The sequence below is a fragment of the Microbacterium sp. BK668 genome, assembly GCF_004362195.1.
Taxonomy (GTDB): domain Bacteria; phylum Actinomycetota; class Actinomycetes; order Actinomycetales; family Microbacteriaceae; genus Microbacterium.
Genome location: NZ_SNWG01000001.1, coordinates 1,314,745 through 1,369,940, shown reverse-complemented (window position 1 = coordinate 1,369,940; position 55,196 = coordinate 1,314,745). Strand labels below are relative to the sequence as shown.

Annotated in this window: 54 protein-coding genes (2 of these 54 only partly in view); 21 read left to right on the top strand and 33 right to left on the bottom strand. The window is 71.7% G+C overall.

Translation table 11 applies throughout. The features are described 5' to 3' along the window. Positions 1-636, top strand: partial view of a circularly permuted type 2 ATP-grasp protein gene (locus EV279_RS06070; RefSeq protein ID WP_133541970.1) — the 3' end only. Its footprint begins 1,875 nt before the window's first position; the window shows 636 of its 2,511 coding nt (coding positions 1,876-2,511); its start codon lies beyond the left edge, outside the window; the stop codon is at positions 634-636. Continuing rightward, positions 633-1,511: a transglutaminase family protein gene (locus EV279_RS06065; protein ID WP_133541969.1), complete on the top strand. Its 879-nt coding sequence runs from the start codon at positions 633-635 to the stop codon at positions 1,509-1,511. The genes EV279_RS06070 and EV279_RS06065 overlap by 4 nt, the downstream gene beginning before the upstream one ends. Positions 1,512-1,611: 100 nt before the next feature. On the opposite strand, the gene EV279_RS06060 is transcribed toward EV279_RS06065, so the two are convergent. After that, a complete protein-coding gene (locus EV279_RS06060) occupies positions 1,612-2,262 on the bottom strand; it encodes a TetR family transcriptional regulator C-terminal domain-containing protein (RefSeq protein WP_133541968.1) in 651 nt (216 codons plus the stop codon). Positions 2,263-2,360: 98 nt separating this feature from the next. On the opposite strand from EV279_RS06060, the gene EV279_RS06055 reads away from it, so the two are divergent. The 3 genes from EV279_RS06055 to EV279_RS06045 all read left to right on the top strand — a co-directional run bounded on the left by EV279_RS06055 (position 2,361) and on the right by EV279_RS06045 (position 5,794). Continuing rightward, complete coding sequence (locus EV279_RS06055; protein WP_133541967.1) at positions 2,361-3,395, top strand: agmatine deiminase family protein; 1,035 nt, start codon at positions 2,361-2,363, stop codon at positions 3,393-3,395. Then, the gene (locus tag EV279_RS06050) at positions 3,392-5,113 is read left to right on the top strand and encodes an amidase (RefSeq protein WP_133541966.1); all 1,722 of its coding nucleotides are present in this window, start codon (positions 3,392-3,394) and stop codon (positions 5,111-5,113) included. The genes EV279_RS06055 and EV279_RS06050 overlap by 4 nt, the downstream gene beginning before the upstream one ends. Positions 5,114-5,245: 132 nt before the next feature. Then, positions 5,246-5,794, top strand: a complete 549-nt coding sequence (locus EV279_RS06045) for a YbaK/EbsC family protein (RefSeq protein WP_133541965.1) — start codon at positions 5,246-5,248, stop codon at positions 5,792-5,794. Between the two features lie 164 nt (positions 5,795-5,958). On the opposite strand, the gene EV279_RS06040 is transcribed toward EV279_RS06045, so the two are convergent. The 3 genes from EV279_RS06040 to EV279_RS06030 all read right to left on the bottom strand — a co-directional run bounded on the left by EV279_RS06040 (position 5,959) and on the right by EV279_RS06030 (position 9,691). Next, positions 5,959-7,317 (bottom strand): aminotransferase class V-fold PLP-dependent enzyme, encoded by a 1,359-nt coding sequence (locus tag EV279_RS06040; protein ID WP_133544673.1) that lies wholly within the window; start codon positions 7,315-7,317, stop codon positions 5,959-5,961. A gap of 116 nt (positions 7,318-7,433) precedes the next feature. Continuing rightward, the gene (locus EV279_RS06035; RefSeq protein WP_133541964.1) at positions 7,434-8,684 is read right to left on the bottom strand and encodes a D-arabinono-1,4-lactone oxidase; all 1,251 of its coding nucleotides are present in this window, start codon (positions 8,682-8,684) and stop codon (positions 7,434-7,436) included. Between the two features lie 11 nt (positions 8,685-8,695). Then, positions 8,696-9,691: an SDR family oxidoreductase gene (locus EV279_RS06030; RefSeq protein WP_133541963.1), complete on the bottom strand. Its 996-nt coding sequence runs from the start codon at positions 9,689-9,691 to the stop codon at positions 8,696-8,698. Between the two features lie 20 nt (positions 9,692-9,711). On the opposite strand from EV279_RS06030, the gene EV279_RS06025 reads away from it, so the two are divergent. Further along, positions 9,712-10,530, top strand: coding sequence for an alpha/beta fold hydrolase (locus tag EV279_RS06025; RefSeq protein WP_208109488.1), 819 nt, complete (start codon positions 9,712-9,714; stop codon positions 10,528-10,530). Here the strand turns inward: EV279_RS06025 and EV279_RS06020 are convergent. Continuing rightward, positions 10,517-11,287: an enoyl-CoA hydratase/isomerase family protein gene (locus EV279_RS06020; protein WP_133541962.1), complete on the bottom strand. Its 771-nt coding sequence runs from the start codon at positions 11,285-11,287 to the stop codon at positions 10,517-10,519. The genes EV279_RS06025 and EV279_RS06020 overlap by 14 nt on opposite strands. Before the next feature lie 97 nt (positions 11,288-11,384). Here EV279_RS06020 and EV279_RS06015 point away from each other — a divergent pair, with 97 nt between their 5' ends. Continuing rightward, positions 11,385-11,876: a YdeI/OmpD-associated family protein gene (locus tag EV279_RS06015; RefSeq protein ID WP_166644469.1), complete on the top strand. Its 492-nt coding sequence runs from the start codon at positions 11,385-11,387 to the stop codon at positions 11,874-11,876. Positions 11,877-11,878: 2 nt separating this feature from the next. On the opposite strand, the gene EV279_RS06010 is transcribed toward EV279_RS06015, so the two are convergent. After that, positions 11,879-12,454, bottom strand: a complete 576-nt coding sequence (locus tag EV279_RS06010; protein ID WP_133541960.1) for a TetR/AcrR family transcriptional regulator — start codon at positions 12,452-12,454, stop codon at positions 11,879-11,881. 50 nt (positions 12,455-12,504) lie between these two features. Here EV279_RS06010 and EV279_RS06005 point away from each other — a divergent pair, with 50 nt between their 5' ends. Beyond that, positions 12,505-13,515: an SDR family NAD(P)-dependent oxidoreductase gene (locus EV279_RS06005; protein WP_133541959.1), complete on the top strand. Its 1,011-nt coding sequence runs from the start codon at positions 12,505-12,507 to the stop codon at positions 13,513-13,515. Here the strand turns inward: EV279_RS06005 and paaE are convergent. The 9 genes from paaE to EV279_RS05960 all read right to left on the bottom strand — a co-directional run bounded on the left by paaE (position 13,503) and on the right by EV279_RS05960 (position 21,631). Further along, on the bottom strand, positions 13,503-14,696 hold the full coding sequence (gene paaE, locus EV279_RS06000; protein ID WP_133541958.1) for a 1,2-phenylacetyl-CoA epoxidase subunit PaaE: 1,194 nt from the start codon (positions 14,694-14,696) through the stop codon (positions 13,503-13,505). The two genes, EV279_RS06005 and paaE, sit on opposite strands and share 13 nt — an antisense overlap. Continuing rightward, positions 14,696-15,190, bottom strand: coding sequence for a 1,2-phenylacetyl-CoA epoxidase subunit PaaD (gene paaD, locus EV279_RS05995; protein ID WP_133541957.1), 495 nt, complete (start codon positions 15,188-15,190; stop codon positions 14,696-14,698). The genes paaE and paaD overlap by 1 nt, the downstream gene beginning before the upstream one ends. After that, positions 15,184-15,966 carry a 1,2-phenylacetyl-CoA epoxidase subunit PaaC gene (paaC, locus tag EV279_RS05990; protein WP_243728599.1) on the bottom strand — a complete coding sequence of 261 codons (783 nt, stop codon included), beginning with the start codon at positions 15,964-15,966 and terminating at the stop codon, positions 15,184-15,186. The genes paaD and paaC overlap by 7 nt, the downstream gene beginning before the upstream one ends. Positions 15,967-16,115: 149 nt before the next feature. After that, positions 16,116-16,421 (bottom strand): 1,2-phenylacetyl-CoA epoxidase subunit PaaB, encoded by a 306-nt coding sequence (paaB, locus tag EV279_RS05985; protein WP_133541956.1) that lies wholly within the window; start codon positions 16,419-16,421, stop codon positions 16,116-16,118. Further along, complete coding sequence (gene paaA / locus EV279_RS05980) at positions 16,418-17,425, bottom strand: 1,2-phenylacetyl-CoA epoxidase subunit PaaA (protein ID WP_208109487.1); 1,008 nt, start codon at positions 17,423-17,425, stop codon at positions 16,418-16,420. Before paaA ends, paaB begins: the two co-directional genes overlap by 4 nt. A gap of 27 nt (positions 17,426-17,452) precedes the next feature. Continuing rightward, positions 17,453-17,938, bottom strand: a complete 486-nt coding sequence (paaI, locus tag EV279_RS05975; RefSeq protein WP_347876850.1) for a hydroxyphenylacetyl-CoA thioesterase PaaI — start codon at positions 17,936-17,938, stop codon at positions 17,453-17,455. Beyond that, the gene (gene paaZ / locus EV279_RS05970; RefSeq protein WP_133541955.1) at positions 17,935-19,998 is read right to left on the bottom strand and encodes a phenylacetic acid degradation bifunctional protein PaaZ; all 2,064 of its coding nucleotides are present in this window, start codon (positions 19,996-19,998) and stop codon (positions 17,935-17,937) included. The genes paaI and paaZ overlap by 4 nt, the downstream gene beginning before the upstream one ends. Further along, on the bottom strand, positions 19,995-20,885 hold the full coding sequence (locus EV279_RS05965; RefSeq protein WP_133541954.1) for a 3-hydroxyacyl-CoA dehydrogenase family protein: 891 nt from the start codon (positions 20,883-20,885) through the stop codon (positions 19,995-19,997). Before EV279_RS05965 ends, paaZ begins: the two co-directional genes overlap by 4 nt. Further along, positions 20,882-21,631 (bottom strand): enoyl-CoA hydratase/isomerase family protein, encoded by a 750-nt coding sequence (locus tag EV279_RS05960; protein WP_133541953.1) that lies wholly within the window; start codon positions 21,629-21,631, stop codon positions 20,882-20,884. The genes EV279_RS05965 and EV279_RS05960 overlap by 4 nt, the downstream gene beginning before the upstream one ends. Before the next feature lie 120 nt (positions 21,632-21,751). On the opposite strand from EV279_RS05960, the gene EV279_RS05955 reads away from it, so the two are divergent. The 4 genes from EV279_RS05955 to EV279_RS05940 all read left to right on the top strand — a co-directional run bounded on the left by EV279_RS05955 (position 21,752) and on the right by EV279_RS05940 (position 25,503). After that, positions 21,752-22,474 (top strand): TetR/AcrR family transcriptional regulator, encoded by a 723-nt coding sequence (locus EV279_RS05955; RefSeq protein ID WP_133541952.1) that lies wholly within the window; start codon positions 21,752-21,754, stop codon positions 22,472-22,474. 129 nt (positions 22,475-22,603) lie between these two features. Next, positions 22,604-23,752, top strand: a complete 1,149-nt coding sequence (locus EV279_RS05950; RefSeq protein WP_133541951.1) for a zinc-dependent alcohol dehydrogenase — start codon at positions 22,604-22,606, stop codon at positions 23,750-23,752. Positions 23,753-23,768: 16 nt separating this feature from the next. Then, complete coding sequence (locus EV279_RS05945; RefSeq protein WP_133541950.1) at positions 23,769-24,338, top strand: hypothetical protein; 570 nt, start codon at positions 23,769-23,771, stop codon at positions 24,336-24,338. Positions 24,339-24,546: 208 nt separating this feature from the next. After that, positions 24,547-25,503 carry a helix-turn-helix domain-containing protein gene (locus EV279_RS05940; protein ID WP_133541949.1) on the top strand — a complete coding sequence of 319 codons (957 nt, stop codon included), beginning with the start codon at positions 24,547-24,549 and terminating at the stop codon, positions 25,501-25,503. A gap of 20 nt (positions 25,504-25,523) precedes the next feature. Here EV279_RS05940 and EV279_RS05935 read toward each other — a convergent pair whose 3' ends face one another. Genes EV279_RS05935 through EV279_RS05905 form a run of 7 tightly spaced genes read right to left on the bottom strand, consistent with a single transcriptional unit; the run spans position 25,524 to position 32,186 of the window. Continuing rightward, positions 25,524-27,197 (bottom strand): hypothetical protein, encoded by a 1,674-nt coding sequence (locus tag EV279_RS05935; RefSeq protein ID WP_133541948.1) that lies wholly within the window; start codon positions 27,195-27,197, stop codon positions 25,524-25,526. Between the two features lie 14 nt (positions 27,198-27,211). Then, entirely contained in the window at positions 27,212-27,946 is a 735-nt protein-coding gene (locus EV279_RS05930) for a dihydrofolate reductase family protein (RefSeq protein WP_133541947.1), read from the bottom strand. Continuing rightward, positions 27,943-28,944, bottom strand: coding sequence for a lysylphosphatidylglycerol synthase transmembrane domain-containing protein (locus EV279_RS05925; RefSeq protein ID WP_133541946.1), 1,002 nt, complete (start codon positions 28,942-28,944; stop codon positions 27,943-27,945). The genes EV279_RS05930 and EV279_RS05925 overlap by 4 nt, the downstream gene beginning before the upstream one ends. After that, complete coding sequence (locus EV279_RS05920) at positions 28,941-29,753, bottom strand: SAM-dependent methyltransferase (protein WP_133541945.1); 813 nt, start codon at positions 29,751-29,753, stop codon at positions 28,941-28,943. Before EV279_RS05920 ends, EV279_RS05925 begins: the two co-directional genes overlap by 4 nt. Then, on the bottom strand, positions 29,750-30,817 hold the full coding sequence (locus EV279_RS05915) for a glycosyltransferase family 4 protein (RefSeq protein ID WP_133541944.1): 1,068 nt from the start codon (positions 30,815-30,817) through the stop codon (positions 29,750-29,752). Before EV279_RS05915 ends, EV279_RS05920 begins: the two co-directional genes overlap by 4 nt. Further along, the gene (locus EV279_RS05910) at positions 30,814-31,209 is read right to left on the bottom strand and encodes a 6-carboxytetrahydropterin synthase (RefSeq protein WP_133541943.1); all 396 of its coding nucleotides are present in this window, start codon (positions 31,207-31,209) and stop codon (positions 30,814-30,816) included. Before EV279_RS05910 ends, EV279_RS05915 begins: the two co-directional genes overlap by 4 nt. Next, positions 31,206-32,186 (bottom strand): zinc-binding alcohol dehydrogenase, encoded by a 981-nt coding sequence (locus EV279_RS05905; protein ID WP_133541942.1) that lies wholly within the window; start codon positions 32,184-32,186, stop codon positions 31,206-31,208. The genes EV279_RS05910 and EV279_RS05905 overlap by 4 nt, the downstream gene beginning before the upstream one ends. Positions 32,187-32,269: 83 nt before the next feature. Between EV279_RS05905 and EV279_RS05900 the strand changes: the two genes are divergently transcribed. Beyond that, on the top strand, positions 32,270-33,028 hold the full coding sequence (locus tag EV279_RS05900) for a CDP-alcohol phosphatidyltransferase family protein (RefSeq protein WP_133541941.1): 759 nt from the start codon (positions 32,270-32,272) through the stop codon (positions 33,026-33,028). A 57-nt stretch (positions 33,029-33,085) separates the two neighbouring features. On the opposite strand, the gene EV279_RS05895 is transcribed toward EV279_RS05900, so the two are convergent. Then, a complete protein-coding gene (locus EV279_RS05895) occupies positions 33,086-34,165 on the bottom strand; it encodes a Gfo/Idh/MocA family oxidoreductase (RefSeq protein WP_133541940.1) in 1,080 nt (359 codons plus the stop codon). Beyond that, entirely contained in the window at positions 34,144-34,851 is a 708-nt protein-coding gene (locus EV279_RS16995) for a ThuA domain-containing protein (RefSeq protein ID WP_133541939.1), read from the bottom strand. Before EV279_RS16995 ends, EV279_RS05895 begins: the two co-directional genes overlap by 22 nt. A gap of 74 nt (positions 34,852-34,925) precedes the next feature. Between EV279_RS16995 and EV279_RS05885 the strand changes: the two genes are divergently transcribed. After that, a complete protein-coding gene (locus EV279_RS05885; protein WP_133541938.1) occupies positions 34,926-35,948 on the top strand; it encodes a substrate-binding domain-containing protein in 1,023 nt (340 codons plus the stop codon). Positions 35,949-36,098: 150 nt separating this feature from the next. Here the strand turns inward: EV279_RS05885 and EV279_RS05880 are convergent, their stop codons facing one another. The 3 genes from EV279_RS05880 to EV279_RS05870 form a co-directional block, all read right to left on the bottom strand. Continuing rightward, a complete protein-coding gene (locus EV279_RS05880) occupies positions 36,099-36,638 on the bottom strand; it encodes a MarR family transcriptional regulator (RefSeq protein WP_133541937.1) in 540 nt (179 codons plus the stop codon). A gap of 24 nt (positions 36,639-36,662) precedes the next feature. Beyond that, complete coding sequence (gene helR, locus EV279_RS05875) at positions 36,663-38,810, bottom strand: RNA polymerase recycling motor ATPase HelR (protein WP_133541936.1); 2,148 nt, start codon at positions 38,808-38,810, stop codon at positions 36,663-36,665. 145 nt (positions 38,811-38,955) lie between these two features. Continuing rightward, positions 38,956-39,558 carry a TetR/AcrR family transcriptional regulator gene (locus EV279_RS05870; protein ID WP_133541935.1) on the bottom strand — a complete coding sequence of 201 codons (603 nt, stop codon included), beginning with the start codon at positions 39,556-39,558 and terminating at the stop codon, positions 38,956-38,958. A gap of 107 nt (positions 39,559-39,665) precedes the next feature. Here EV279_RS05870 and EV279_RS05865 point away from each other — a divergent pair, with 107 nt between their 5' ends. Together EV279_RS05865 and EV279_RS05860 are read left to right on the top strand one after the other, a co-directional pair. Beyond that, a complete protein-coding gene (locus EV279_RS05865) occupies positions 39,666-40,469 on the top strand; it encodes a sugar phosphate isomerase/epimerase (RefSeq protein ID WP_133541934.1) in 804 nt (267 codons plus the stop codon). Further along, the gene (locus tag EV279_RS05860; protein ID WP_208109485.1) at positions 40,469-41,611 is read left to right on the top strand and encodes a Gfo/Idh/MocA family oxidoreductase; all 1,143 of its coding nucleotides are present in this window, start codon (positions 40,469-40,471) and stop codon (positions 41,609-41,611) included. Before EV279_RS05865 ends, EV279_RS05860 begins: the two co-directional genes overlap by 1 nt. An 83-nt stretch (positions 41,612-41,694) precedes the next feature. Here the strand turns inward: EV279_RS05860 and EV279_RS05855 are convergent, their stop codons facing one another. Together EV279_RS05855 and EV279_RS05850 are read right to left on the bottom strand one after the other, a co-directional pair. Continuing rightward, a complete protein-coding gene (locus EV279_RS05855; RefSeq protein ID WP_133541933.1) occupies positions 41,695-43,005 on the bottom strand; it encodes an HNH endonuclease signature motif containing protein in 1,311 nt (436 codons plus the stop codon). 75 nt (positions 43,006-43,080) lie between these two features. Continuing rightward, positions 43,081-43,305: a hypothetical protein gene (locus EV279_RS05850; protein ID WP_133541932.1), complete on the bottom strand. Its 225-nt coding sequence runs from the start codon at positions 43,303-43,305 to the stop codon at positions 43,081-43,083. 337 nt (positions 43,306-43,642) lie between these two features. Between EV279_RS05850 and EV279_RS05845 the strand changes: the two genes are divergently transcribed. The 4 genes from EV279_RS05845 to panB all read left to right on the top strand — a co-directional run bounded on the left by EV279_RS05845 (position 43,643) and on the right by panB (position 47,280). After that, positions 43,643-44,719: a DNA polymerase IV gene (locus EV279_RS05845; RefSeq protein ID WP_208109484.1), complete on the top strand. Its 1,077-nt coding sequence runs from the start codon at positions 43,643-43,645 to the stop codon at positions 44,717-44,719. A gap of 73 nt (positions 44,720-44,792) precedes the next feature. Next, on the top strand, positions 44,793-45,548 hold the full coding sequence (locus EV279_RS05840) for a DUF2520 domain-containing protein (protein WP_133541931.1): 756 nt from the start codon (positions 44,793-44,795) through the stop codon (positions 45,546-45,548). Beyond that, on the top strand, positions 45,545-46,399 hold the full coding sequence (gene panC / locus EV279_RS05835; protein ID WP_133541930.1) for a pantoate--beta-alanine ligase: 855 nt from the start codon (positions 45,545-45,547) through the stop codon (positions 46,397-46,399). The genes EV279_RS05840 and panC overlap by 4 nt, the downstream gene beginning before the upstream one ends. After that, positions 46,396-47,280, top strand: a complete 885-nt coding sequence (panB, locus tag EV279_RS05830) for a 3-methyl-2-oxobutanoate hydroxymethyltransferase (RefSeq protein ID WP_133541929.1) — start codon at positions 46,396-46,398, stop codon at positions 47,278-47,280. Before panC ends, panB begins: the two co-directional genes overlap by 4 nt. Before the next feature lie 12 nt (positions 47,281-47,292). On the opposite strand, the gene EV279_RS05825 is transcribed toward panB, so the two are convergent. From EV279_RS05825 to EV279_RS05815, 3 genes are all read right to left on the bottom strand, one after another. After that, positions 47,293-47,994, bottom strand: a complete 702-nt coding sequence (locus EV279_RS05825; RefSeq protein WP_133541928.1) for an SDR family oxidoreductase — start codon at positions 47,992-47,994, stop codon at positions 47,293-47,295. Positions 47,995-48,082: 88 nt separating this feature from the next. After that, the gene (locus EV279_RS05820; RefSeq protein ID WP_243728598.1) at positions 48,083-50,500 is read right to left on the bottom strand and encodes a family 43 glycosylhydrolase; all 2,418 of its coding nucleotides are present in this window, start codon (positions 50,498-50,500) and stop codon (positions 48,083-48,085) included. Between the two features lie 161 nt (positions 50,501-50,661). Further along, a complete protein-coding gene (locus tag EV279_RS05815; RefSeq protein ID WP_243728455.1) occupies positions 50,662-53,649 on the bottom strand; it encodes a family 43 glycosylhydrolase in 2,988 nt (995 codons plus the stop codon). A gap of 355 nt (positions 53,650-54,004) precedes the next feature. On the opposite strand from EV279_RS05815, the gene EV279_RS05810 reads away from it, so the two are divergent. Then, complete coding sequence (locus EV279_RS05810; RefSeq protein ID WP_166644468.1) at positions 54,005-54,997, top strand: LacI family DNA-binding transcriptional regulator; 993 nt, start codon at positions 54,005-54,007, stop codon at positions 54,995-54,997. A gap of 138 nt (positions 54,998-55,135) precedes the next feature. Here EV279_RS05810 and EV279_RS05805 read toward each other — a convergent pair whose 3' ends face one another. Next, positions 55,136-55,196, bottom strand: partial view of a GlsB/YeaQ/YmgE family stress response membrane protein gene (locus tag EV279_RS05805; RefSeq protein ID WP_133541925.1) — the final stretch only. Its footprint extends 218 nt past the window's final position; 61 of the gene's 279 nt are visible here — the last part of the coding sequence; its start codon lies off the right edge, out of view; its stop codon occupies positions 55,136-55,138.

Sequence of the window (55,196 nt, the reverse complement as noted above, 5' to 3'; positions counted from 1 at the left end):
CTGCGCACCTCCGAGCGCGCACATCGCATCACGGAGTCCGCCGGGCGACTGCTCACGGCGGTGCTGTCGCTCCACGGCGTCACGGCGTCGATGATCCGGGATCCCGGCTGGCACATGATCGAAGCCGGCCGGTACCTCGAGCGGGGTCTGCAGCTGTGCACGCTGCTGGGCGCGACGACGACGGACCGCCACGGCACGAAGGCCGACCGCGACGTGCTCGAGGCGGTCCTCACCGCCGCCGAAAGCTCGGTCACGTTCCGTCGCCGCTACCGCGGCAACGTGCGCACGAGCGGGGTGCTCGAGCTTCTCCTCGTCGATCGCGACAACCCGCGTTCGCTCGCCTTCGCCTTCCGCGAGCTGCGCGCGCACCTCGCCGCGATGCCCGCTTCGACGGGATCCACCCGACCGGAGCGGCTGCTCGAGCACCTCGAGACGGCACTGGAGAACCTCGATCTCGCCGCGCTCGCAACGCCGTCGGGCTCCCGCCGTCCCCGCTTGCAGCGGTACTTCGACAGCACCCGGACGCAGCTCATGCAGCTCGCCGACTCGGTCGGCGACGTCCATTTCGCGAGCGGTCCCGAGCCGCAGACGCTCTCGACCATGTCTGTCATCGAGGTCCAGGCGAGGAGACCATGAGGTACGTCGTCTCGCATCGCACCGCCTACACGTACAGCTCGCCCGTGCGCGACAGCCGCGGCATCTACCACCTCCTCCCCCGGTCGCTGCCGTGGCAGGAGGTCGCCTCCGCGAGCGTGGCCGTGGACCCGCTCCCCCTCGACCTCCATCGCGACACCGACAGCTACGGCAACGCCGTGACGTACTTCCAGGTCACCGACGCCCACCGCGAGCTCGTCATCGAGTCGCGCAGCGACGTGGCGGTCGTCCAGCCCCGGTATGACGAGGACGCCCTCGCGGTGCCGTGGGAGCGGGCCCGTCCGCTCGTGAACAGGGATGATCCGGATGCCTGGGCCGCCGTCGAGTTCGCCCTCGAGTCGCCGCGAGCCGTCCACGCCGAGGGCGTGGCGGAGTACGCCGCGGCATCCCTCTCCCGCGGACGCCCCATCGGCGAGGCGGCGACCGACCTGATGCGCCGGATCCACGCAGACTTCGACTACGACAGCACCGCGACGACCGTCACCTCCACCGTCGCCGAAGTGCTGCGCAAGCGCGCCGGCGTCTGCCAGGACTTCGCGCACCTCGCGCTGGCGTGCCTGCGCAGCCACGGCATCGCCGCCCGTTACGTCAGCGGCTATCTCGCGACGCAGCCCCCGCCCGGCAAGGAGCGGGTGGTCGGGGCGGATGCCTCGCACGCGTGGCTCGCCGTGTGGATGCCCGGATCGTCGGACTGGCTCGCGATCGACCCGACGAACGACCAGTGGGCCAACGAGCGCTACGTCACCGTCGCCTGGGGACGCGACTACGGCGACGTGTCGCCGGTCCGCGGCGTCATCTTCACGAAGTCGAAGAAGTCGACGCTGCAGGTGAACGTCGACGTCGCGCCCGTCGGCTGACGCACAGCCCTCGGTCGTCGAGCGAGGGAGCGAAGCGACCGAGACGAAACGCGCCGGGCTTGCGGGACGCCCCGGACCCGTCTCGTCTCGCTGCGCTCGCTCAGCGACCGGAAGCGGCGACCCCGTCGAGAGCGAACCGGTCGAGCCCGAGCATCCCCTCCACGGCCCGGTGGAGCACCGACCCGCGGGACCGCTCGTCGTTCCAGCGGACGAGTGCCTGGGCGTTCAGCCCGTCGATCATGCCGAGCAGCTGCCACGCGACATCGGCGGAGGCCGCGGCATCCGTCGTCTCGAACTCGCCCGAGGCGATGCCGGACTCGACCACGTCCTGCACGACCGACTGCCACGCGTCCATCTCGGCGCGGACCGCCTCGGCGAGCGTCTCGTTGCGGCGACCCATCGCCCAGGCCTCGACCCACACGACGGTGACGTCGTCGCGGGTGCCGTCGAGGAGGGTCCGCAGCAGCGCGGCGAGCGACTCGGTGGGGGTCGCAGCGGCGGTGATCGCGGCGCGGATCTCACCGAGCTCCGCCGACACGACGGCGCAGAACGACGCGGCGACGAGCGCGTCCATGTTGGGCTCGTAGTGGGCGACGAGGGCGGGGGCGACCCCCACGCGGCCGGCGACGGCCCGGAGGGTCACGGACGAAAGCCCCTCCGCCAGCGCGAGGTCGCGCGCGGCCGAAGCGATCTCTTCCGCGCGCTCCTGCGGCGACTTGCGAGCTGTCTTCCGTCGCGGACTGCTTGACATCCGAACCCCTGGCTGGCTATCTTCGATCACGTTGTTGATCGTCTGATCAACAATACCCTCCTTCCCGACTGACGCAACACGAAAACGGAGGTGCCGGCATGAGCTGGCGCATGCCCGCCGAGACGGATCGGCACGAACGCACCTGGATGGCGTTCCCGCGCGAGGGCATCACCCTCGGCGACACCGACGTCCTCCGCGAGGAGGGCTACGCGGCATGGACCGCCGTCGCGAACGCGGTGGCCGAGTTCGAGCCGCTGACGATGGTCGTGGATCCGTCCGAGACGGTCCGGGCCCGACGGATGCTCGGCTCGGACGTCGAGATCCTCGAGGCGCCGCTCGACGAGTTCTGGATGCGGGACGTAGGCCCCACCTTCGTCGTCGACGGCGCGCGGCCCGGCGTCCTGGGAGCCGTCGACTGGACCTTCAACGGCTGGGGGGCGCCGGACTGGGCGGAGTGGCGGCTCTCCGCCGAGCTGGGCCGAATCGCCGGCGACGCGGCAGGCGCCGAGGTCGTGAGCTCGCTCCTGGTCAACGAGGGAGGCGGCATCCACGTCGACGGCGAGGGCACCGTGCTGCTCACCGAGACCGTGCAGCTCGACCCGCGCCGCAACCGCTTCGCCGACAAGGCGCGCGTCGAGGCCGAGCTCTCCCGCACGATCGGAGCAACGGCCTTCGTGTGGCTCCCGCGCGGTCTGACGCGCGACTACGACGACTTCGGCACGAACGGGCACGTCGACATCGTCGCGACGATCGTCTCGCCCGGGCGTCTGCTGCTGCACCGCCAGAACGACCCCGCGCACCCCGACTTCGAGGTCACGCGGGACCTGCGGGCGCTTCTCGAGCAGCAGACGGATGCCGCGGGACGCCGATTCGAGATCGTCGACCTCCCGGCGCCCGAGACGCTGAAGGACTCCGAGGGCTTCGTGGACTGGAGCTACGTCAACCACCTCGTCGTCAACGACGGCGTCATCGCGTGCGGCTTCGGCGAGGAGAAGGCGGATGCCGCGGCCCGCGAGATCCTCGCAGACGCCTATCCGGGCCGGCGCGTCGTGACAGTCGACGCGCGTCCGATCTTCGACCGCGGCGGCGGCATCCACTGCATCACGCAGCAGCAGCCGGCGGTGGCGTCGTGATCGACGTCGTCGAGGCATCCATCGCCGACCTGCGCGCCGCGCTCGAATCGGGCCGGACGACCGCCGTGGAGCTCGTGCAGGCCTACCTCGCCCGGATCGACGCTTATGACGGGCCCGACACCGACACGGCACTCAACGCCGTGGTCGTGCGCAACCCCGACGCCGTGGCGGAGGCCACAGCATCCGATTCCCGCCGCGCACGCGGCGAGACGCTCGGTCCTCTCGACGGGATCCCGTACACGGCGAAGGACTCGTACCTCGTGAGGGGCCTCACCGCAGCCGCGGGCAGCCCCGCGTTCGCCGACCTCGTCGCGCAGCGCGACGCCTTCACGATCGAGCGGCTGCGCGCGGGCGGGGCGATCTGCCTCGGCCTGACGAACATGCCGCCGATGGCCAACGGCGGCATGCAGCGCGGCGTGTACGGCCGCGCCGAGAGCCCGTACAGCGCCGACTGGCTGACCGCCCCGTTCGCGTCCGGGTCGTCGAACGGCTCGGGCACGGCGACGGCGGCGAGCTTCGCCGCCTTCGGTCTCGGCGAGGAGACGTGGTCGAGCGGCCGCGGCCCCGCGACCAACAACGCCCTGTGCGCGTACACGCCCTCGCGCGGCGTCGTCTCGACCCGCGGCAACTGGCCGCTCGTCCCCACGATGGACGTCGTGGTCCCGCAGACGCGGACGATGGCCGACCTGCTCGAAGTCCTCGACGTCATCGTCGCCGACGACGACGAGACACGCGGCGACTTCTGGCGCGCGCAGCCGTGGATCGGATTGCCGGCCGCCTCCGACGTGCGGCCCGCGTCGTACCCCGCTCTCGCGGTGACGGATGCCTCGGCCGCCGCCGCCGTCCTCTCCGGCCGCCGCATCGGCATCCCCCGCATGTACATAAACGCCGATCCCGACGCGGGAACCGGCACGGGCATCGGCGGGCCGACCGGCGAGCGCATCCAGACGCGGGACTCCGTCATCGTGCTGTGGCAGGCGGCGCAACGCGACCTGGAGGCCGCCGGCGCCACCGTCGTCGAGGTCGACTTCCCCGTCGTCTCCAACTACGAGAGCGACCGGGCGGGAGCGCCGACGATCTCGACGCGCGGCTTCGTGACACCGGAGTACCTGAAGCGCGAGATCGTCGACCTGTCCGCATGGTCGTGGGAGGACTTCCTCGCGGCGAACGGCGACCCCGGCCTCTCGACGCTCGCCGACGTGGACGGCGCCCGGATCTTCCCGCGCCCGCCCGGAGCGGAGCTCGATCGCTACACCGGCTTCGACGACGACATCGCGGAGTACCCCGCGTGGGTGCGCACCCACGCGGGCGCGTCGCCGTGGAGCGACATGCCCGAGCTCGAGGAGGGTCTGCACGGCCTCGAGAAGACGCGGCGCGTCGACCTCGAGGAGTGGATGGACGGCCTCGGCCTCGACGCCGTCGTCTTCCCGGCGGTGGCCGACGTCGGGCCCGCCGACATGGACCGGGTCGAGGCATCCGCAGATCTCGGCTGGCGCAACGGGGTGTGGGTCGCCAACGGCAACCTCGCGATCCGGCACCTCGGCATCCCGACGGTCACGGTGCCCATGGGGACGATGGCCGACATCGGGATGCCGGTGGGCCTGACCTTCGCCGGACGGGCGTACGACGACACGGCGCTGCTGCGGCTCGCCGCCGCGTTCGAGGCCACCGGCGCGCGGCGCACCGAGCCGCCGCGCACGCCCAGGCTCCACGGCTGAGCGCCGCCGGCGTTGAGCGGGCCGAGGCCTCGGGAGCGAGCCGGGGCCTCGGGGGCGAGTCGGGGCCTCGGAGCGCTCGACTCGCACGCGGGACCTCGACTCGAGGGTCGAGGCGTGCCGTAGCGTCGAGTCGTGCCGTCGTTGACGTTCTCCGCCGCCCTGGATCGCCCTGAGCTGCTCGCCGAGCCGGTGCGGGAAGGACTCGAGCGCCTGGCTCCCGCGCTGGCGGCCGAGGTTCGCGTGACGCCGATCGATGCGTCGCTCGCCGACACGGCGGCGTTCTGTGCGGCCTACGGCGTCGGCATGGACGAGGGCGCGAACTGCATCGTCGTCGCCGGGACGCGCGGCGAGGTGACGACGTATGCCGCGTGCCTCGTGCTCGGCACGACCCGCGCCGATGTCAACGGCGTGGTGCGCAAGCACCTCGGTGCGCGCCGCGCGAGCTTCGCGCCGATCGATGACGCGGTGGCACTCACCGGCATGGAGTACGGCGGCATCACCCCGATCGGACTCCCCGAGGACTGGGTGATCCTCGTCGATGCCCGTGTCGCGGCACTGCCCGCCGCCATCGTGGGCGCCGGCATCCGCGGGGCCAAGCTCTCGGTGCCGGGAAGGGTTCTCGCCGCCCTCCCGAACGCGCAGGTGCTCGAGGGGCTCGCCCGCGAGTTCCGCGCGGGTTGAGTCGCTCGGCGGCCCGGGGTCGTCCCCTCCTCCCGCTCCGCTCGCTCGGGGACCGGGCAGTCGTAGCCGCTACTCCGGTCGTCGAGCGAGCGAAGCGAGACGAGACGCCCCCCGGTCGTCGAGCGAGCGAAGCGAGACGAAACGACCCGGGCCGCGGGAGGCGGTCAGGCCAGCGTGTCGAGGATGCCCGTCAGCAGCTCGTACGTCGTGAGCGGCGAGATGATCGCGAAGCGGAGCACGGGCTCCCCGGCGTGGGAGCTCGGCACGACGAAGGCCGTCTGCTCGTCGAGGAGGCGGTCCGACCACGCCTGGTAGTCGGCGAGCGACCAGCCCTCGCGCCGGAACACGACGACCGACAGCTGCGGGTCCCGCACGAGCGACAGCCCCTCCCGCGCCTCGATCTCGTCGGCGACGCGGCGCGCCAGGTCGATGCCGTACTCGATGGCCGCACGGTACTCATCCGTGCCGTAGGTCGCGAGCGAGTACCACAGCGGAAGCCCGCGGGCCCGGCGCGTGAGCTGCACCGCGAGATCCGACGGATTCCAGTCCGCCGTGTCGGTCAGCGTGTCGAGGTACTCGGCCTTCTGCGTGTGCGCGAGGAGGGCCTGCGACGGCTCCCGGTAGATGAGCGCGCACGCGTCGAACGGCGCGAAGAGCCACTTGTGCGGGTCGACGATGACGGAGTCCGCGAGCTCGACCCCGGCGAAGGCGGGCCGCATGCGCTCCACGAGCATCGCGGCCAGCCCGTACGCCCCGTCGATGTGCAGCCAGATGCCGCGCTCCTTCGTCACCGCCGCGACCGAGGCGATGTCGTCGACGATGCCGAAGTTCGTCGTGCCGCCGGTGGCGACGACGGCGAACACGGCGTCGCCGTAGGCGTCCAGCATCCGCTCGACCGACTCGCCGTGCAGGCGCCCGTCGGCGTCCACGGCCGCCTTGACCACGTCCACGTCCATCACCGCCGCCGCCGAGGCGATCGACGAGTGCGCCTCGGCGCTGCAGACGACGACCCAGCGCGCGGGGTCGGGGCGGCCCTCCTGCGCGTGTCGCCGGCGCGCCGCGTCCCTCGCCGCCACGAGCGCCGAGAGGTTGCCGACCGTCCCGCCCTGGACGAAGACCCCACCGGAGCCGGGCGGCAGGCCGAACTCTCCGGCGAGCCAGTGCAGCACCTCGTTCTCGGCGAAGACGGCGCCCGAGCCCTCCAGCCACGACCCGCCGTAGATCGCGGAGGCCGACACGATGAGGTCGAACGCGATCGCGGCCTTCGTCGGCGCCGAGGGGATGAACGACAGGTAGCCGGGGTGATCGGTCGACACGCAGGCGGGGGCCAGGACGTTCTCGAAGAGCGCCGTCGCCCGTCGCGCGCCGATGCCGTCGGGCGTGATCGACCCCGACGCGAGGCGCGCGAGGTCGCGCGGCGACAGCGGCTTGTCGAGCGGGATGTCCTGGTAGAGCGCCCGGCGGCGGGCGTAGTCGAGCACGACGTCGACGGTCGCGCGCGTCTCCTCCGAGATGGCGTGCATGCGTTCGGGTGATGGGGCGTCGGTCACTGGATCCTCCCGGTGTCGACTCCCATTGTGGAGCCCCGACGCCCCGCTGACCGAGTGCGCTGGGCGAACGGGTCTGGCCGCGCAGACGCTCAGCGCGGTTCGCGCAGCCCGACCCGCTGAAGGTGCGCGTTGACGAACCGGCCCTCGGGATCGAGGCGCTCGAAGACGGCCCGCGCATCGGCCAGGCGCGGATGCACGCGCTCGACCGCGGCGGCGTCGTACCGGTGCACCTTGCCCCAGTGCGGCCGGGCCGCGAACGGGTGCAGCGCCTCCTCGATGCGCGGCAGGAGGGCGCCGACCTCGTCGGGGTGGTCGTACCACGTGAAGTGGATGATCACGACGTCCTGTTCGTAGGCGCCGCTCAGCCACAGATCGTCGCGCGCCGCCGTGCGGATCTCGCTCACGGCGAGGTGGGGACGGATGCTGTCCCCCAGCCGCCGGACCGCCTCCAGTGCCGCAGCGCCGTGCTCGCGGGGCGCGAAGTACTCCGTCTGGATCTCCTCGCCGAGCGACGGCTCGCTGTCGAGGCGGAAGTGGGGCAGGCGCAGCATCCAGGGCCCCGGCACTCCCCCGACCTCGGTGATGTTGTCGCCCATGCCGAGCGGGGAGTCCTTGCCCTCCGCACGGCGGCCGTTCAGCAGCGTGCCGGGCACGGCGTCGTCATCCGAGTCGAGCCTCGTCTTCACCCACACGAAGCCCGCCGTCCCGGGTTCCCACGTGGTGAAGATCGACACGCTGTAGCCCGCTCCCGTCACGGCCGGGAGGTCGGCGAGCAGAGCGTCCCAGGTGATTCCGCTGTAGAGGTCCTGGCGGACGCGGAACGACGGCTGGATGTCGAGGGTCACCGCCGTCGCGATGCCGAAGGCGCCGACACCGACCGCGAGCGCCGCGAAGTCGTCGTCGCCGCGACGCACTTCGTGCACCTCGCCGTCGGCTCCGACGTAGCGCAGGGCGCGGACGGCGGTCGTCAGCACGCCGTTGCCGTCCCCCGAACCGTGGGTCCCCGTCGCCGTGGCGCCGCCGACCGAGATGTGCGGGAGCGAGCCGAGGTTGTGCAGAGCCCAGCCCTGCTCGTCGAGCGCCCTCGCGACGATGCCGTAGCGCGTTCCGGCCGCGACGGTGACGGCTCGTGCGCCGGGATCGATCGAGAACTCCCCGACGAGACCCGACACGTCGATGAGCGTGCCCTCCGTGTCGGGGAGGTCGGTGAAGGAGTGGCGGGTCCCGAGCGCGTGCACGCGGCCGCCCTCGCGGACGAGGCGCTGCACGTGCTCCTCGGTCGCCGCTTCCACGATGCGCGGAGCGGCGTATTCGTACGTCCCGGCCCAGTTGCGCAGCATCCGGGACCTCCTCAGCCTGCGGAGCGGGCGTGGGCGACCATGCGATCGAACGCGGCGTCGAGGTCGGCGTCCGCCTTCTGGCGGTCGGGGTCCGCGTCGTGGTGCTCCAGGATCTCGCGCGCGCCCTTGTCGAACCCGGTCGTCGTGCCGAAGGCCGGCACGAGCCGCTTGATCTTGGAATTGTCGAACAGCGCCGTGTGGGCTTTGTCCCCGAGAAGGCCCGGGCCCTCCTCGGGAGCGAACACGGCGATCGTCTCGGACGCGATGTGGACGAAGTCCGGGTGCTCGACCCCGGCGGCGTCGGCCAGCCACCGGTAGATCTGGTTCCAGCTCGGTGCGTGGTCGCCCGTGATCGTGTAGGCCTCGCCGATCGCGAGCGGGTTGCCGAGCAGCCCGGTGAATCCCACGGCGAAGTCGCGCGAATGGGTCAGCGTCCACAGGCTCGTTCCGTCGCCGTGGATCACGACCGGCTTGCCCGCACGCATGCGAGCGATGTCGGTCCAGCCGCCCATGTTGGGGAAGAGCCCTTTGTCGTAGGTGTGCGACGGGCGCACGATCGTCACCGGGAAGCCGCGGTCGCGGTACGCCTCGACGAGGAGGTCCTCGCACGCGATCTTGTCGCGCGAGTACCGCCAGAAGGGATTGCGAAGGGGCGTCGACTCCGTGATCGGCACCGAGCGCGGTGGCTTGTCGTAGGCCGATGCAGAGCTGATGAAGATGTACTGGCCGATCCGGCCGTCGAACGTGTCGAGGTCGAGCGAGACGTGGTCGGTCGTGAAGGCGAGGAACTCGGCGACGACGTCGAACTCCGCATTCCCGATCGCCGCGCGCAGCGACTCGGCATCGCGCACGTTGCCGACGATCTCGCGCACTCCGTCCGGCAGATCCCGCCGGCCGGAGCCGCGGTTGAGCACCGTGACGTCGTGCCCGGCCCGCACAGCGTCGGCAACGCACGACGCACTGATGGTTCCGGTCCCGCCGATGAAGAGCACCCGCTGAGCAGTCATGCAAAGTATTCTTCCGTCTCATGGCTACCCTGGGCCGGATCCTCTCGTGGTGGGGGCAGGACTACGCGTACGCCGCCTACTGGCAGGTGCGCGGCACGCTTCGTCCTGGGAAGAAGGACGCCCTCCTCTCGGGCGGGCAGCGGCCGGTCGTCATCGTCCCCGGAGTCTGGGAACCGTGGGGATTCCTCGGGCCGGTGATCTCGGCGCTCCACGAGGCGGGGCATCCCGTGCACGTCATTCCGGCTCTCGGCCGCAACAGCCGTCCCGTGGAGGACTCCGCGCACACCGTCGCCGGCTTCCTCGACGACCACGACCTGCGCGACGTCGTGATCGTCGCGCACAGCAAGGGCGGGCTGATCGGGAAGTTCGTCATGAGCGAGCTCGACCCGCAGGAGCGCATCACGAGCATGGTCGCGATCTGCACGCCGTTCGCCGGCTCGGATTACGCGCGCTTCATGATGACGCGCACGCTGCGCGCGTTCTCGCCCGACGATCCGACCACCCTCCGCATGCAGGAGAACCTCGAGGTCAACGCGCGCATCACGACGATCACGGGCGTCTTCGATCCGCACATCCCCCGCATCGTGGCCCTCGAGGGCGCGACGAACATCACGATCGACGACGGCGGGCACTTCCGGCTCCTCGACCGCCCCGAGCTCATCGACATCGTCGTCGAGGTCGCGGGACGTCCGGCCGTCGTCCAGGAGCAGATCGTGGACGAGACACTCGCCGCGGCGGCGGACGCCGTCCCGCCCGACGCCGACACCCCGGGCATCCCGCTCCCACCCGACGCCGAAGTCGAACGTGGCGGCACGCCGGGGACTCCTAGCGTCCCGTGAACTGCGGCGTGCGCTTCTGCTGGAACGCCGCGAACCCCTCGCGGTAGTCGTCGCTGTCGCACAGGGCCGCCTGGGCGGCGTTCTCGACCTCGACCGACTCCCAGAGCCCGAGCCGCTCGTCGCGCAGTCGCCGCACGAGCTCCTTGCTTGCGAGGAACGCGCCCGTGGCGCCCGTCGCCGCCCGGTGCGCGGCGGCGACCGTCGCGGCGACGACGTCGTCGGCCGGGAAGACCTGCGAGAAGAGCCCGGACTGCACCGCCTCCGCGCCGGTCATGAGCCGGCCGGTGAAGATGAGGTCCAGGGTCTTGTGCGCACCGAGGCGCTCGAAGAACAGCGCATGCCCGCCGGAGTCGAGCGTGGCGCCGAGAGCGGCGAACGGCGATCCGATCTTGGCGGATTCCGCGACGTAGACGACGTCGGTAGCGATGAGCAGCCCGAGGCCGACGCCGAGGCACGCGCCGTGCGCGGCGGCGAACGTCGGTGCGGGGAAGGCCGACATGCGCCGCAGGAGCGGCGTCACGAGGCCGCCGAGGTAGCCGAGCACGTCGTCGTCGCGGGGATCGACGCGGGAGATGTCGCGACCCGCGCAGAAGGCGCGGCCCTCGCCGCGCAGGACGAGGGCGCGGACGCCGGATGCCTCGGCCTCGGCGTACGCGGCATCCAACTGCCCGATCGCGTCCTCGTCGAGGGCGTTGAGCTTCGACGGATCATCGAGCACGACGTGGGCGACGTCGTCCTGGATAGACAGGTCGATCATGCGTGGTCTCCTTCGACGGTCATGGGGAGAGTATGCCGTCGCGCGGAAGGTCGGGAAAGCGCGCCTGGGCATCCCGGCGGGCCGCTACCCTGCGAACATGGCGGCGTTCGAGGTCGGCCCGAGGGCGGCGTTCGAGGTCGGCCCGGGCTTCGCGATCGAGGCGTTCGTCGAGCCCATGGAGTGGGGCCGCTCGCGCTATACGGTGATCCGGATGCCGGGGGCCCTCGTGACAGCTGCCGCCGCGGCCGGCACCCGGCGCGTCGGCGGAGAGCTGGAGGGCGTCGGGGTGAACTTCGCCCTGACCCGTGCTCCCGTGATCGACGACACCTTCGTATGGGCGGGAGCGGCTCTCCTGCGTCGACTGCGCGTGGAGGTCGGGGACCCGGTCAGCGGTCGCCTCGCACCGGTCGACCCCGATTCCGTGCCGCTCGCGGCGGATCTCGCCGAGGCGCTGGAGGATGCAGGGCGTCTGGACGAGTGGGAGGCGCTCCCCCCGACGACCCGGCGGCGGAAGATGGTGCCACTGGATGCCGCGGCCACCGAGGCGACGCGGCGCAAGCGCATCGACGCCCTGATCGCAGGGCTCTGACGTCAGTCCTGGACGCGCGCGTCGAGGACTGTGCGGGCGCTGGGGATCGCCCTGGCGACCCTCGCGCGCAGCGTCGCCGGCCGTCGGTCCTCGAGCCAGCCGACGAAGGCAGCGCGGAACAGGGCGAACCCCATGGCGGCGAGGAGCTCGGCATCCGGGGCGGCGAAGCCCCGCTCGGCGATGCGGGCCGCGATCGCGGGCTGCCAGGCCGCCTGCTTGGCGAGCTCTCTGCCCGTCAGCGCGACATCGGTCTGGATGATCCGGTGCCGCTGCCGCAGTCGTTCGCGGTCGGGTTCCAGTCCGTCGGCGAGAACCCCGAGGGCGTGACGCATCAGGGACTCGGCGGTGAGGGGAGGGTCGGGCTCGGCGATCGCCGCGAGGAGGAGGGGCAGCAGCCGGTCGTCGTCGGAGAAGAGCACCTCCTCCTTGTCGCGGAAGTGCCGGAAGAAGGTGCGCGGCGTGACGCCGGCGGCCGCAGCGATCTGCTCGACCGTCGTATGCGAGAAGCCCTGCTCCGAGAAGAGCGCGACGGCGGCGTTCACGAGTCGCTCGCGCGAGTCCTCCGGCCATCTCGGCATACCCGCATCCTACCCTTGCGTCACAAAGTGACATCACTTATCCTACCGCCATGACACAAACTGACATCACGCCGACCATCCTCGTGACCGGACCGACTCGCGGCATCGGACGCGCGATGCTCGAGCGGCTGCATCAGCATCCGTCCCGTCCTGCGCTCGTCCTCCTCGCCCGTGACGAGGGTGCCCTCGCCCAAGCCGTCGCGTCGTCCAGAGCAGCCGGGCTCGACGCCGTCGGCATCCCGGTCGACCTGGCGAGCCTGCGATCGGTGGGCAACGCGCTGACGCGCCTGTCGGGCCTCGTGGACGAAGGCGTCGTCGCGCCGGTCGACGCCGCGATCCTCAACGCCGGCGCGCAGTTCCTCGACCGCCGGCACACGAGCATGGAGGGGTACGAGCTGACGTTCGCGGTCGATGTGCTGGCCCAGCATGCGCTCGTCGCCGGTCTCGAGCCGCTCCTCGCCACGCACGGTCACGTCGTGCTGCTCGGGTCGTCGACCCACCGGGGGAAGAGGCAGTCGTTCCACCTCGTGCCCGACCCCGTCTGGCAGAGCCCGCGAGACCTGGCCCGTCCCGACACGTTCCTCCCGGTCGGAACCTTCCGCGCCGAGCGGGAGCGCGGCGGCGTCGCGTACGCCACCGGCAAACGCGCCCTCGTGACCCTCTCACACTCCTGGGCGCGGCGGCTCGCCCGTTCCGGTCGCCGGCTGAACGTCTACGATCCGGGCCTCGTCGCCGGCACGGACCTCGTGCGCGGCATGCCCGGCTACATGGACTGGGTGTGGCGCAACGTGATGCCCGCGATGTCGGTGCTTCCGGGCGCGACGACCCCGCACCGCACGGCGCGCCGTGCCGTCGCCCTGGCCCTCGGCGATGCGCACGGCGACGTCGTCGACGGCTACATCGAGATGGGGCGGCTGACTCAGGCGGAGCCGGTCACCTTCGACGAGGCAAGGCAAGCGGTGCTGTGGGAATGGCTCGAGGACGCCCTCTCGCAAGCCCGTGCCGACGACGCGCCGCGGGACCGGCCGGCCGGCCTGCGCAGCTCCGGTCAGACGTCGTAGTCGACCACGACGCGGCCCGTCTTCGGGTGCGACTGGCAGGTGAGGACGTACCCCCGCTCGAGCTCGTCGGGCTCGAGCGCGTAGTTCTCGGTCATCGCGACCGACCCCTCGACGAGCCGGGCGCGGCACGTGCCGCAGACGCCCCCCGCACAGGCGAAGGGCACGTCAGGGCGCACACGCAGAGCCGCGTTGAGAATCGACTCGTGAGCGTCGACGGGGCTTGCGACCGTCGAGGACTGGCCGTCGAGCGTGAACTCGAGGCGATAGACCTCAGCGTCCTCGCGGAGCACGACGGGGCGCCCGGTGGACGGCGCGGCCGCTCCCGGCTCCCCCGTCGTGAACAGCTCGTACCGGATGTGGCCGGGGTCGACTCCGACGTCCTCGAGGGTGTCACGGCACAGCTGCACGAGGTCGAACGGCCCGCAGAGGAACCACTCGTCGACGGTCTCGGGGAAGACGAGCTCATCGAGGATGCGGCGCAGGCGCTCCTCGTCGATCCGCCCCGAGAGCAGAGGCGCCGTGCGCTGCTCCCGGGAGAGCACGTGGTGCAGCGCGAGCCGCGTCGGATACCGGTCTTTGAGCTCCGACAGCTCCTCGACGAACATGACGTCGGTCGTCGAGCGATTCGTGTAGACGAGCGTGAAGCGGGAGGTCTCCGAGCGGGCGAGCACGGTCGCCGCCAGCGCCATGAGCGGGGTGATGCCTGATCCCGCCGCGATGCCCGTCACGTGCCGGCCGTCGAGATCGGCGAGCGCCGAGGTGAAGCTGCCCTGCGGGCTCATGACATCCAGCGGATCGCCCACCTTCAGCTCGGTCTGCGCCCACGTGGAGAATCGGCCGCCGATGTCGCGCTTGATCGCGACGCTGATCGTCTGCGGTCCATCACCGCCGCCGCCCGACTCCATCGCGCGGCACAGTGAGTACGACCGCCGCACCTCGTGCCCGTCGAGCTCGGTGCGCAGCGCCACGTGCTGCCCCGCGAGGTAGTCGTACTCGCCGCGCAGCTCCTCGGGGATCGCGAAGGTGACCTCGATCGAGGCGTCCGTCAACGGCCGCACAGCGGCCACGCGCAGCGTGTGGAAGCGGGCGCGGTGCCGGCTGCCGCGCGGACCCCCGACGGCGCTGGCGAGGAAGCTCTCCGCGACGCGCTCGGCCTCGGCGTCGCCGCGCCGGCGCGTCATCAGTGCGCCTTGAAGTGGTCGAAGGGCTCGAGGCAGCTGCGGCACTCGTAGAGGGCTTTGCACGAGGTGGACCCGAAGCGCGCGACCTCCCTCGTGTCGAGCGATCCGCACCGCGGGCACCGGACGCTCAAGCGCACGGGGATCGGACCCCTGACGGCCGCCCGCCCGGTGGGGGGCGCGATCCCGAAGTCCGCGAGCTTGCGCTTGCCGGCCGCGGTCATCCAGTCGGTCGTCCACGCCGGCGCCAGGGTGAGCCGCACGTCGACGTCCGGGAATCCCGCGCTCGACAGGGCCAGCTCGAGGTCGTCGCGGATCGCGTCGACGGCCGGGCATCCCGAGTACGTCGGCGTGATCGTGGCGACGACGCGTTCGCCTTCGAGCTCCACCGAGCGCAGGATGCCGAGATCCTCGATCGTGAGAACCGGAACCTCGGGATCGGGAACGGATGCCGCAACCCGGCGAGCGAGGTCGAGGTCGAGCGCCGCCGTCACCATGTCGCCCCCGGATGCTTGCGCGCGAGCACCTGCATCTCGGCGAGGAGGTAGCCGAGCGGCGCGGCGTGACTGCCGTGGCGGCCGCCGCCTGCGGAGTCGAAGGCCGTCGGCAGATCGATGTCGGCCTCGGCGAAGACGGCGGAGATGACCTGGTCGAACGCCGGTCGGAGCTCCGAGGGGCGCACCGCGACGCCGGCGTCCGCGAGGGCGTCGGTCAGCGGCTCGTCCCTGAAGAGCTCCCCGACGTAGGGCCACACGTCGGCGACGGCCCGCAGCATCCGTCGCCTCGACTCCTCGGTGCCGCCCGCGAGGCGCAGCGTCCACTGCACGGCGTGATCGCGGTGATACTCGACCTCTTTGACGGCCTTCGCGGCGACGGCGGCGATCGTCGCGTCGGAGGAATCCTGCAGCGCGGAGTAGAGCTCGAACCAGTAGACGGATGCCGCGAGCTGCCGCGCGATCGTCTGGGCGAAGTCGCCGTTGGGCTGCTCGAAGAGCCAGGCGCTGCGGAACTCGGGCTCGTCCCGCCAGTAGGCGAGATCGTCCTCGCTGCGCCCGTCCCACGCGCCGGCATAGCGCAGGAGCGACCGGGCATGACCGAGGAGGTCGAGGGCGATGTTGGCGAGCGCGACGTCCTCCTCGAGCTCGGGTGCGCGCGAGATCCAGGCGCTCAGCTGCTGCGCGAGGATGAGCGCGTCGTCGCCGAGCCACAGCGCGTACTCCGCGATCTCGGCGGAGGCGGGGCGGGCGTCGCCGCCCGCGAGCTCGGCGGACAGCGCGACCTCGTCGACCGTGACGTCGCCGTGCGCGTCGGCGCGTTTCGTCTCGGTCGCTTCGCTCCCTCGCGGGGCGACCGGGATGGAAGATCCGGTCGTCGAGCGAGCGGAGCGAGACGAAACGCCCGCAGCCGGCGAAGAAGGCTCGGTCACAGGTGCGGCACCCCCTCCGACGCCGTGTAGTAGCGGGCGTGGCGGTAGTTCTTGCCGGCGGGCGACTCGAAGAACGCGCCCTTCGCGTCGGGGTCGCTCGTCGTGATGGCGTCGGCGGGGACGACCCACACCGACGTGCCCTCGCCGCGGCGCGTGTACAGGTCGCGGGCGTTGCGCACCGCCATCTCCGCATCCGGAGCGTGCAGCGATCCCGCGTGCACGTGCGAGAGCCCGCGGTTGGCGCGCACGAACACCTCGAAGAGGGGCCAGGCCTCGCGGTCGGAGCCGCCGGGCGCGCTCATGAGGCTGCCCTCGTCGGTTCGGCGCGATTCGTATCGCTTCGCTCGCTCGACGACCGGCGGGCGGCGTACGCGGCGGCGGCCTCACGCACCCATGCGCCCTCCTCGTGCGCCGTACGGCGGTTGCGCAGCCGCTCGGCATTGCACGGCCCGCGCCCCGACAGCACCTCGCGGAACTCCTCCCAGTCGATCTCGCTCATGTCCCAGCGACCGGTCTCGTCGTTCCAGCGCAGCTCCGGGTCGGGAAGCGTCACGCCGAGCACCTCGGCCTGCGGCACGAGCATGCCCACGAACCGCTGCCGCAGCTCGTCGTTCGAGAAGCGCTTGATCTTCCACTGCATCGACTGCGCCGAATTGGGCGAGGCGTCGTCGGGCGGGCCGAACATCATGAGCGAGGGCCAGTACCAGCGGTTCACGGCATCCTGAGCCATCTCGCGCTGCGCCGGGGACCCCTGCATGAGGGCCAGTAGGATCTCGAAGCCCTGGCGCTGGTGGAACGACTCCTCCTTGCAGATGCGCACCATCGCGCGGCCGTACGGGCCGTACGAAGCGCGGCACAGCGGCACCTGGTTGCAGATCGCCGCCCCGTCGACGAGCCAGCCGATCGCCCCCATGTCGGCCCACGTCGGGGTCGGGTAGTTGAAGATCGAGGAGTACTTCGCCCTGCCGGCGATCAGCTGCTCGGTCATCTCATCGCGGGTGCTGCCGAGCGTCTGGGCTGCCGAGTAGAGGTACAGCCCGTGCCCCGCCTCGTCCTGCACCTTCGCCATGAGGATGGCTTTGCGCTTGAGGCTCGGCGCCCGTGTGATCCAGTTGCCCTCCGGCTGCATGCCGATGATCTCGGAGTGGGCGTGCTGCGAGATCTGGCGGATGAGCGTCTTGCGGTACGCCTCGGGCATCCAGTCGCGCGGCTCGATGCGCTGCTCGGCCGCGATGAGCGCGTCGAAAGCCTCCTGCTCGGCTGCCTCATCGATCGGGGACGAGTCGATCAGCATCTCGGTCGTCATCGTCGACTCCTAATAACAGAACGATCGTTAAGTAAGTGTATCGCGGGTCGTCACCGACCGTCCACGGAACTCGGCGACGACATCGCCGGTCTCGTCGGTCACGGTCACGTCGTAGACTCCCGTCCGACCCGACCGTGTGCGTCGCCGCGCCTCGGCCCTCAGCACCGAACCGGCCGAGGTGGCCTTGAGGAACGTGATGTCGGCGCCCGCCGCGACCGTGACCGTCGCGTCCTCGTTGCAGCAGATCGCGAACGTCGTGTCGGCGAGGGCGAACACGAATCCGCCATGCGTGATTCCGAACCCGTTCGTCATGTCTTCGCGCACGGCCATCGACACGATCGCATGTCCGGGCTCGTCGACCTCCACGCGCATCCCGAGGGCCGCCGATGCCTTGTCGCGCTGGAGCATTTCGCGCTGACCCGCGAAGTGCGCTGCGGGCGCGGGGTGCGCGCCGGGCTCGGGCGTTTCGTCTCGCTTCGCTCGCTCGACGACCGAGGGGTCAGGGTGCGTCATGCGGGCACGCTCTCCTTCGCGACGAGGGTCAGGACGTCGTAGGTCGCGACGATCTCGTCGTGCTGGTTCAGGATGACGGCATCCCACCGCACCTCGCCGTACTCGTCGGTCTCCCGCGGAGTGATCTGCTTCGCCGTGAGGATGACCCGGATCGTGTCGCCGGGCGACACCGGAGTGACGAACCGGAGGTTCTCGAGCCCGTAGTTCGCGAGCACCGGGCCCGGGTCGGGATCGACGAAGAGGCCCGCCGCCCACGAGACGAGGAGGTAGCCGTGGGCGACGCGCCCGGGGAAGAAGGGGTTCGCCTCGGCGGCCGCCTCATCCATGTGCGCGTAGAAGGTGTCGCCGGTGAAGCGCGCGAAGGTCTCGATGTCGTCGAGCGTCACCTCTCGCGAGTCCGACAGGACCTGATCGCCCAGGCGCAGCTCCGACAGGGACTTGCGGAAGGGATGCCGGTCCTGATGCACCGCGGCGCCCTGGTGCCACACGCCCGTGAGTGCCGTCAGCATCTCGGGCGATCCCTGCACGGCGGTGCGCTGCATGTAATGCAGCACCGCCCGGATGCCGCCGAGCTCCTCGCCTCCCCCCGCCCGGCCGGGTCCCCCGTGCACGAGATGGGGGACGGGCGCCCCGTGGCCGGTCGATGAGCGGGCGCTGTCGCGGCTGAGGAAGAGGATCCGGCCGTTGAACGCGGCGATGCGGCTCAGGAGCTCCGTGGCGACCCCCGGCTCGTTGGTCGCGACGCTGGTCACGAGCGACCCGCCGCCGAGGTCGACCAGGGCGGCGGCCTCGTCGAGCGTGCGATAGGCCAGCACGCTCGCGACGGGTCCGAACACCTCGACCTCGTGGACGGCGGGGGCCGCGGCATCCCGGAACCCCACGAGGATCGGCTCGACGAAGGCGCCGTCCGGCGCGACGCCCGTCGACCCGTCGGCGCGGACGACCTCGGGCGCCTCGGTCGAGCCGAGCAGCAGCCTCCCACCGGCGGCCTCGAGGGCACCGACCGCGGCGAGCACCTCGTCGCGCTGCGCGGTCGAGACGAGCGGGCCCATGGTGACCCGCTCGGCATGCGGGTCGCCGAGTACGACACGTTCGGAGATGCTGGCGCGGATCGCCTCGACGAGGTCGTCGACGGATGCCTCGGGCACGATCGCTCGGCGGATCGCCGTGCACTTCTGCCCGGCCTTCGTCGTGAGCTCCACGAGGAGCTGCTTCACGTACGCGTCGAACTCCGGCGTGCCCCGCACCGCGTCGGGGCCGAGCACCGAGGCGTTGATGGAGTCGGTCTCGCTGGTGAACCGGACGCCCGGCGCCGCCTGCGCCCGCAGGCGCTCGGCCGTCGACGCGCTGCCCGTGAAGGAGACGGCGTCACCGAGCCCGAGGTGATCGAAGATTCCGGGGATGCTGCCGCTCACGAGCTGCAGCGATCCCTCGGGAAGCCGCCCCGTCTCGACCAGCATGCGCACCCACGCCTCCGCGAGATAGGCCGTCGGCGTCGCCGGCTTCACCAGAGTGGGAACACCCGCGAGGAACGCGGGCGCGAACTTCTCCAGGGCGCCCCAGACGGGGAAGTTGAAGGCGTTGATCTGCACGGCGACGCCGGGGAGGCGCGTGTAGACGTGGCGGCCGAGGAACGATCCGTCCTTCGAGAGCGGCTCGACCGGTCCGTCGAGGTAGACCATGCCGTTCGGCAGCTCCCGGCGCCCCTTCGACGAGTACGTGAAGAGCACTCCGATCCCCCCGTCGACGTCGCTCAGCGAGTCGCGCTGCGTCGCGCCCGCACGCTTGGACAAGTCGTAGAGCTCCTGCTTGCGATCGGTCAGCGCGAGCGCGAACTCCTTGAGCAGCAGCGCCCGCTGGTGGAACGTCAAGGCGCCGAGGGATGCCTGTCCGACCGTCCGCGCGTACTGGAGCGCACCGGCGAGGTCGGCGCCCTCTGCACCGACCGTCGCGATGAGCTCTCCCGTCGACGGGTCGCGTACGGCGGCTCCCTGTGCGCCGGCGTCGGCGCCGGGCGTCCACCACTGTCCCTGCAGGTAGCTCGGCAGGAAGTCGGTCATGCATCACTCCATTCGTAGAACCCTCGGCCCGTCTTGCGGCCGAGGCGCCCCTCGGCGACCATCCGCCGCAAGAGCGCCGGCGGAGCGAACCGCTCCCCGAGCCGCTCGTGCAGCTCGTCGGCGATCGCGAGCCGCACGTCGAGGCCGACGAGGTCGGTCGTGCGCAGGGGCCCCGTGGGATGCCGGTAGCCCAGCTCCATCGCCGCATCGATGTCCTCCGCCGACGCCACCCCCTCCTCGAGCATCCGGATCGCCTCGAGGGCGAGCGCCACGCCGAGGCGGCTCGAGGCGAAGCCGGGCGCGTCGCGCACGACCACCGGCGTCTTGCCGAGGGCCCGCACCCAGCCGCGTGCCGCGTCGACCACGGGAGCGGATGCCGCGCTCCCCACGACGACCTCGACGAGGAGCGATGCGGGCACCGGGTTGAAGAAGTGCATGCCCAGGAAGCGCTCGGGGCGGCGGAGGCCCTGAGCGAGACCGTCGATCGACAGGGAGCTCGTGTTCGAGGCCAGGACCGCGTCGTCGGCGATCGCGCCTTCGACCCGGGCGAGCCCCGCGCGCTTGAGGCCGGGCTCTTCGGGGACGGCCTCGACGACGAGCCCGACGCCGGCGAAGGCGGAGGCATCCGTCGCCGTCGACACCGCATCGAGAAGCTCATCGAGCGGGCGGTCCGTCGTGCCGCGCTCGACCGACCGGGCCAGCGCCTGGGCGATGCGGGACGCAGCGGCGTCTGCCGCGACGGCGTCGGCCTCGACGACGACGACGCGGGAGCCGGCGAGCGCGAAGGCGTGGGCGATGCCCGAACCCATCCGCCCGCCTCCGAGCACGCCGACGTGGGCCGGCACCGCGCCGGCGGTTCCGGGGCGCGGGGGTGCGGCATCCGTCATCTCTTCCTCCGCTCGAGGAAAGCCGTCATGCGCTCGCGCTTCTCGGGACGCTCGAACAGCTCGGCCTGCAGCTCGAGGTCGATGTGCGGGTGCGCCTCGAGCGGGGCGCGGAGCGCGGTCTTGGTGTGGCGTGTCGCGAGGGCGTCGTTCGCGGCGATGCGATCGGCGAGCGCATGAGCCGCGCTCATCAGGTCGCCGGGGTCGTGGAGCGACGACAGCAGGCCCCACGCGAGCGCCTCGTCCGCCTCGAGGATGCGCCCCGTGAGAAGCAGCTCGGCGGCGCGGGCGGGCCCGACGATCTGCGGCAGTCGCCAGCTCGCCCCGGCGGCGGCGAGGATGCCGAGGCCGGTCTCGGGGTTTCCGAGCCGCGTGCGCGAGGTGCCGATCCGGATGTCGGCGGCGTACGCGAGCTCGGCGCCACCGCCGAGCGCGAAGCCGTCGACGGCCGCGATGACCGGCATCGGAAGTGCCGCGATGCGGGCGAAGGCGTGGGTGTTGATCCCCTGCCGCGCGTCGGGCGCCCGGCGGTCGCGCAGCTGGGCGATGTCGGCTCCGGACGCGAAGACGCCGCCCGCGCCCGTGAGGATGAGGATGCGCGGCTCCTGCTCGAGCTCGACGCAGAGCGCGTGCAGGGCGTCGACCGTGGCGAGGTCGATGGCGTTGCGTGTGTGGGGACGATCGAGGGTCGCCACCACCCGGTCGCCGCCGCGCTCGACTGTGAGGGGAGGCCGGATGTCGTCCGTCATCGAATGCGCTCCGCGTCGTCGAGGAATTTCCAACCGATCGTTCAGTAATGATGGCAGACTCGCGGAGGGATCGCCAAGCAGCCGCGCAGAGGCGTGCCCACCGGATGGGAGACTGAGGCCATGACCGCGACACCGGCGACAGGAGCGGCCGCAGCGGTCCCCGTCCGGCGCGGCAGGCCCGGCTACGACCGCGCGCAGATCCTCGAGGTGGCGGTCGCCGTGTTCAACGAGCAGGGATACGACGCGACATCCGTCGCCGACCTCGCCGCCCGCCTGCAGCTGACGAAGTCCGCGCTGTATCACCATTTCGACTCCAAGGAGCAGCTCCTCGCCGAGGCGCTCGACGACGCGCTCGGCGCGCTCGAAGGCGTGCTGGATCAGACGGGGGCGACCACCGGAACGCCTGCCGAGCGCCTCGACTTCGTGCTGCGGGCGGCCGTCGAGGTCCTCATCGACCGGCTGCCGTCGGTCACGCTGCTGCTGCGCGTGCGAGGCAACAGCGCGACCGAGCGCGAGGCGCTCGAGCGCCGGCGCCTGTTCGACCAGCGCGTGACGGAGCTCGTGCGCTCCGCGCAGGATGCCGGCCTCGTGCGCGCCGACATCGACGGCGCCGTGACGACCCGCCTCGTGTTCGGCATGATCAACTCCGTCGTGGAGTGGTACCGCCCGACGGGGCCGATCGACCGCGAACGCCTCGCCCACGACGTCGTGACGATCGCGCTGGACGGCATGCGCACGCGGGGGCCGGAGCCGGGCGGCGAGGCGGTCCTCGGGACGTCGGCGCCGAACGCGACGCGGAAGCACCGGCCTCCCGACGTGCCGCCGCCGCGCTTCACCGTGTGAAACCGGGCAGCGCGGCATCCGCTTTCGGGCTGTCCGGCGCGCGCCTTACTCGGGGCGCCCGTCGGATGCAACCCCCTCAGGCGGCGGCGAACCGTCACGCAGGCTGACGACACCGAAGGAAGGTGTCACATGAAAGCGATGACGTACCGCGGCCCCTACAAGGTGCGGGTGGAGGAGAAGCCCGACCCGAGGATCGAGCATCCGAACGACGCGATCGTGCGAGTCGAGCTCGCGGCGATCTGCGGCTCCGACCTGCACCTGTTCCACGGCATGATGCCGGACCTGCGCATCGGGCACACGTTCGGCCACGAGTTCATCGGCCGCGTCGAGCAGATCGGCTCGTCCGTGCAGAACCTCAAGGTCGGCGACCGGGTAATGGTGCCGTTCAACATCTACTGCGGCTCGTGCTTCTTCTGCGCCCGCGGCCTCTACTCGAACTGCCACAACGTCAACCCCAACGCCACCGCAGTGGGCGGCATCTACGGCTACTCCCATACGACGGGCGGCTACGACGGCGGGCAGGCCGAGCTCGTTCGCGTGCCCTTCGCCGACGTCGGCCCGTCGATCATCCCGGAGTGGCTCGACGACGAGGATGCCCTCCTGCTCACCGACGCCTTCTCGACGGGCTACTTCGGCGCGCAGCTCGGCGACATCGTCGAGGGCGACACGGTCGTGGTGTTCGGCGCAGGACCCGTCGGCCTGGCGGCGGCGCGGTCTTCCTGGCTGATGGGCGCCGGGCGCGTCGTCGTCGTTGATCACCTCGACTACCGACTCGAGAAGGCGAAGACCTTCGCGTTCGCCGAGACGCACAACTTCGCGCAGGTCGACGACATCGTCGTGCTCCTGAAGAAGGCGACGGAAGGGCTCGGAGCGGACGTCGTGATCGACGCGGTGGGCGCGGAGGCCGACGGCAATCTCACGCAGCACATCACCTCGGCCAAGCTCAAGCTGCAGGGCGGCTCGCCCGTCGCGCTGAACTGGGCGATCGACTCCGTGCGCAAGGGCGGCAACGTCTCGGTGGTGGGCGCGTACGGGCCCCTGTTCAGCGCCGTGAAGTTCGGCGACGCGATGAACAAGGGCCTCACCATCCGCACCAACCAGGCACCCGTCAAGCGCCAGTGGCCGCGCCTGCTCGAGCACATCCAGGCCGGATACCTCAAGCCCAGCGACCTGATCACCCACCGCATCCCCCTCGACGAGATCGCCGAGGGGTACCACATGTTCTCGTCCAAGCTCGACGACTGCATCAAGACGGTCGTGCGGCCGACCGCCGCCTGACCGGGAAGGAGAAGTCATGCCGTACACCTCCGACAAGCCCGCGCTCGCCGAGTCGAGCGATCAGCTGCGCGCACGCATCCCGGGGTGGGGCGCCGATCTCGATCCCGCCGACCGGCCCTCGTATCCGAAGGAGCGCTTCGCCCCCGAGGAGACCGGCGCGCACTGGGACCTGCCCGAGAGCCAGCCGGACCCGTTCGGCCGCGAACGCTCGCTCGAGCACACGCGCCTGACTCCCGTCTTCGGGACGGCCCAGCCTCTGCACGGAGTGTCTGGGGCGATCAGGCGGCTCGCGTACGCCCGCTACAGCGAGGGTCGCGCGGCCCATTGGCTGCTCCTCGTCCTCGGCGACCGGGTCGAGGCGATCGGCGCGCACGTGCGCTCCTTCGCCACGCTCCGCCCCGACAACCCCGTCACGCAGACCGGCGTGCTGGGCGAGCGCGGACGCCGACCGCTGGCTTCGCGCTTCGGGCGTCATCGGGCCGACCTCACGCACATGTGGCTGGACCCGCTCATCGTCGTGGGTCCGTGGGTGCTCGCGCTCGTGGGAGCCGTGACCGTCGTGCGCCGGATCGTGCGACTGCTCTGAGCGCGGGGAGCGTCGTGGGTGCCCATCCTCCGCACAGGATGCGCACAGAGGACGCCGCATTCGGGTACGGGACAGAGCCGCCGCCATGCTGCGGCTCGTCGGCGAGGGTTGGTTCCGGGCGGAGCCGGCGTGCCGGCGAGCGGATCGAGGAGCCGGCATGGGGAATTCCGAGTGAGAACGGCCAGCAGACCCTGGGAGAGTGACGCCGGTGTCCACTGACCTCGAGGCGCCGTACACGCGGCGGATGGCACGCAGCACGAGCCTCGACGAGGCACGCCACTCGATTCGCGAGCTGTACGGCACGACGATGGCGCTCGTGGCCGACCCTCCCGCCGACTTCCGGTACGAGGCCGCGGCGGTGACCGACGACGGCTTCTCCGCGGCGACACTCCGCTTCTCGGGCGCCTGCCGGTCGGGCACGGAGTCCTTCCCCGACCTCATCGTCGCCCACGCCCCGGCGGGGCGACACCGCTGGCGCGCGGGGCGGGAATCCGGCCCGGGCGCGGTGCCCTTCCTCGTGCCGCCCGGCCGCGACCTGCGGGTCGAGTTCAACGGCCTGCACCTGCGGACCTTGCGCATCGAGTCCGACGTCGTGCGGCGGACGGTCCAGGGGTTCACCGGGACGGAGCAGGCGACGCTGCGCTTCGACGGCGTCAACGGCGAGTCCCGGCATCATGCGTTGATGATCGAGTCGCTGCGATTCGTCGAGGCGACGCTCGTCGCGGATTCCAGCCTGCGCGAGGCACCCCTCGTGCGGGCCCGGATCATCGACCAGGCCGTGACGAGCGTCCTCGCCGCCTTCCCGCTCGTCGACATGGCAGCGCCTCGCCCCGCCGCCGCCACGTCTCGTGCGGTGCGCAGGGCGATCGCGCACATGGAGCAGCACCTGCAGGATCCCCTCTCGATCGCCGACATCGCGATCGCGGCCGGCGTCTCGACCCGGGCCCTGCAGTCGGCGTTCCAGCGACAGTTCAGCATGACGCCGTCGCACTACCTCCGCCGGATGCGGCTGCGGGCCGCTCACGAGGATCTCCGCAACGCCACCGACGCGCGCGTCGCCGTCCGCGACATCGCCCGCAGGTGGGGCTTCGTCCACGCGGGCCGGTTCGCGCAGCTCTATGCGGAGCAGTACGGCGAGCGCCCGTCAGACACGCTCCGCCGCTGACAGGGGACGGATGCCTCGGCTCAGCCGCCGCTGAACGCGTCGAAGAAGCGGTCGCGGAAGGCATCCATCCGCCATACGGGAGCATCGCTGGACGGGAGCACCCCCGGCTGCCAGCCCCACGCGTCGATGCGCGCCATGACGGCGGGATCCTTCGAGATGAGTGTCACGGGGACGTCGCGATCGGCATCCTCTCCGCTGACGATCCGCGACGGCTGATGATCGCCCAGTACGACCAGGACGAGATCCGACGGGTCATACGTCTGGAGGTATGAGAAGAGCGCGCCGAGCGAGTACTCGATGGACGCGGCGTACATCTCCTTCACGCGCTGCGGGTCCTGCCAGACCACGACGGGCGGGTCACCGGCCGCCGCCTGCGCCTCGAACGCGGACCCGTCGCCGAGGTCGCCCCAGGGCAGCAGCTGGGGCAGTGGTGTCCACGGCGTATGCGACGAGACGAAATCGATCTCGGCCATGACCGGCGAGGGCGCGGCAGTGAGCACGCGGTCGTGGAACTGCCGCCAGGTGAACTGGTCCGGAACCAGGGCATAGCTGAACGCCGGTCCCCGGTATCCGAGGTTGCGCGAGTCGAGGATCGTCTCGAAGCCGTAGAAGTCGGTTCCGGCGTCCCAGTCCTCCTTGTTCGAGGGCACGACGGCGGCGGTTGTCCATCCGGCTCGGGCGAAGGCGCGAGCGAGCGTGAAGCGGTCGCTCGCGGTGAGCTGCGCGTACTTCTGCGGCGAGTCGACCCACAGCCCGCTCTGCAGCGTGGCGTGCGCGAGCCAGCTGACTCCCCCGAACGTCGGCGAGGACAGGAAGGCGCTCCGGGCGAGATATCCGTCGCGAGCGAGCTGATCACCGCCCCGACGGAGTGCGCGGTCGACGCCGTCCGCCCATGTCGAGCCCTCGACAGCGACGCGCCCGTAACTCTCGATGAAAGCGAAGACGACGTCCTTGCCGGCCAGCGCCTGGAGCAGGTCGTCGCGCGACCGGAGGGAGTCGACCCGGATCTCGCGGTCGAAGGACTGCCGCTCGCGGATGCCCGCGGCCGTCTGCTCGGTCGTGTCGGCGATCGCCCGCGCGGAATCGGCGGACGCGAGCGGCACACCCGGCACGGCCTGCGCGGCGAGCAGTGCACCGGCGATCCAGGCGACCGCGATCACGGCGACGGCTCTGCGTCCGTCGCGGCCGGCTGCCGCGACGGCGCGGCCCGCGCGGAGCGCCGCGAGCGCGAGCGCCCAGACGAGAGCGGCCACGACGGCGGCGACCAGCACGAGGACGATCGTGAGACCGACGGGCCCGGTCGCATCGGCGACGACGCCCGCGGCCGACACCACCTGCGGCCAGTCCCCCGCCGCCTCGAAGGGCCGGTCGATCGTCGCGACGAAGGCCAGGTCCAGCCCGCCGAGCACGATGGCGCCGACGACCAACCCGCCGAAGAGGACCGCGACGAGGGTGCGCGCCGCCCGCCAGGGCAGGACCAGCAGAAGGAGAAGGAGCGCGACGACTTCGAACGGGATGCCGAGGAGCGCCCGCGCGTCTCCCGCGGTGAGGGCGCCCGGCAGGAGCGCGGCGAGGACGATCGTCGCGAACGCCGCGACCGTCGCGGCCCGGGACCCGGACTCGTCGCTGGGTGAGGACGGGTCGCGGGGGGAGGGCAGGTCGCGGGGTGCACCTTTCGCGGCGGTCGGGCGCATCCGTCGTCCCCGGGCTACGACCGGGTGAGGGGCCGCCGGGCGCAAGCCGACTCGTCGCCCTCGAGCGTGAACCGTTCCGACAGCGCATACCGCAGCAGCACGACGTCGCCGATCTGCCGCACCTCGGCGAGGGTGGCCCGGTGCTTCGCGTTCCAGGGGAAGCGGCCCGACTCGACGAACCGGGGCGCCCGCGCCTCCCCGACGAAGAACGGCGCCACCACGAGCTGGAGCTCGTCGGCGAGCTGATCCACGAGGAACTGCGTGTGGACGTGGCCGCCCCCCTCGACCATCAGCCGCCCTATGCCCCGCCCCTCGAGGTCGTCGAGCACTGCGGCCATCGGCACCTCGCCCGTCCCGACACCCACGACCGTCGCCGCCCCGTCCAGACGCGCGGCGAGCTGGGGGGCGATGTCGCGCGGGCAGTACACGAGCTTGTCGGCATCCCCCTCGCGGAAGAAGGCCGCCTCGCAGGGGATGTCGCCCGTCGCGGTGACGGTCACTTTGACCGGCGAGCACGGGAGCCCCGCAGCCGTCCGCACGAGCTGCCGCTCCTGGCTGCGGACGAGGAGGCGGGGGTCGTCGCGCCGCACCGTCGAGGCGCCGACCATGATCGCGTCGCTGTCGGCGCGGAGCTGGTCGACGCGATCGAAGTCGGCGCTGTTCGACATCGCCAGCTTGTGGGGCGCGGCGCTGTCGAGGTAGCCGTCGATCGACATCGCGCAGCTGAGGGTGACGTAGGGCCTGGTCATGCCGTCGGCTCCTCGACGGCCATGGCGTCGGCATGGCGGCGATCGAGCGGGTCCCCACGACGACGCCGGAGGACGGATGCCGCGATCACGGCGGCTCCGGGAGCGACGGCGATCATCGCGAGCACGCCGTACGCCGTGGCGGCGGCGATGCCGGTCGCAGAGCCCAGGCCCGCGGCGGCGAAGGCCCACGCCGCAGCGCCCTCGCGCGGTCCCCATCCCCCGACGTTGAGCGGGATCGATCCCGCGAGGACCGCGATGAGCGCGACCGCGGCGAGGACCTGCGGAGACGTCCGCGCGCCGACGGCGACCGTCGCGACGACGAACGTCGCGACGTGGCACGCGACCACGACAGCCGACGCCGCGACGACGCCGACGATGGTTCGAGGTCCGGCGAAGGCGGCCCTGATCCGCTGGAGTTCGCGCAGCAGCGTCGTGCGGGCACGCCGGCTGAGCGTCGCTGCGAGGACGACGCCGGCGCAGACGACGAGGACTGCGAGGACCATCACGCCCACAGCGGGAGCGTATGCCCAGACACCGAGAGACGCCAGTACGACGGCGGCGACGACCAGCTGCACGGTCTGCCCCGCCGTGCGCTCGGCGACGACGGCGCGGGACGCGTCGCCGACCTGTCGCACGCTGCGACCGTGCGCTATCGCACGGTGCACGTCGCCCAGGACGCCGCCGGGGAGCACCGTGTTGAGGAACTGCGACCGGTAGTAGGCCGCGACGGCGCCTGTCTGGGCGAGGGGGATGTCGAGGCCTCCGGCGATGAGACGCCACCGCCACGCGGCCGCCGACGTCGCGATGGCGGCGAGGACCGTGGCGGCGACGATCGGCAGGACCGACAGCGACGTGATCCCGCGGAGGAACGGCTCCGCGCCGGCGTGCAGGATGACCGCCACGAGGATCGCGCACCCCACCACCGGCTTGATCCATGCCCGCACGAGGGGCGAGGCGGAGATCGCGAGCGTCCGCGGTGCCGCGGTCCAGCGGCTCATGCGGGATGCGCCAGGAGGTCGAGGTGCTGCACCACGACGCGCAGCTCGCCCCGCGTCAGCTGCCGCATGCGGCGCAGGAGGTATTCGTCGCCCCACTCCAGGAGGGTCGGCCGCTGCTCGATGGCGGCGGCGACCCATCCCTCGAGCCACGCAGCGGTCACCGCGTGGTCGTTCGCGGTCAGACGCCACGGCGATTCGGCGAGGCGGACGACCCACCCTGCGCGGCGGAACGCCGCGGCTGCGGCCGCGGGGGCATCCGGCCCGAGGAGATGACGAGAGCCGGCGAGCCGGCGCTGATGATCGTTGAACGCCGCCTCGAAGACCCCGTCGCCGGGGTCGGCGGGATCCAGCCGCACGCGGCCGGTCACGCTCAGGCTGAAGAGGGCGGGGGCGGCGACGGCTGCGCAGGCATCCACCACGGCATCGAGCTCGTCGCGGGTCAGCACGTCGAGCAGTGCCGACGCCGTGACCAGCGACGCGCCGGCGAGGTCTTCGGGAAGCAGGTGCTCGGCATGCTCGACGCTCTCCTCCACCGCGACCGACCGCCCCTGCACGTCGGCGCCGGGCTGCGCCGATGCCCGGGCGAGCAGCTCGGCGTTCCAGTCGTGCAGCACCCACGTCTGCGGCCCCGGCAGGGACGGCGCGAGCCAGCGCATCATCGACCCCGTGCCGCTGCCGAGGTCGTGCACGACGACCGGCCCCTCGACGAGCCGTGCGGCTTCCCGGGCGAGCCGCACCGACCGGGAGCCCGCGTCGATCTGCTCGCGCAGGGTGAGCCATTCGGCCGACACGGCAATGACGTCGCTCATCGCGCCGACTCCAGGGCGTGTGCGACGCGTTCGGCGGTGTCGCGCCAGCTCGGCGCATCGCCGCGGCTGCCGCGGGCGGCGTCGGTGAGCCGCGCACGCAGCGCCGGATCGGCGAGCCAGTTCGCCAGGGTCCGCGCGAGCGCCGCGCTGTCGCCGGGCGGCACCAGGATCGCCGCTCGCGTGGAGGCCGTGGCCTCGGGCACCCCGCCCGTCTCGCTCGCGACGACGGGTATGCCCCGGCTCAGGGCATCGATCACGACCATGCCGAAGTTCTCGACCCGCGACGGCACGACGACGAGATCCGTGGCGCGGAACGCCTCCTCCAGGCGCGAACCGGTCAGGACCCCGGGAAACAGCACGCGGTCGGCGATGCCGGCCGTGCGGGCGCGCTGCCGGACGTCGCGCGCGAAGCCCGGCTCGGTCTCGAGGGAGCCCGCGATCGTGCACCTCCACCCCCGGGCCGCCGCGAGGCTCGCGAGCGCCTCGACGAGCACGTCCTGCCCCTTGTGCGGGGCCACTACGCCGAGACACAGGAGCTCGGTCCCGGCGGCGCTCCCGTCCGCGATCGCGCCGCCGTCGGTGCCCGGATGCGCCACCACGATCCCCTCCTCGCCGGCGAGTCCCTCCTCCGCGATCCGCCGGCGCGTCCACGCGCTCGGCGTCACGATCAGCCGCGCCGCTGCGAAGGCCCGCCTCTCGCCCTCGATGACGCGGGCCTCGGCATCCGGGAAGTCCGCCGACAGCATGTGCGCGAGCACGACGATCCGCAGCCGCTGCGCCTCGGCCTCGACGGCCGCGGCCGACCGGCCGGCCACGAGCCCGTCGACGAGCACGAGGTCGTCGTCGTCGATCCCGGCGAGGAGGGATGCGACGGCCGCCGGCCGCGCACCCGAACCGGCCGGAGGATGCTCCTCGTCGGGCGCCACGGGCATCAGCCGCACGTCCCACCCCCGAGCGGCGAGCGCCCTCCCCGCGTGCAGGTCGTAGAGGTTGCCGCCGCTCACGCGCGCAGGATCGTCGATCCCCTCGGGGACGACGAACCAGACGGTGGGCCCTGCGGTCACAGGGCCACCTCGTACGACGCCCACGCGATGTGCGACTCGTGGAGCGTGACGCCGATGCCGGTCAGCGCGCCTCCGCCGAGTGCGCCCTCGCGCGCGAGCTCGACGAGCCGATCCGCGACGTGCCGGCACAGCCGCTCGGTGGTGGTGTTGACGCCCTGGAACTGGGGCTCGTCGTCGAGGTTTCGATACGAGAGCGCCGAGAGGATGCCGCGCAGCGCCTCGGCGGCGCGACCGATGTCGACGACCACGCCGTCGTCGTCGAGGTCGTGGGCGCGAAACGTCGCGTCCACGACGAAGGTCGCCCCGTGCAGCCTCTGCGCCGGGCCGAACATCTCACCGGTGAAGCTGTGCGCGACCATCATGTGGTCACGGACCGTCAGCGAATAGGTCATGCGGCGTCCCTCCAGTCGATCGTGTGGCACAGCCCGGGCGTCGAGCCGTCGGCGATCGCGGCCATGACGTGCGGAAGGTCACGCCACGAAGAGTCGCCGGTCAGAAGCGCGTCGAAGGCCTCGTCGCGCAGCAGGCCGACCGCGAGTGCCATCCGGTCGGCGAGGGTGCGCGTCCCGCGGCGCCGCGGTGCGACCATCCCGACCTGGCTGGAGCGGATCGACAGCCGCCGCGAATGGAAGGCGCCGCCGAGGTCGATCGTCACCGAGCGGTCGCCGAACCAGCTCGCCTCGATGATCTCACCCTCGGTCGCGGCCGAGCGCAGCGCGAGCTGAAGCCCCGCCTGCGACCCGCTCGTGTCGATCACGAGGTCGCGCTCGTCGGGGCCGTCGTCCGGCAGGGCGAACCGGACGCCGAGGCGCGCGCAGACGTCCGCCTTGCCGGGGTCGACGTCGACCACGACGATGTCGACGCCCGGAAGCCCGCTCGTCAGGCGCGCGATGGCGCAGCCGATCATGCCGGCCCCGACGACGGCGATCCGGTCGCCGACGAGCGGCGCGGCATCCCACAGGACGTTGACGGCGGTCTCGACGGCGCCCGCGAGCACCGCCCGCCGCGCCGGGATGTCGTGCGGCACGACGGCGACCGCATCGTGCGGCACGACGAAGGCGGACTGGTGGGGGAAGAGAGTGAAGACGGTGCGGCCGATCAGGTCGTGCGGACCCTCCTCGACGACGCCGACGTTGAGGTAGCCGTACTCGACGGGCGCCGGGAAGTCTCCGACCTGGAATGGAGCCCGCATGCGGGAGTGCTCGCTGTCGGGCACCTGACCGCGGAACACGACCGATTCCGTGCCGCGACTGATGCCCGTGTAGAGCGTGCGCACCAGGACCTCACCGCGTCGCGGCTCGGCCAGCCGCTGCACGCGCAGCGCTCCCCGGCCCGGCTCCTCCACCCAGAACGCGGTCGCCTGCCTCATCTGCGCCCCGATTGCAAGTGAACTGCGCGATGGGCGGATTCCGTGTCATGAATGGTCACCACGGAAGGAGAACGGTCAGCGCGATGCGAAACGTTCAGCTCTCGCCGCTGTGGTCTGTGGCCGGCGGCCTCGTCGGCCTGGTCGCGGTCGCCGCGATGACTCATCTGTCGCCCCTCGGTTGGTCTGCCGGTATCGCCTACCTTCTCGAGTCGAACGTCCTTCTGGCGAGGGGCTTGCGCCGCAGCGGGCTCCGCCGCTTCGGACCGGCCAACGCCACGACCCTCGCGCGATCGACGCTCGTCGCGATCGTGACGGCCCTCGTCGCCACCTCGTTCACGCAGGAGGTGCCGGCGCTCCTCCTCGCGGGGCTGGCCGCCCCGGCTCTCGCCCTCGACGCCGTCGACGGCTGGCTCGCGCGGCGGACCGGGACGGTGAGCGAACTCGGCGCCCGGTTCGACATGGAGGTCGACGCCTTCCTCCTCCTCGTCCTGAGCGTCGCGGTGGCGCCCGAGCTCGGCTGGTGGGTCGTGATCATCGGCGCCCTGCGATACGTCTTCGTCGCTGCGGGATGGGTGTGGCCCTGGATGAACGCGACGCTCCCCCACCGCCACTGGCGCAAGGTGGTCACGGCCGTCGCCGGCATCGCACTGGTGGCCGCCGTGTCGGGACTCCTGCCGCTCTGGGCGGATCTGACCGCCGTCGGGATCGCGCTCGCCCTGCTCTTGGAGTCCTTCGGCAGGGACGTCCTCTGGCTCGTCCGCGCGCGCCGCCGCACGACCGCGCGCGCCCGCGGGTGGGAGGGCGACGGCCTCGCGGGCAGGCCGCTGGAGCTCGGCGACTGACCACGCCCCGGGCGCGCCGCCGCACGGGCCCGGTGCCGCGGCAATCCCCGTCCGCGCTCAGGCGAGCGGGACGAGAGGAGGGCGCTCGACGGTGGTCGTCATGTCCACCCGGGAGCCGGATGCCGCGGAGCCGAGCAGCCCCGTCATGATCTCGAGCACGTGCAGCGCTATGTCTCCTGACGCGCGCGGCCCCACCCCGGCGGGCGCGCGGAGGAGGTCGAGCAGACCGGCACCCCGAGCGGTGCCGGCGATCCCGGCCCGCGGCGGGACGGGAACCCAGCCGTCCCCGCCGAGCTCGTGCACCGAGGCCTCCCCGTCGAAGTGGTTGGGGTCGGGCACGCTCAGCGAGCCGTTCTCGCCATGCACCTCGATCGGCGGCGCCTGCGTCGCCGTGCCGTCGAAGGTCGTCGTGATCGTCGAGAGCGCGCCCGACGCGTGGTGGAGGATGCCGGTCACGTGCGAATCCACCTCGACGCGAACGGCCTGGCCCGCGCGGTCCCCGGTCGCGATGACGCGCTCGGAGCGGAGTCTGCTGCCCGCTCCGACGACCGACGTCACGGGCCCGAGGAGCTGCACGAGCGCCGTCACGTAGTAGGGGCCCATGTCCAGAAGCGGACCGCCGCCCGGTCGATAGTAGAAGTCCGGGTTCGGGTGCCAGCGCTCGTGACCCGGCGTGACCATCTGCGCCGTCGCCGCGATCGGGCGGCCGATCTCCCCGGCATCGACGACGGCGCGCGCCGTCTGGATGCCGGTCCCGAGCACCGTGTCCGGCGCGCAGCCCACCCGCACCCCCGCCGTGCGCGCGGCGCGCAGGATCTCCTCTGCGTCGGCGAAGGTCACCGCGAGCGGCTTCTCGCCGTACACGTGCTTGCCGTGCGCGATCGCGCCGAGCGCGATGTCGGCGTGTGCCGCGGGGATCGTCAGGTTGAGCACGATGTCGACGTCGTCGGCGGCGAGCAGGGCGTCGACGGATCGGGCCCGCGCCGACGGAAGCGAGCCGGCCGCGGCATCCGCCCTTGCCCGGTCGAGGTCGGCGACGGCCGTGATCTCGACGTCGGGGGCCGCGGCGAGCGTCTCGAGGTAGACCGCGGAGATGAAGCCGAGGCCCACGACGCCTATGCGGTGCGCGCTGCCCACAGCATCCCCCTCTCGATGATGGTGCGCACGCTCGGGTGATCGAGCACGTCGAGGCTGTGCCCGGGCGTCGTCACGACGATCCGGCCGGCTCCCCACTCGCGCGTCCAGACGGCAGGCGACGTATGCGCGCGGTGCCACGGCTGCGCCGGCTCGGACGGATGGGTCGTCGTCGCGAGCACGTCGTTGAGCTCGTCGAACAGCACCCAGTACTGCTCTGTGCGCAGAGTGAAGTCCTCGAGCCCCTCGGTGATCGGATGCCTCCGCCCGAGGTCGGTGAACTCCACGCGGTGATCGCGGTAGTACTCCTCGCCCTCGGCTCGCTCGATGCCCGGACCGACGGCGGGATGCGTCGCGAACTGGCCGCCGACGAGCTGCAGGTAGTCCGAGGACGCGCGGAACGAGTCGGCGATCCCGCCGTGCCATCCGGTGAAGCCCGTCCCGGCTGCCACGGCGGCACGCAGCCCCTCGAGCTCTTCGCGGGAGATCTCGGACATCGTGACCGACTGCACGATGAGGTCCGTCTCGGCGAGGGCGCCGGCATCCGCGTAGACAGCCGTCGCCTCCTCGACCCGCACGTCGAATCCGCGCTCCCGCAGAAAGGGCAGGAACCGCTCCGTCGCCGCGACCGGCTGATGTCCGTCCCATCCCCCGCGCACCACGAGCGCCTTCCGCGTGGTCGTCGTCATCGATCACCACCTCCGGCCCACGACGATGCCAGGCGGAGGCATCCACCGTCTCATTACTGCGCAAAAATAGACGGGTGACCGACGAGGCGAGCCGCCGTGCGTCGCTCGCCGACGTCGCGGCTGCCGCGGGCGTCTCGGCGGGCACCGTCTCACGCGTCCTGTCCCGGCGGGGCGACTTCTCCCTCGCAACCCGGCGCGCCGTGCACGATGCAGCGACGGCGCTCGGCTACGACCGCGCGACGACCAACCGCGGCCGGCGGGCGCACACCGATCCGCGGCTCATCGAGCTCGTCCTCGGGGGACTCGGCGGCCCCTGGACGCACCAGGTCATCCTCGGTGCGCACGAGCGCGCGTTCGCGCTCGGCTACGACGTCGTCCTCACGAAGGAGCGCACCGACCCGGCGGACGACTGGCCCGCCCGCGTCGCCGCGCGGCGGTCGTCGGGGGTCGTCTTCGCCATCATCACCCCGACGCGACGCCAGCTCGACCGCCTCTCGGACTTCGCGGTGCCGAGCGTCGTGCTCGATCCCCGGTCCGATACCGAGCCGGGTGTCGTCACGGTGGGCGCGACGAACCGCCAGGGCGGGAGGGATGCCGCGCGGCACCTCGTCGCGGAGGGCTACGAGCGATTCGTCTTCGCCACGACCGCGCTGCGCTACCGCTTCGGCCGGGCCCGTGAGCAGGGCTTCCGCGAGGAGCTCGCGCGACTCCTGCCCCGAGCGCGCGTCGAGCTGATCGACGCCGACTGGGTCGGCGGGGTGTCTCGCGCCGGCATCCGGCGGCTGGTCGAGCTCTCCGTCGACGCGCGGCTCGGCGTCTTCGCCGTCAACGATGCCGTCGCGCACACGGTCGTGTCGGCGGTGCTGCACGCGGGCCGGCGCGTGCCGGACGAGATCGGGGTCGTCGGGTTCGACGACGACCCGCGGCCGCCGGGCGGAATGCCGCTGTCGACGATCCGCCAGCCCATCCACGACATGGCCGCGCTCGCGGTCGAACTCGTCGACCGGCTGGGACGGGGCGAGCCCCTCGGCAACCGCCAGGTCGAGCTGCCGACGGAGCTCGTCGCCCGCCGTTCGACGGCGAGTCTCGGCCCTTAGCGCCGGCCCGGACGCGTCATCCCACGGGCGCGCACCTCTCACCCCGAATAGGCGAGGGGGCGATGAGCTGAGTCGCGGGGATCGCAAGACGAGCTGACCCCGAGCAGCGGACCCCCGGTGCGCCCTGGCGTGCGCGCGGGGGCCCGGCCGCTAATCCTCGTCGGCCTCGGCTCCGGCATCCTCGCCGTCGCCGTCGCCGGGCACGTCGTCCATGAGCACCCGCAGCAGCTCGATGAGGGTCGCGCGGTCGCGCGGGGAGAGCTCGGACAGCGCGTCCTCCTCGCGCCGCACGAGCTCGCGCATGGCGAGGTCTACGCGCATCGTGCCCTCGTCGGTGATGCGGACGAGGATGCTGCGCCCGTCGTTCGGGTTGCGCTTGCGCTCGATGAGGCCGCGCTCCATGAGGCTGGCGAGCCGCGCCGACATCCCCGCGCTGCTGGTCATCGTGCGCTCGATAAGCTGCGCGGGGGCGAGCTGATGCGGCGGATCGGCGCGGCGGAGGGCCGCCAGCACATCGAACTCCCATGCGGCGAGCTTCGCTGTGCGGAATGCGCTCGCGCGCAGCCGCGCGAGTCGCGCCGCGACCCGGCGCAGCCGCGACATGACGTCGAGCGGCGTCAGGTCGACGTCCGGCAGCCGCTGCGACCAGGCGTCGATCAGCAGATCGACCTCGTCATCCCGCACGGCCATGCATCGACCGTACTTGCTCCGCGGTCAGGTCGTGAGCACGGCGAGCCGCTGCGTCGCGCGCGTCATGGCGACGTACCGGTCGACCGCGCCCTCGATGCCCTCGCCGAAGCCGTCCGGGTCGACGACCACGACGAGGTCGAACTCGAGTCCCTTGACGTGCTCGGGGTCGAGCGCGCGCACGCGGGCCGAGCCGGCGAACGTCGGGTCGCCGATCACGCACGCGACGCCCTCCCCTTCCGCGTGTTCCGCGAGCCACGCGCGGAGGAGGCCGTCGCGCTCGGCCGCGGCGCCGTAGTGCACCGGCACCCCCGCGCTCCGGACGGATGTCGGCACGTTGGCGTCGGGGATCGCGGCGCGGATGACCGGCTCGGCCACAGCCATGACCTCCTCGGGCGTGCGGTAGTTGATCGTGAGCGACGCGAGCGAGATGTCGCGCAGCCCGACGCGGGCCAGACGCTCCTCCCACGACTCGGTGAACCCGTGGCGCGCCTGCGCGCGGTCGCCGACGATCGTGAAGCTGCGCGACGGGCAGCGGCTCAGCAGCATCCGCCACTGGGCATCCGTCAGCTCCTGCGCCTCGTCGACGATGACGTGCGCGAACGGCCCCGCCAGGAGGTCGGCATCGGCACGGGGAAGTGCGGACTCGTCGTCGAGAGAGGTGACGAAATCCTGGCCGCGCAGCATCGTCATGACGAGCATCTCGGAGTCGTCCGCTGCGATGAGCTCGTCCGCGACGCGCTCGCGCTCCGCCCGCTCGGCGGCGAGCGCCGCGTCCCGCCGCTGCTTCCTTCGCGACGCGCCGGGGTCGCCGAGCCGCCGACGGGCGGCGTCGAGGAGCGGAAGATCGGCCTCGGTCCAGGCCGAGGGATCCGCCCGCTGCAGGAGCTGGACCTCTGCGGGGTCGAGCCAGGGCGCGCAGCGGCGGAGGTACGCCGGGACGGACCACAGGTCGGAGACGACGACGGATGCCTCGACCAGCGGCCACGCGCGCTGGCAGACGCGGCTCAGCTCCTCGTGGCGAGCCAGCACGCGGCGGAGCTGGTGCAGCGGCACCTCGTCGTCGATCTGATCGCCGAGGATCTCGAGGAGGGTCTCCCACACGTCGTCGCGCGCCTCGTTGTGCGGCGTGCCGGGCTCCGCCGAGGCGAAGGCCTCGGCCCAGTCCTGCGGGGTCAGCTCGAGCTCCGCCCACGGCGTATCGACGACGAGCCGGGTCGTCGGCGGCTCCTCGTAGAGCGCGACGGCGGGCTCGATGGCGTCGATCATCCGGGCGTCGGTCTTGAGCCGCGCCACTGCGGGATCGTGCTCGGGCGTCGCGGCCGCCCCTTCGCGGACGAGGTCGCGGATCATGCAGGTCTGCACCGACTCCTCGCCGAGCCTCGGCAGGACGTCGGACACGTACGCGAGGTACTGCTCGTGCGGACCGACGAACAACACGCCACCGCTTCCCTCGCCGAGGCGCGGGTCGGCGTAGAGGAGATAGGCGGCTCGGTGCAGGGCGACCACGGTCTTGCCCGTGCCCGGCCCGCCGTCCACGACGAGCGCACCCTTGGACCCGGCGCGGATGATGGCGTCCTGGTCGGACTGGATCGTGCCCAGGACGTCGCGCATGCGCGCCGACCGGTCGCTCCCGAGGCTCGCGATGAAGGCGGACTGATCGTCGAGCGCAGCGCTCGACGCGAGGCCCTCGGGGGTGAAGACCTCGTCCCAGTAGTCGCGAACGCGTCCGCTCGCCCAGCGGTAGCGACGGCGGCTCGCGAGGCCGCGCGGGTCGGCGTGCGTCGCGGCGAAGAAGGGTTCGGCAGCCGGCGCGCGCCAATCGACGAGAAGGCGCCGGCCCGCGGCATCCCTCAGTCCGAATCGCCCGATGTAGACCGGCTCGCCATCCTCGGGAACGATCCGGCCGAGGCACAGGTCGAGGCCGAAGCGGCGCAGCGCGCGCAGGCGCGCGCTCACCCGGTGGATCTCCAGGTCGCGCTCGAGCGCCGCCTGGCCCTCGCCGCCCGGCGTCAGGCGGAGGGCGTCGAGCCGGCCCGAGAGGTCGGCGATCGTCTGGGCGAGGCTCGCGGCGATCGCGGCGAAGTGCCGCTCGTCGTCTTCTATGAGGGCCGGATCCGCTTTCGCGGCGAGGTTCCGGGGGAGGTCGAACGCGCTCGTGGTGAGGGGCGTCATGGCGTGGGCTCCACTTCGAGAAGGCGCTCCCGACGACGCCCGAGGCCGCGGCGAGAGCGAAGCGGGGATCGATTCTGCACCCTCGGGGGGCCCTTGCCGCAAGCCCCCGCCCCGTCCGTAGAATGGAAGGGGAGGCGGGACGCGCTCAGGGGCGGGCGAGCAGCTTCTCGAGCAGTGCCAACGCGGCGTCCTGCGGAGTCTCCGGGTCGAGCAGCCACTGGGTCTGCAGACCGTCGGATGCCGCGATCACGAGCGCCGCGACGGCGTCGGCATCCGCATCCTCTCGAAGCACGCCTTCCCGCTGCTTCTGCCGCACGCGGTCCGCGATGTCGCCGCGGAGGCCCGCGAAGCGCGTCGTCGCGAACTCCCGCGCGGCCGGATGTCCCTCCTCGAGGGCGGATGCGACGAGCGTCGAGTAGAGCTGCACGAGGCCCGCGACCGAGCGGTTGCGTCTTGCCGACTCCCGCATGATCTCCACCGGCGTCGCGTCGGGCGGGTGTGGGGCGAGCTCGTCCCCGCGGCGCTCCGACTCCCGGTACACCTCGACGAGCAGCTCCTCGAGCGAACCGAAGTAGTGCGTGAGAGCGGCGTGCGTGACGCCGACCTCCTGCGCGATGGTGCGCAGGCTCGTCCTGCCTGAGCCCCGCTCCGCGAACACCTCGATGGCCCGGTCGAGGATCTCCCGGCGCCGCGCGACGCCTTTCGCGTAGGCCCGGCGCGGTCGCGCCGGCGGCTCCTCGTCGGTCATGGCGGCATCCTATCCCCAAAAACCTCCATGCGGAGGTTTTCTGTGTTAGCGTGAGCGGCACGAGCGGATGCCTCGTCCTTTCATCGCCGATCAAGGAGTCCTCACCGATGCCGGCCCGTACCTCCATCCAGCTGTTCACTCTGCGCGAGGCGCTCGAGAGCGACCTCGACGGAACCCTCGCGAAGGTCGCGGCCCGGGGCTTCACCGCCGCGGAGCCCTACGACTTCGTCCGCCGCGCCGAGCCCCTCGCCGCCGCGCTGTCGTCGCACGGCATCTCGGCGCCCTCGGGCCACGCGTTCCTCGCGTCGGAGTCGTTCGTCAACCCCGACGGAAGCGGAACGACGCTGCCTGTCCCGCCCCCGGCCGAGGTCTTCGCGGCCGCGAAGACGCTCGGCATGGAGATCGTCATCGACCCCTACACCGCGCCCGAACGGTGGGAGACCCGCGAGCAGATCGAAGAGACCGCGCGCCTGCTCAACACCGCCGCCGAAATCGGCGAGGGCGAGGGGATCCGCGTCGGCTACCACAATCACGCGCACGAGCTCGAGGCCCGCTTCGACGGCGTCACCGGTCTCGAAGTGCTCGCAAGCCTCCTCGACCCGCGCGTCGTGCTCGAGGTCGACCTGTACTGGGTGAAGCGGGGCGGCGTCGATCCGGTCGAGCTCCTGCAGCGGCTCGGCGACCGGGTCGTGGCGGTGCACGCCAAGGACGGAACGCTCGACCCCGGGGCGCTCGCCGCCTACCCGCCTGCCGACCAGGTGCCCGCCGGCGAGGGCGTCGTGCCGCTCGCCGAGGCGATCGCCGCCGCGCCCGCCCTCGAGCTCGCGATCGTCGAGTTCGACCACTACGACGGCGACCTCTTCGATGCGATCGAGAAGAGCCGCGTGCACCTCGACGGGATCCTCCGCTGATGGCCGGCTCGGGGCCCGTCGGCGTCGGCCTCATCGGCGCGGGGAACATCAGCGACCAGTACCTCACGCATCTGACGAGCTTCCCGGACGTGCACGTGCTCGCGATCGGCGACCTGCTCGAGGAGCGCGCTCGCGAACAGGCGGCCAAGTACGGCGTGCCGACGGCCGGTGGCGTCGACGTCGTGCTCGGCCACCCCGACATCGAGATCGTCATCAACCTCACGATCCCGGCGACCCACGTCGAAGTGTCGGAGGCGATCCTCTCGGCCGGCAAGCACGTGTGGAGCGAGAAGCCCATCGGCGTCGACCGGGCGTCGTCGCTCGGGATGCTCGAGAAGGCGGATGCCGCGGGCCTGCGCGTCGGCATCGCACCCGACACGGTGCTGGGCCCCGGCATCCAGACCGCAAAGCGGGCCATCGCCCGCGGAGACATCGGTCGCCCGCTCTTCGCATCGACGAGCTTCCAGTGGCAGGGTCCCGAGATCTTCCATCCCAACCCCGGCTTCCTCTACGCCGTCGGCGGCGGACCGCTGCTGGACATGGGCCCGTACTACGTCTCGGCGCTCGTCCACGTCTTCGGCCCGGTCGCGGCCGTCGCGGCCCTCGGCCTGAAGGGCTCCGAGACCCGCCGGGTGCAGGTGGGCCCGCTCGCGGGAGAGGAGTTCCCGGTCGAGATCCCGTCGACGGTCTCGGCGCTGATCTCGTTCGAAGAGGGCGCGCAGGCCCAGAGCCTGTACAGCGTCGACTCGCCCCTCTTCCGCCACGGCGTCGTCGAGATCACCGGCACCGAGGGGACGATGGTCATCCCGGATCCCAACACCTTCGGCGGGGGCGGCGCGATCACGATCACGCGGCCGCTGAAAGAGGCCGTCACTCCCCCGGCACCCGTCGTGCAGGAGGTCATCGAGGTGCCGCAGGAGGGAGTGCTCGCCGGCAGGGGTCTCGGCGTGCTCGACATGGCGCGGTCGATCCGCGCCGGGCGCCCGCATGTGGCGACCGGCCGCTTCGGCTATCACGTGCTCGACACCCTCCTGTCGATCGAGGAAGCCGTGGAGCGGCGGGCGTTCGTCGCCGTCGAGAGCACCCTCGATGAGGTCGGCTCGCTCGGCGCGGATTTCGACCCCCTCGCGGCGACCCTCTAGGCGGGTCCCGCTGCCTGTCGCTTCCCGGACCGGCGTCGCCCACGGGCGGCGCCGATTCGGTGTTCCCGCCCCGCTTCACTCGATCAGAACGGCGGGGTGCCGCCGGGTGGGGGAAGGGAGTCGAGGAGTCGCCGGGTCGTGTGACCGGTAGGGAAGCGGAGTTCGACGGAGTCGTCGGGGCGTCTTCGGAATCGCAGGCGGGTGGTGTCGCGGAGGGCGTGGTCGGGGTCGCACAGCGGGTGCAGGTTGGCCTCATCGGTCGGGCCGTGTGCGGCGTAGGGGATCCAGTGGTCGATATCGGCTTCGGCGGCGGGTCTGCGGCATCCGTCTCTGGTGCAGTGGGCGTGGCGGAGGGAAAGCCATTCCCGCTGCTGCCGGGTCACCTTCCGCGACCGGCGATCCATGTCGAGGACGACACCCGTGACCGGGTCGGTGATCACGCGGGTGAACGTCCCCGCCTCGAGGAGGAGCCGGATCGCGGTGGCGTCGTCGATCGGGCCGCCGGTGTCCAGCAGCGGCTCGGTGTTCAGGTCGACGCCCCCGGCCCGCGGCGTCGTGCGGCGCACCGACGCGCGCTCGGCGGGAGCCAGCTTGTCCAGCGGGACGGTGACGAACACCTTCGTCTTCACCGCGCCCGGAGTGCCGCGTCCGGTGAGCCGGTCCCGGAACAGGTCCGCGCGCAGCTGATCCCGCGTCCGCCCGTCCCGTTGCACCTTCGAGAAGTGCTTCGCGGTGGAGGTCAGGCTCCGCTGAATCGCGACCGCATCGACGGTCGCGACGTACGCGCTGACCCAGCTCATCCCGTCCTCCACTGCCTGCACCACGACGCGGCGACGCGTGAACGCCTCCGCATGCAGTTCCGCCTCCGGCAGCGGCGCCAGCCGCCGCACAAGCCGTGTCGCCTTCGCCCGGAACGCGGCCGGTGACGCGTGCAGCGACACCTCGGCCAGCAGGCGGTCGAACTCCGGCAGAGCATCCGCGTGCGCGGCGAACCGACACAACAGCGCCACCGCCGCGTCCACCTGCGTCATCGCCGCGAACCCCTCCCGCGCCCGCGACCAAAGCAGCGGCAACGACAGCCGCGCTGCATCGGCGGTCGCCGCGAGCGACCGCACGGTCGCCTCGGACAGGTTCAGTCGCGCCGACGCCTCCAGCACAGCGCACCGCTCCGCCGTCCGCACCGGATCGTCGTCACCGGCCAGCGCGTAGATCTCGGGGTGCGACCTCGCCCACCCGATCGCGTCGGCAAGCCGCTCCGCGCGCGACGCCGCGCGGCGGTTGAGGTCGTACTGCTCCTCCTCGACACCGCAGAACGCGAAGTGCAACGACTCCTCCGCAGTCAGGATGCCGCGCCGCGACCCGTCACCGGACGCCTCGCGCAGGATCCCCTCCATGCCGCGAAACTACTCCGGGCCACCGACATCCATTCGTCGATCGAAAGTCACGATCCAGCGCCCCGGGCGCCGGGGTCAGTTCGGCCTCGGGGGCTCCTCGGGGTTGCCGGGACGCACCGGGGCGTCGTCGCGGATGTCGATGCGCGTCACGCCCTCCTCGGGATGGCTCACGTCGATGCGGGGCGCGGCGTCCTCCTCGACCGCGTCCGGAGCGGCGAGGAGCTGATCGCGCCGCTTCTCCTCGTCGGTCATGCCGTCGGTGGCGGAAGAATCCATGGCCGGCTCGTGCGAAGCATCCATGCCCCGACGCTACGCTCCCCGGCGGGCGCGGCGACGGGGTTTACACGCGCCGAGGCTGTCGCTAGGTGACTACCGCGGCCCGGGTTGAACCAGGGGCGGCGGAGTCGAAGCACCCACCGCCCCTGGCGTTCGTGACGCGATCAGCGGCAGGACCCCCGCCCCGCCGAGTCGCTCACATTCCCGGGCAAGGACGCCGTACGCACGACCGCCCGAGCAGCACGCCGCGCGCAGGGTCTCCGGCTCCGGCGTGTCGGATCCCGGTCGTGCGGACGGCTGCCGCGTTCCCGAAAGCACCGAGGCCTTCCCGAGCGTCGGCGGCCCCGGCCAGACTGGGCGCATGAGCGACGCGCGAGGGTGGGTGCTGCACGTCGACCTCGATCAGTTCATCGCGGCCGTCGAGGTGCTCCGTCGTCCCGAGCTCGCCGGCAGGCCGGTCATCGTCGGCGGCCGGGGAGACCCGACCGAGCGCGCCGTCGTCTCCACGGCCTCGTACGAGGCGCGCGAGTTCGGGGTGGGATCCGGGATGCCCCTGCGCATCGCCGCTCGCAAGGTGCCGGATGCCGTCATCCTGCCCGTCGACGCCGATGCCTACCGGGAGGCGTCGGACGAGGTCATGGCAGAGCTGCGCGCGCAGCCCGGAGCTGTCGTGCAGGTGCTCGGCTGGGACGAGGCGTTCGTGGGGGTCACGACCGACGACCCCGAAGGGTATGCCCGCGCTCTCCAGCGTGCCGTGCTCGTGCGGACGCGGCTGCACTGCAGCGTCGGTGTCGGCGACACGCTCGTCCGCGCGAAGATCGCGACGGGGTTCGGGAAGCCGCGCGGGGTCTTCCGCCTGACGAAGGACAACTGGCTCGAGGTCATGGGCGCGCGGCCGGCGATCGAGCTGTGGGGAGTCGGCACGAAGGTGTCGCGTCGCCTGGCCGGCCTCGGCATCCACACCGTCGATGAGCTCGCGCATGCCGACGAGGGTCCGCTCGTCGCGGAGTTCGGCCCGAAGATGGGACGGTGGTATCGGCAGCTCGGGCGCGGCGACGGCTCGGCGACCGTGGATGACACGCCGTGGATCGCCCGGGGACACGGTCGTGAGACGACCTTCCAGCACGACATCTCCGAGACCCACGAGATCGAGCAGGCCGCCCTCGAGCTCTTCGAGCAGGTGCTCGCCGACGTGCGCGCCGAGGATCGCCCCGTCGTGGGTCTCGGGCTGAAGGTGCGCTATGCGCCGTTTCTCACCAAGACCTTCACGAAGAAGATCCCGACGTCCGACGACCGCGACGAGATCCTGGCCCGCGTGATGGAGCTCGTCGGCCGGATCGAGCCGGGTCGTCCGCTCCGCCTCCTCGGGGTGCGACTCGAGATGGCGATGCCCGACGACGCGCGCCGCGACCACACGCCGACCCGCAGCGGGTGGTGACGTTTTTGGCCGCGAGCGCCGACGGCGTAACCTTCACTCGTCGCGGGTGTCCGCTCGAGACCACGATCACGCCATGAGCCCTGCCTTCGCCCCCTCCCGTCGCGCCGTCACGACGGTGAGCATCGTCGGCGCAGGCCGTCTCGGGACCGCGCTCGCGAGGGCGTTGGCCGAAGCCGGCGTCGAGGTGCGCGGACCGTTCCGGCGTGGCGAGCCGCCGGCGCCGGCCGAGGTCGCGCTCCTGTGCGTACCGGATCACCAGATCGCCGAGGCGGCGCGCGCTTCCGCGGCAACCGCCGCTCACATCGGCCACACATCGGGGGCCACGACGATCGCAGACGTCGACTTCGGGCTCCACCCGCTGCAGACCTTCGCCGGGGACGAGGGCCCGGAGGCCTTCCGGGGCATCGGCTGCGCCATCGCCGGCCGCACCCCCGAGGCGCTCTCGGTCGCGAGATCGCTCGCGGCGATGCTCGGCGCCGCGCCCTTCGAGATCGCCGACTCGGAGCGCCCGGCGTACCACGCGGCGGCGTCGATCGCCTCGAACTACCTCGTCACGCTCCAGGCGGCCGCCGAAGAGATCGCGACGGCGACGGGGCTCACGCGAGCCGAGGCCCGGAGCCTCCTCGCCCCGCTCGTGCGCACGACGGTCGACAACTGGGCGGCGCACGGACCAGAGGCAGCCCTCACCGGGCCGATCGCGCGCGGCGACGAGGTCACGGTCGCCCGCCAGCGGGACGCCGTTGCGCGGCATCCCGATCTCCTCCCCCTGTTCGACGTTCTGGCCGAGCGCACGCGCGCGCTGGCGGCCGGCAAGGAGAGGCGCCCGTGAAGATCCTCCGCACCGTCGCCGACGTGCGACGCGCCGTGGCCGAGGCCCGTGGCCGAGGCGCGACGGTCGGCCTCGTTCCCACGATGGGGGCGTTCCACGACGGTCATCTCTCCCTCATGCGACGGGCGCGCGACGAGAGCGGCCTCGTCGTCGTCTCGCTCTTCGTCAACCCCGCGCAGTTCGGCGCCGGCGAGGATCTGTCGACGTACCCGCGCGACGAGCGGCGGGACGCCGAACTGGCGGCGGGCGCAGGCGTCGACCTTCTCTTCGCGCCACCCGTCGACGAGATCTACCCCCATGGCTTCGCGACGAGCATCCACGTCGCCGGGCTCACCGACGTACTCGACGGCGCCTCGCGCGGTGCGCATCACTTCGACGGCGTGGCGACCGTGGTGACGAAGCTCTTCCACATCGTGGCCCCGGACGCCGCATACTTCGGGCAGAAGGACGCTCAGCAGGTGCTCGTCGTCCGCCGGCTCGTGCGCGACCTCGACCTGCCGGTGCGCATCGTCGCCTGCCCCATCGTGCGCGAACCGGACGGTCTGGCGATGAGCTCGCGGAACGTCTATCTCGACGCCGACTCGCGCGCGCGGGCGACGGCGCTCAATCGCGCGCTCGTGGCGGCAGAAGCCGCGGTCGACGACGGACGCACGGGCGCCGACGAGGTTCTCGCCGCGGCCCGGGCAGAGCTCGCGGCATCCGGAATCGAACCCGAGTACCTCGAGCTGCGCTCGCCCCACGATCTGCGCGAGCTCGACCGCGTCGACTCCGCCGCGCTGCTCCTCGTCGCGGCGCGCGTCGGCGCGGCGCGGCTCATCGACAACCGGACACTGGAGGTGCGCTCGTCATGAGCACCCATCCGACTGCACGACGCAGGATCACGCTCACCGCTCTCGCAGAGCAGAAGGCGGCCCGGCGTCCCATCGTCATGGTCACCGCCTACGACTACCCCAGCGCCCAGATCGCCGAGGCCGCCGGTGTCGACATCGTGCTCGTGGGCGACTCGGGCGCCATGACCGTCCTCGGCTACGACAGCACCGTGCCGATCTCGGTCGACGAGATGCTCGTGCTCACCGCGGCCGTCCGGCGCGGGCTGTCGACGCCCCTCCTCATTGCAGATCTGCCGTTCGGCTCGTACGAGGTCTCCGACCAGCAGGCCGTCGCGACGGCGCAGCGCTTCGTCAAGGCGACCGGCTGCGACGCGGTCAAGATCGAGCGCGGCGGCACGACGGTCGACCGCGCACGGGCGATCGTGGATGCCGGCATCCCGGTCATGGGCCATGTGGGTCTGACGCCGCAGACGGCCGTCGCGATCGGCGGCTACCGCTCCCAGGGCCGTACGGCCGACGACGCCCTGGCCGTGTGCCGCAGCGCCCTCGCGCTGCAGGACGCGGGCTGCTTCGCCGTGGTCTTCGAGGCCATTCCCGGCGACGTGACGGAGACCGTCATGCCGCGGCTGCGGATCCCGGTCATCGGGATCGGCGCCGGCGGCGCGACCGATGGTCAGGTGCTCGTCTTCCACGATCTGCTCGGGATCTACGACGGCCGCCCCGCGAAGTTCGTCAAGCGCTACGCGGACCTCCGATCGGCGATGGTCGATGGAGTGTCGGCCTACGCCGACGAGGTCCGCTCGCGCGCCTACCCGCAGCCCGAGCACGGCTATGCGATGGATGCGGGCGAGGCCGCGCGGTTCCGGGAGCTGCTCGATCGGGAGCTGCTCGACGAGCTCTGAGCCCGTGGGCCGCTAGCGCGGCCTCGGACCGGGGCGGACCGTGAGGTCGCTGATGACGGCGTCACGAGGCAGGTCCAGCGCCGTGAGCACGGCGGTCGCGACCGATTCGGGATCGATGAAGCGCGACGGGTCGTACTCCTGCCCCTCCTGCTCGTGCACCTTCGCCTGCATCGGTGTCGCCGCGCGCCCGGGATACACCGTCGTCACCCGCACGCCGTGCGCGGCCTCCTCGCCGCGGAGCGCGTCGGCGAGGGCCTTCAGACCGTGCTTGGATGCCGCGTACGCCGCCCACGAGGGGTGAGCCGTCAGGCCCGCGCCGGAGTTCAGGAAGACGATCTGGCCCTGCGCCGCCCGCACCGCGGGCAGCAGCAGCCGCGTGATCTCGGCCGCCGAGATGAGATTCACCGCCAGTTGCGACGACCAGGCGTCGACGGGAAGGTCGCCGACGCCCCCGAGCTCGACGATGCCCGCCGCGTGGACGACCGAGTCGACGAGGTCGGGCAGGTCTGCGCGGGCGAATGCCCGGGCGAGCGAATCGGGATGCCTCAGGTCGGCCGCGATGGTGGCGACGGCGTCGAACTCGTCCCCGAGCTGCGCCGCGCGCTCGGCGTCACGGGCGACGAGGATGAGCCGGTCGCCGCGATGGGCGAGCCGGAGTGCGATGGCCCGGCCGATGCCGGATCCGGCGCCGGTGAGGAGGTGGATGTGAGGCATCCGTCCATCCTTCCACCCCGGGGGCCGCAGCCCCCGGGGAGGGAGAGGTGGCCCGGGACGGGCGCTGTGCCCCGGGCCACCGGTTCACTCAGCCGCAGGAACGCGCGGCGTACGGTGCATCGAGCGTCACCGACACCGCCTTCCCCTCGACCGTGGCCGAAGCCTGCACCGACGCCGAACCCTCCGGCACCGACACCAGACGCGACGTGAACGCCTGCGCCGTGGTCTTGCCCGCCGCCAGCTCAGCGACCGCCTTCGACCCGTACGCCGACGAGATCGACAGCGCCACCGGCACCGCCTCACCGTTCGTCGCCTGCACCGCCACGACCGCCTTGCCCGCCACGCACCGCGTCGACGCCAGCACCGACACATCCAGCGACGGCTCCTCCGGAGCAGCCGTGAACGCATAGGTGTCGAGCTCGAACAGGTCGCCGGCCGGACCCGAGTACGTGAAGAACACGTCCTGGGTGCCTGCGGCGCCCTCGAGCGGCGCCGAGAGCTCGGTCCACTGGCCGGCGCTCCCGGTGACGGGGATCGTCCCGAGAACCGCACCGGTCTCGCTGCCGGCGCGCACCTGGATGGAACCGCCCGACTGGAGCGGCTTGACCTTGACCGTCACCGACGCTGCGCCGCTCTCGCCGAGCGCGACCGACGAGAGGCCCGTCCAGTCGCCGTTGTCGATATCCGTCACGGCGAGGTTCGGCGCGGTCGCACCGAACTCGGTGCTTGCGCCCGAGGTCTTCGCCGTCGCGACGCCCTTGCTCCAGCCGAAGGTCTCCGCCTCGAACACGCGGTACGGGTCGAAGTCACGCACCTGCTGGACGCCCTGGTACGTGCCGACGACCTGCTTCGCGGTGCCGTCTGCATTGAAGCTCAGCTCCTCGATGTGCGGGCTGCGGTAGCCCTGGGTGGTGTTTCCGTTGATCCGCTTGTTGAGCGTCGGAGCGTGGTACGTGAAGTAGTACTTGCCCTCGTACTCGAACACGGACTGGTGGTTGTTGCCACCCGTGCCGGCTCCGAAGAACTGCGACTGGTTCGGGAACAGCACTCCGGCGTACTTCTCCTTCGGCCACGACATCGGGTCGTCCGAGATCATGTAGCCGATCTGGCCGCCACCCGGGTAGCCCGGCAGCGGCGTCTGGTTGCCGCCGAAGTCGGTGCCGCCGAAGTGCGACGAGTACGAGAGGTAGTACTTGTCGCCGCGCTTGAACACCTGGGCAGCCTCGAAGGCCACCGGAGCGTCCACGACCGCAGCCGTGCCCTGCGTGGACACCATGTCGTCGCCGAGCTGGATCACGCGGATGTTCTTCGGGTTGTTGAACCGCTCGGCGGCCGGGAAGCTCGTCGAAGCGGGGCCACCGCCGAAGTAGAGGTAGCTCTTGCCGTCGTCGTCCACGAGCGGCGCGGGGTCGAACAGCCAGCTGACGCCCTGGGCGCCGGGGGTGCTGCTGTTGATGAGCGTGCTCGTGCGCTCGCTCACCCACGGCCCGACCGGGGAATCGCCCGTGAGGACATTGCTCGAGCCGCCGCCGTTGGCGTAGTAGAGGAAGTACTTCTCCTTGCCGTTCACCACCTTCTTGGCCATGCCCGGAGCCCACGAGTTGTTCGTGAACGGGGCGACGCCGGTCGGCCCCGCGACCTGGATCTCGCCGTGGTCGACCCAGTTCACGAGGTCGGTCGACGAGATCAGGGTGATCTGGTTGATGTTGCCGTAGTTGATCGACGGCGAGACGCCCGTGAGCGGGTTGGGTGCGTAGCCCTGCGTGTCATTGGTCATGTACATGTACACGCGGCCCTTGTCGACGAAGCCGAAGCCGTCGGCGCCGAACTTGTGGCCGATGAGCGGGTTGTGCTCGCCCGGGAGCTTGCCCACGACCTCGATCGTCTTGGAGGGCGGCGGGGGCGGAGGCGTGCCCACGAGCGACACGTCGTCGACCGTGAAGTCCATCAGGTGCGTGTCGGGCGCCGCGGCCGCGGTCGCCGAGTCGACCCACGGCGTCTCGATGAAGATGCGGGTCGTTGCGACGCTCTGCGACGCGGGGATCGTGAAGGTGGCGTTGATGGCCCCCCACTGCCCGCGCTGCGGAGTGACCGAACCGAGGTTCGTGTAGGTGCCGCCGCCGTAGTGCATCGTGATGAAGAACTGCTTCGTCGCGGGGCTGTTCGGGTTGTCGTACTTGACCCGGGCCTTGACGGTGTAGGTGCTGCCCGCCTGCAGCTTGCCCGACAGGTCCTGCATGGGGCCCGACCCCGTCGTCTTGCGGGCCGAGGCGCGCAGCGCGTTCGTGCCCGCGTACGCGTCGCTCGTCACGGTGAGCGTCGCTCCGTCGGCCGCGTTGCCGTTGTTCGCGAACCAGCCGGTGGCGCCGTTCTCGAAGCCGCCGTTGGTGATCAGCTCCTCGTCGGCGGCCGATGCGGGGCCGGCCATGGCCAGTCCGGCGACGAGCAGCAGCCCTGCCGCCGCCATCGCGGCGAACCGTTGCCGGGTTCGCCTCTCCAGTCTCATCTCCAAGAGATATCCTCCTTGTTCTGCGATTTCTTGCAGTCCCGGGCCGGGTCGTGTCAGCCGATCCCCGGCCCGGGAGTCTCTGGCGCGGAAGGCGAGGTGCCTCGCCTGCGCGGGGGGGAAGGCGGCCCGGGGCACCGCACCCCGGGCCGCCGGTTCGCTCAGCCGCAGGAACGCGCGGCGTACGGTGCATCGAGCGTCACCGACACCGCCTTCCCCTCGACCGTGGCCGAAGCCTGCACCGACGCCGAACCCTCCGGCACCGACACCAGACGCGACGTAAACGCCTGCGCCGTGGTCTTGCCCGCCGCCAGCTCAGCGACCGTCTTCGACCCGTACGCCGACGAGATCGACAGCGCCACCGGCACCGCCTCACCGTTCGTCGCCTGCACCGCCACGACCGCCTTGCCCGCCACGCACCGCGTCGACGCCAGCACCGACACATCCAGCGACGGCGCGTCGACCTTCACCACGCCGAGCTTCGCGAGCTGGAGGCTCAGCGCACGCTCGGGGGCGTCGATCTGGTTCTGCGTGCCGAAGGTGCCGGCGCGCGCGGCCTGGGCCTGCGCGAGGAGCCTGCGCATCTCAGCCCACTCCGCCGCGGGGTAGTCGGCCTCGCGAAGCGTCGCGGCATGCGCGATCGCGGCATCGAGGTCGCTGGTGTCGAGCGCGAGGTTCTGCGCAGTGAGCGTGTCGCTCAGCAGGTAGTGGTCGAAATCGACATGACCGCCCGCCTCGGAGGTCGCGTAGGTGAACAGCCCCACACGATGACCCATGAAGTGCGTCAGGGCGCCGTCGAGCGTCTGCGGCCCGACGCGGGTCCCGAGCTGGTTCCAGGTGCCGCCGTCGAGGCTGTAGTAGAAGGTCGTCCACAGCTGACCCGTCGGCGACGCGAAGTCGAGGTCCGCCTTGAGGTGCACCTGCGTGGCCGAGCCCAGCGCCGCCGTCGTGCCGGGCAGGAAACTCTCGACCGCTGCCTGGTCGATCGTCGCCGTGAACGGCTGCACCCGGTTGACCACGCCCACCGTGTTGACGCCGTTCACGCGCTTGACCGCGACGTACGAGAACCCCCGGTTGTACGCGGCGAGGCCTGCGACGTCGCCGTTCTTCATACCCGAGATGTCGAGCTTCGTCTCGGCCGACTGGCGCGGGCCGAAGGTGCGCTGCGACAGGGTGTTGCGTGCCTCCTCGAGGAAGGTCGCCTCGTCGTCGTTGGCGAGCTTGTAGTGCCGCGTGTTGCCCGTGACGACCTTGCCCGTCGTCAGGCGCAGCCATCCGTCGCGGTCGGTCAGCGACCAGTAGCGGTTGTCGGGAGCGTGGTTCCACTCCCAGGGCAGCGCGAGTCGGGAGCCGTTCGGCGCGATCTCGGCCTCGACCGGGAGCTCGGTCGTGAGCGGACGGCCCTTGAGCGAGACGTCGTCGACCGTGAAGTCCATGAGGTGCGTGTCGGGCGCGGCCAGCGCGTTGGCGTTGCTCGTCCAGGGCGTCTCGATGAAGATCCGCATCGACGACAGGCTCTGCGTCGTCGGCACCGTGAAGCTGCCCGACAGCGTCGCCCACTGACCGCGCGTCGCCGTGACGCTCGCGAGGTTGGTGAAGGTGCTCCCGTAGCGGGCGGTGACGAAGAACTGCTTCGTCGCCGGGCTGTTGGGGTTCTCGTACTTGATCTTCGCCGAGATGTCGTACGTGACGTTGTGCTGCACCTTCCCCGAGACGTCCTGGGCGGGGCCCGAGCCGGTCGTCTGGCGAGCCGTCACCTGCAGGGCGCCGGCGCCGGATGCGGCATCCGTCGACGCAGCGATCGTCGCGGTGTCGTTGACCGTCCACCCCGTCGTGCCGTTCTCGAAGCCGGGGTTCGCGAGCAGCTCGACGCCGAGGAGCGACTGGTCGACGCTCGGCGGGGCGGGGATCGTCCAGTCCTCGTTCATGTAGGCCCGTTCGGGCGCATCGTTGTCGAAGTCGTCCGAGACCACGATGCTCTTCTGCCGCTCGTACAGCGCCTCCTCGGGCGACAGCTCGATGGGCTTGGCGAACGAGCCGTTGACCGGCACCGAGCCGTTGTTGCCGAACGTCGGCCAGCCGTTCGACCACGTGGCCGGGATGAGCGCCGGGATGCGGCCGATCGGGAAGGTGTCGCGGAAGAACATGCCCCACCAGTCCGTGCCACCGCCGTCGCGCGCGATCGGAACGAGGCTGCCCTGCGCGAAGCCGTTCGAGTTGAGCACTCCCCTCGCCTCGTAGGGGTTGCTGCCGTCGGCCGTCGCATACCGGCCGAGGAGCGAGTCGGAGCGGAAGAGCGCCACCTGACGCCCCTGCCCGGACGGCCACGTGATGATGACGATGTAGTACTTGCCGTCGATGTACTGCACCTGCGCGCCCTCGAAGAGGCCTCCGATGAACGACGCTCCGGGATAGTCCGAGGTGCGGAGGATCTGCGGATACTCCGCGACGACGGTCTTGAGGTCGCTGGAGAGCTTGACCGCGCTGGTCGAACCCGACCCGTAGAAGATGTAGGGCGTGCCGTCGATGTCGAAGAACAGCGACGGGTCGTGGTACGCCCGCCCGAGCGGGATCCGCTCCCACGAGCCGTCGTCGATGTCGTCGGTCACGTAGAGGTACGAGCCGCCGAGGTTGTTGGTGTTGAAGGCGACGTACCACTTGCCGGCGTGGTAGCGGATCGACGAGGCCCACTGGCCCTGGCCGTACGAGGTCTGTCCGTTGCGCAGCGAGAAGGAGTCGCTGATGTCGGCGCGGTCGAAGACGTAGTTGACGATCTCCCAGTTGACGAGGTCGTAGGACTTCATGATCGGGGCACCCGGGCTGAGGTGCATCGTGGTGCTGATCATGTAGTAGATGTCCCGACCCTCCCCGTTCTCCGACGCGGGGATCCGCTCCACCGACACGTCGGGCACATCCGCGTTGAGCAGCGGCACCGTGTAGGTGCCGTCGCCCTTGTCGGTGGAGGTGTAGCCCGAGTCCGGGTTCCAGGGATCGGCCGCCGTCGCGCCGCCCGGGGCCAGCAGCAGCGCGCCGGCCACGAGCGCTGCACTGAGGGCCGCGATCGGCCGGAGCGTCCTCCCGTACGTGCCGAGCCGCGAGGGGCGTCGGCCGCGCGGCTGCCTGCTGGCGAGAGGGATGGATGCCTTCACTTCGCGTCTCCTTTATCGATCAACATCGACCTCCCGACGGCGCGTCGAAGGCACGCCGAAGGAACCGCGAGGCTGGGCGACATGACAGCGGCGTCGAGGTCCGGCTCACTGCTCTGTGCGGTGCGCCCGATTGGCGGTATTCGGATGTTAGCGGTCACACATACTGATGGCAAGGCATCCGGATGAATTCGTTGATCGAACAACCGCCACATGCTCACTCGTGGCCGTCGGCGCGGCGACGAGGACGTCGCGGACGACGGGCGAAAGGGCCGGTAGAGTCGGGATGTCCCCCGAAGCGATTCCCTCCCGATTGAGCGACGAGCCCCGGCCTCCTGATCTCACAGCGCACGTCACCATGCAGGATGTTGCGCAGCGCGCCGGCGTGTCGGCCCAGACCGTCTCGAACGTCGTCAACGGGCGACGGGATCACGTGGGCCCGGAGACGACGCAGCGCGTCGTCGAGGCGATCCAGGCGCTCGGCTACCGCCTGAATCAGAGTGCCCGCTCGTTGCGCCGGGGCCGGACGGGAATGGTGGGTCTGGGGCTGCCCGCCCTCGCGCAGGAATACTACGGCGAGCTCGCCGACCGGCTGTCTAGGCGCTTCGCGGCCCAGGGCGTCCGCATGGTGACCGAGATCACCGGCGGTGCGATCTCGGCCGAGGTCGAGTCTCTCGCCGCGTCCCACCTCGAGACCTATGACGGTTTCATCCTCGCGGTCGCGGCGAGCGAGGCGACCGATCTCGACGTCATCACGCCGTCGAAGCCGATCATCCTCCTCGGCGAGAGGGCGCTGTCAGCGCGCCTCGACCACGTCGTGATGGACAACCGGGGCGGCGGGCGCATGGCGACCGAGGCGCTGATGGAGCGAGGCGCTCGCTCCATCGTCGTGCTGGGCGGCTCGACGGACGAGGGCGACTCCGTCGAGACCCTCCGCACGCAGGGGTACCTCGATGCGCATGAGGCCCGAGGGCTGCGTCCGCGGGCCGAGCTCATCGTCCCGAGCAGCCTCGGCATCGCCGCCGGCTACCGCACCATCCGAGCCCTCCTCGACGAAGCGCGCGAGTTCGACGCCGTCTTCGCGCTCACGGATTCCTGCGCCATGGGCGCCGTCCGCGCGCTCCACGAGAATGGCCGGGACATTCCGGGACAGGTGCAGGTCATAGGGTTCGACAACGTGAAGTCGGGGCGATTCCTGACACCGCCGCTCTCGACGATCGAGCCGGGCAACGACGAGATGGCCGACGCGATCGTCGCCTTGATGCTCCGCCGCCTCGCGGGGATCGGCCGGGGGGCCCCGCGGCGCATCACCGCCGCGGCCAGCGTCGTCCTGCGCGCGTCGACCCGCTGACTGCGTTCGTGCGCGCCGAGGGGCCGCCCGCATCGGCCTCGGGCGCGCCGTATGCAGAAGACCTCGCCCGCCGGGTGTCCCGAAGGACGCCCGGCGGGCGAGGTCCTGTCAGCGTCGGCAGAGGAGCCGCGTGCCGCGTCAGCGGGTCACGCTGCGACGACGCGTGACCGCGACGTAGATGCCGAGGACGATGATGGCT

Bases quoted from the DNA above. Each gene is read 5' to 3' on its own strand.
- EV279_RS06065 (WP_133541969.1), top strand. From the start codon at position 633: ATGAGGTACGTCGTCTCGCATCGCACCGCCTACACGTACAGCTCGCCC.
- EV279_RS06060 (WP_133541968.1), bottom strand. From the start codon at position 2,262: ATGTCAAGCAGTCCGCGACGGAAGACAGCTCGCAAGTCGCCGCAGGAG.
- EV279_RS06055 (WP_133541967.1), top strand. From the start codon at position 2,361: ATGAGCTGGCGCATGCCCGCCGAGACGGATCGGCACGAACGCACCTGG.
- EV279_RS06040 (WP_133544673.1), bottom strand. From the start codon at position 7,317: ATGCACGCCATCTCGGAGGAGACGCGCGCGACCGTCGACGTCGTGCTC.
- EV279_RS06035 (WP_133541964.1), bottom strand. From the start codon at position 8,684: ATGCTGCGCAACTGGGCCGGGACGTACGAATACGCCGCTCCGCGCATC.
- EV279_RS06030 (WP_133541963.1), bottom strand. From the start codon at position 9,691: ATGACTGCTCAGCGGGTGCTCTTCATCGGCGGGACCGGAACCATCAGT.
- EV279_RS06025 (WP_208109488.1), top strand. From the start codon at position 9,712: ATGGCTACCCTGGGCCGGATCCTCTCGTGGTGGGGGCAGGACTACGCG.
- EV279_RS06020 (WP_133541962.1), bottom strand. From the start codon at position 11,287: ATGATCGACCTGTCTATCCAGGACGACGTCGCCCACGTCGTGCTCGAT.
- EV279_RS06015 (WP_166644469.1), top strand. From the start codon at position 11,385: ATGGCGGCGTTCGAGGTCGGCCCGAGGGCGGCGTTCGAGGTCGGCCCG.
- EV279_RS06010 (WP_133541960.1), bottom strand. From the start codon at position 12,454: ATGCCGAGATGGCCGGAGGACTCGCGCGAGCGACTCGTGAACGCCGCC.
- EV279_RS06005 (WP_133541959.1), top strand. From the start codon at position 12,505: ATGACACAAACTGACATCACGCCGACCATCCTCGTGACCGGACCGACT.
- paaE (WP_133541958.1), bottom strand. From the start codon at position 14,696: ATGACGCGCCGGCGCGGCGACGCCGAGGCCGAGCGCGTCGCGGAGAGC.
- paaD (WP_133541957.1), bottom strand. From the start codon at position 15,190: ATGGTGACGGCGGCGCTCGACCTCGACCTCGCTCGCCGGGTTGCGGCA.
- paaB (WP_133541956.1), bottom strand. From the start codon at position 16,421: ATGAGCGCGCCCGGCGGCTCCGACCGCGAGGCCTGGCCCCTCTTCGAG.
- paaA (WP_208109487.1), bottom strand. From the start codon at position 17,425: ATGACGACCGAGATGCTGATCGACTCGTCCCCGATCGATGAGGCAGCC.
- paaI (WP_347876850.1), bottom strand. From the start codon at position 17,938: ATGACGCACCCTGACCCCTCGGTCGTCGAGCGAGCGAAGCGAGACGAA.
- paaZ (WP_133541955.1), bottom strand. From the start codon at position 19,998: ATGACCGACTTCCTGCCGAGCTACCTGCAGGGACAGTGGTGGACGCCC.
- EV279_RS05965 (WP_133541954.1), bottom strand. From the start codon at position 20,885: ATGACGGATGCCGCACCCCCGCGCCCCGGAACCGCCGGCGCGGTGCCG.
- EV279_RS05960 (WP_133541953.1), bottom strand. From the start codon at position 21,631: ATGACGGACGACATCCGGCCTCCCCTCACAGTCGAGCGCGGCGGCGAC.
- EV279_RS05955 (WP_133541952.1), top strand. From the start codon at position 21,752: ATGACCGCGACACCGGCGACAGGAGCGGCCGCAGCGGTCCCCGTCCGG.
- EV279_RS05950 (WP_133541951.1), top strand. From the start codon at position 22,604: ATGAAAGCGATGACGTACCGCGGCCCCTACAAGGTGCGGGTGGAGGAG.
- EV279_RS05945 (WP_133541950.1), top strand. From the start codon at position 23,769: ATGCCGTACACCTCCGACAAGCCCGCGCTCGCCGAGTCGAGCGATCAG.
- EV279_RS05935 (WP_133541948.1), bottom strand. From the start codon at position 27,197: ATGCGCCCGACCGCCGCGAAAGGTGCACCCCGCGACCTGCCCTCCCCC.
- EV279_RS05930 (WP_133541947.1), bottom strand. From the start codon at position 27,946: ATGACCAGGCCCTACGTCACCCTCAGCTGCGCGATGTCGATCGACGGC.
- EV279_RS05925 (WP_133541946.1), bottom strand. From the start codon at position 28,944: ATGAGCCGCTGGACCGCGGCACCGCGGACGCTCGCGATCTCCGCCTCG.
- EV279_RS05920 (WP_133541945.1), bottom strand. From the start codon at position 29,753: ATGAGCGACGTCATTGCCGTGTCGGCCGAATGGCTCACCCTGCGCGAG.
- EV279_RS05910 (WP_133541943.1), bottom strand. From the start codon at position 31,209: ATGACCTATTCGCTGACGGTCCGTGACCACATGATGGTCGCGCACAGC.
- EV279_RS05905 (WP_133541942.1), bottom strand. From the start codon at position 32,186: ATGAGGCAGGCGACCGCGTTCTGGGTGGAGGAGCCGGGCCGGGGAGCG.
- EV279_RS05900 (WP_133541941.1), top strand. From the start codon at position 32,270: ATGCGAAACGTTCAGCTCTCGCCGCTGTGGTCTGTGGCCGGCGGCCTC.
- EV279_RS16995 (WP_133541939.1), bottom strand. From the start codon at position 34,851: ATGACGACGACCACGCGGAAGGCGCTCGTGGTGCGCGGGGGATGGGAC.
- EV279_RS05880 (WP_133541937.1), bottom strand. From the start codon at position 36,638: ATGGCCGTGCGGGATGACGAGGTCGATCTGCTGATCGACGCCTGGTCG.
- helR (WP_133541936.1), bottom strand. From the start codon at position 38,810: ATGACGCCCCTCACCACGAGCGCGTTCGACCTCCCCCGGAACCTCGCC.
- EV279_RS05870 (WP_133541935.1), bottom strand. From the start codon at position 39,558: ATGACCGACGAGGAGCCGCCGGCGCGACCGCGCCGGGCCTACGCGAAA.
- EV279_RS05865 (WP_133541934.1), top strand. From the start codon at position 39,666: ATGCCGGCCCGTACCTCCATCCAGCTGTTCACTCTGCGCGAGGCGCTC.
- EV279_RS05860 (WP_208109485.1), top strand. From the start codon at position 40,469: ATGGCCGGCTCGGGGCCCGTCGGCGTCGGCCTCATCGGCGCGGGGAAC.
- EV279_RS05855 (WP_133541933.1), bottom strand. From the start codon at position 43,005: ATGGAGGGGATCCTGCGCGAGGCGTCCGGTGACGGGTCGCGGCGCGGC.
- EV279_RS05850 (WP_133541932.1), bottom strand. From the start codon at position 43,305: ATGGATGCTTCGCACGAGCCGGCCATGGATTCTTCCGCCACCGACGGC.
- EV279_RS05845 (WP_208109484.1), top strand. From the start codon at position 43,643: ATGAGCGACGCGCGAGGGTGGGTGCTGCACGTCGACCTCGATCAGTTC.
- EV279_RS05840 (WP_133541931.1), top strand. From the start codon at position 44,793: ATGAGCCCTGCCTTCGCCCCCTCCCGTCGCGCCGTCACGACGGTGAGC.
- panB (WP_133541929.1), top strand. From the start codon at position 46,396: ATGAGCACCCATCCGACTGCACGACGCAGGATCACGCTCACCGCTCTC.
- EV279_RS05825 (WP_133541928.1), bottom strand. From the start codon at position 47,994: ATGCCTCACATCCACCTCCTCACCGGCGCCGGATCCGGCATCGGCCGG.
- EV279_RS05820 (WP_243728598.1), bottom strand. From the start codon at position 50,500: ATGAGACTGGAGAGGCGAACCCGGCAACGGTTCGCCGCGATGGCGGCG.
- EV279_RS05810 (WP_166644468.1), top strand. From the start codon at position 54,005: ATGCAGGATGTTGCGCAGCGCGCCGGCGTGTCGGCCCAGACCGTCTCG.